Below are 57,450 nucleotides of genomic sequence, written 5' to 3' on the forward strand. Positions count from 1 at the left end.
GACGCCGCGCACGGGGCAACGCCTGCCCGCCGTCGGCACGCGCCGGCGCGGACGAAGCCGCGCCGCGACGCACACGGCAATCGCGGCCGCAGCGGGAGGTCGTGCGAATGGCGAGCATGGAGAACGGGAACGATGCGTCTGGCCGGTCAGTGAAGGCTTATTGCCACGAACCGATGTCGGTGTCGTTGCCTTCGCCGCCTTCCTTGCCGTCGGCGCCGTAGCTGAACACGTCGATCTCGCCGTGCACGCCCGGGTTCAGGTACTTGTAGCCGTTACCCCACGGATCGTTCGGCAGGCGCTCGAGATAGCCGCCGTCCTTCCAGTTGTTCGGGATCGGATCGGTGGACGGCTTCTGGATCAGCGCGTTCAGGCCCTGATCCTGGGTCGGGTAGCGGCCGTTGTCGAGACGGTACAGCTTGAGCGCCTGCATGATCGTGCCGATGTCCTGCTTCGCGGCGATGCGGCGTGCCTCGTCCGGGCGGCTCATGATCTTCGGCACGATCAGTGCCGCCAGGATCCCGAGGATCGCGACCACCACCATGATCTCGATCAGCGTGAAACCGCGCTGACGACGCACGGCCGCGTTGCGGCGAGTGATCCACGTTTGCATGACTGACTACCTCTTTCCAAAAAATGTCGTTGGTTGAGTGACGCACCCGGCGCACCGGACGATTGCCTGACGGCAACCTTCCGAACCCGCGGGCGCGGAGCACGCATTGTAAGGCGCGCATTGCCGAGGGCTTTCACCCAACGCAAATTTCATATACATCCGTACAATAGCGCGCATGAACGCGCTCTCGATCCGGATCCTCTCCCTAGCCCTCTTCGCGGGTTTGTGCGCGACGGCCACCTACTGGGTCGTCACGCTGTCAGCCCGTGAAGCGCCGCTGCCCGCCGCCGCCGCGCGGCTGCCGATTCGCACCGAGGACGCCGCGGCGCTCTTCGGCGGTCAGCTCGACAAGAATCCCGTGCAGGACATCCACCTGTTCGGCATCCTCGCGCTCGACCACGGCGGTGCCGCGATCGTCGGCGTCGGCGGCGAACCGCCGCGTGCCGTGTCGCTCGGCGCGGACGTCACGTCCGGCGCCAAGCTCGCCGAAGTCCGCCCCCGCTCGATCATCGTCGAGCGCAACGGCGCCCGCACCGAAGTCCAGCTTCCCGCCAACACGCCGTCCCCGGCGATCTACGTGCGCTGAAGCCGAAGGCGACGGCCCGACCAACGGTCAGGCCGTCACTGCACCATGTTGTTCAGCTCGATGATCGGCAGCATCACGGCCAGCACGATCACGAGCACGATGCCCCCCATCGCCAGGATCAGCAGCGGCTCGAGCAGGCTCGTCAGGAACATCGTGCGGCGCTCGAGCTCGCGCGCTTCGCCTTCGGCCGCACGATCCAGCATCGTCGTCACGTCGCCCGTCGCTTCACCCGAGCGGATCAGGTGCACGAGCACCGGCGGAAACGTCTTCACGTTGTTCAGCGCGCGCGACAGCGCGGAGCCTTCGCGCACCCGCACGATCGCGTCGTCGATGTTCGCGCGCATCGCGCGGTTCGACAGCGTCTCGCCGGCCGCCTGCAACGCGCGCAGGATCGGCACGCCCGCCGCGGTGAGGATGCCGAGCGTGCTCGCGAAGCGCACCGTGTTGTAGCCGCGCACGAGCTTGCCTGCGAGCGGCGCGGTGAGCACCCAGCGGTCGAACGCGAGGCGAGGCCCGTCGCGCGACAGCGTCGCCTTCACGAACCAAACGATCAGCACGACCGCGATCAGGATCGCCCACCACCAGTGCCGCACGAAATCCGACAGCGCCATCATCACGATCGTCAGCATGGGCAACTGCTGCTTCGTGCTCGCGAACACGTTGACGACCTGCGGCACGACGTAGCTCAGCAGGAACGTGACGATGCCGAATGCGATCAGCGTGACGATCCCCGGATACGTGAACGCCAGCAGGATCTTCTGCTTCAGCGCGTTGCTCTGTTCGATGTAGTCGGCGAGGCGTGACAGCACGATGCCGAGCTTGCCGGTGTGCTCGCCCGCCGCGACGAGCGCGCGGTAGATTTCCGGGAAGTCGCGCGGATGCTGGCCCAGCGCATTCGCGAGCGAATGGCCGCCGAGCACTTCGGCGCGGATCGCGGCCATCAGTTCGCGGATGTAGTCGCGCTCGGCCTGCTCGGTCAGCACGCCGAGCGCCTCGTCGAGCGGCAGCCCGGCGATCAGGAGGCTCGCGAGCTGGCGCGTGAGGATCGCCTGTTCGCGCTGCGACAGCTTGCGGCCGAACGCGAGCCGCTGCGAACGCGCCCCGCGCGTCGCGCTGGCGGCCGGCTCGACGACGAGCGGCGTCAGCCCCTGCGTACGCAGCTGGCCACGCGCGGCACGCGCGCTGTCGGCATCGATGACGCCTTTCTGCGCGCGTCCCGCCGAATCGATTGCTTCGAAACGGAATGCCGGCATCGCGCTATGCGCCTCCCGTCACGCGCAGCACTTCCTCGAGCGACGTCGCGCCCGACGCGAGCCAGCGCTCGGCATCGTCGCGCAGCGTGCGCATCCCTTCCGCACGGCCGGCGGCGAGAATTTCCGCGTCGGCCGCGTTGCGGTGGATCAGCGAGCGGATCGACTCGTCGACCAGCAGCAGTTCGTATACACCGCGCCGGCCCGAATAACCCGAATGCCCGCACTTGTCGCAGCCGACCGGATGCCACACGGTGCGGCCTTCTTCCTGGCGCTCTTCCTTGCAGACGGGGCAGAGCTGCCGTACGAGCCGCTGCGCGAGCACGCCGAGCAGCGACGACGCGAGCAGGTAGGGCTCGACGCCCATGTCGGTCAGACGCGTGACGGCCGAGGCCGCATCGTTCGTGTGCAGCGTCGCGAGCACGAGGTGGCCCGTCAGCGATGCCTGCACCGCGATCTGCGCAGTTTCGAGGTCGCGGATTTCGCCGATCATGATCACGTCCGGATCCTGGCGCAGGATCGAGCGCAGCGCACGGGCAAAGGTCATCCCGATCCGCTCGTTCACCTGCGTCTGGCCGATCCCGCCGAGGTCGTATTCGATCGGGTCCTCGACGGTCATGATGTTGGTCGTCGCGGTTTCGAGCCGCGACATCGACGCATACAGCGTGGTCGTCTTGCCCGAACCCGTCGGGCCCGTGACGAGCACGATGCCGTGCGGGCGCGCGATCAGCTTGTCGAATTGCACGAGCGTGTCGCGGCCCATCCCGAGCGCTTCGAGGTTCAGCCGCTGCGCATCCTTTTCCAGCAGACGCAGCACCGCACGCTCGCCGTGCCCGGTCGGCAGCGTCGACACCCGCACGTCGACCGGCCGGCCGCCGACGCGCAGCGTGATGCGGCCGTCCTGCGGCAGGCGCTTCTCCGCGATGTCGAGCTGCGCCATGATCTTGATCCGCGAGATCAGCGCGCCGTGCAGCGCCTTCTTCGGCCGCACGACGTCGCGCAGCGTGCCATCGACGCGAAAGCGCACCACCGATGCGTTCTCGAACGGCTCGATGTGAATGTCCGACGCCTGTTCGCGCGCCGCTTGCGTGAGCAGCGCGTTGATCATCCGGATGATCGGCGCGTCGTCTTCCGATTCGAGCAGATCCTCGACTTCGGGGATGTCCTGCATCAGCCGCGACAGGTCGACTTCGCCTTCGACCTCGCCGACCACCTGCGCAGCGCTGCCGTCCTGGCGCGCGTATGCGTGGTTGATCGCCTGCGCGAGTTCGTCGGCCGGCACGCGATGCACGGAGATCGAGCCGAAGTTGCGCGCGATCTCTGCGAGCGCGGCGTCGCTCGTGCGTTCGCTGATCCACACCTCGAGCGTGTCGTCGAGCTGGTGTGCGATCAGCACCTGGCCGCTCTTCGCGAAGCCGTACGGCAGCAGTCGCGCGGCGAGCGGCGACGGCGGCTGCCGTTCGCCCGGCGCGCCGTCGTGGACGGAAGACGCGTGCACGTCACTCACTGCGACGCTCCCGGCGTGGCCGTCAGCGGCTGTTGCGGCACCGTCTGCTGCGGCACGCTCTGCGGCTGCGCGGGCGTCGCCTCCGGCAACGGCTGGGCCGGCACCGGCGCCACCTGGCGCTGCACCTGCTGGCGACGCATCTTGTCGAGATCGAACAGGTTTCCGGCGGCCGTGCCACCCTGGCTCGGGCCCAGCGGCATCGGCGGGACGATCGGATCGTCCTTGTCGCGGATCACGTTGTTGTCCGACTTGTATGCGCCCGTCACGCCCTGGATGTAGTCGTAGCGGTTGGCCGTGACTTCCTGCGCGGTGCCGCGGTCGGCGATGATCACCGGGCGCAGGAACACCATCAGGTTGGTCTTCTTGCGCTGCTTGCTTTCGGAGCGGAACAGCTGGCCGATCCACGGGATGTCACCCAGCAGCGGCACCTTGCTGTTCGACACGTTGTACGCGTCCTGCATCAGGCCGCCGAGCACGATGACTTCGCCGTTGTCGGCGAGGATCGTCGACTGGATCGAGCGCTTCGTGAACGACGGGCCCGTCTGCGAATTCGACGTCGCGGTGTCGACCGCGGAATCCTCGGTATACAACTGCAGCTTCAGGATCCCGCCGTCGGTGATCTGCGGTTTCACGTGCAGCGTGAGGCCGACGTCGCGGCGATCGTAGGTGTTGAACGCGTTGCTCGTCGTGCCGCTCGTCAGGTTTGAATACGAACCGGTCGGAATCGGCACGTTCTCACCGACGACGATCTTCGCCTCCTCGTTGTCGAGCGTGATCAGGTTCGGCGTCGACAGCACGTTCGCGTCGCTCACGCCCGCGAAGTACTGCAGCAGTGCACCGAGCCCCTGCACACCGAACATGTTGTGCAGCCAGCCGATGTTGAGGCCCTGGTTCAGATTCGCGAGGTTCCCCGGCAGCCCGATCGCGGTGCTGCCCGCGGTGCCCGTCGTCAGGTTGATGATGCTGTTGCCGGCCACGGTGCCGGCGGTGGCCGCGAGGTTCGTGCCGGCGAGCAGCGCGCCGCTGGCGACCTGCCACTGGATCCCGAGCTGGCCAGCCGTCGTCGAGTTTAGCTCGACGATCAGCGCCTCGATGTAGACCTGCGCGCGGCGCCGGTCGAGCTGGTCGATCACCGAGCGCAGGTTCCGGTAGACCGGATCGGACGCGGTGATGATCAGCGAGTTGGTCGCCGCATCGGCCTGGATCATCCCGCCCGGCTGGTTGTCGTCGCCGCTCTTGTCCTTGTCGCCGCCGAGCAGGCCGGCCGTGCCGAGCCCGCCACTACCGGACGAGCCGCCGTACGACGACGAGGACGACGAGCCGCCGAGGCCGCCCGACGGCAGCGGCGGGGTGCCCGACGTGCCGGTCGAGAAGTTGCCGCTCGACGACGAGCCGCCGTTCTGGTTGAAGCTGTTCGCATCGTTGGACGATGCCGACGAGCCGCTGTCGCTGCCGCTCCCCTTGCCGAGCATCCCGCGCAGCGTCTTCGCGAGCTTCACCGCATCGGCGTTGCGCAGCGCTACGACGTGCATGTTGCCCGGTACGCCGCTCGGCGCGTCGAGCTGCTGCACGAGCCGCTTGGCGGCCGCGAGGCGCGACGCGCTCGATGCGCGCAGCATCAGCGAGTTGGTGCGCGGGTCGGCCGTGACCGACACCTTCAGCGTGGCATCACTGTTGCCGATCGCGCCCGGGTCGAGCATTTTCTGCAGCTGCGCGGCGAGGTCGATCGCGTTCGCGTTGCGCAGCGGAATGACCTGCACCTGCGCGCCCGCAGCGCTGTCCACGCCCGCGATGATCTGCGCGATGCGCCGCACGTTGTCCGCGTAGTCGGTCACGACGATCGTGTTGTTCGCCGGATAGGCAGTGACCGTGTTGTTCGGCGAGATCAGCGGCCGCAGCACGGGCAGCAGGTTGTTCGCCGATTCATTGTGCAGCTCGAACACCTGCGTGATCACCTGGTCGCCGCGCGCCTGCGGTGCATTGCCGACGTAGGTCGGCACGCCCTGCAGTTTCGCGTCGGCCTCGGGCACGACCTTCAGCACGCCGTGATCCTGCACGAGTGCGAAGCCCTGCATGCGCAGCGCCGACTGCAGCGTCTTCAGCGCCTGGTCTTCCGGCACCGGGCGCTCGGCCACGAGGTTGAGCTGCCCCTTCACACGAGGGTCGACGATGATGGTCTTGCCGGTTGCGGCGCCGATCGCCTTGGCGACCTGGTCGATATCCGCATTCACGAAATTGAGCGTGACCTGAGCGTAGGCGGCCTGCGAGACGATGATGCCGGCGACGATCAGGGTCGTGGCGACACGCCGCATAACGAAGCGATTTCTTGTCATGGATGAATGGGTCGATGCCGGCTCAGGCCACTTCCGGCGGTAGTGCTGGGATCCAAGTCCGAAAGAGGCGACATTAGCAGTTTTTCATGTCCGAAATATCACATTGATCCGAGGACTGTCTCACATACGACATGTATCCGGCGAACCGTATGCAATATGTAAGACTCGGCACTGTTCTCGGCATGCCGGCCATCGCCCCCGTTTCATGATGAATCGACACGGAAATGCGGTATAACCGGGCTGCCGTATTCCTGTATGTCGCAAGCTGACGGACTGTCGGTATGATACGGGCGGCACGATTCTCGTCGCACGAATAACAGGCACGGGTTTTCCCGACCCTCGCGTATTTTCTTGTCAATTTCGCACCATGAACAGACGGTTCGTTTCGATCGCGTTGATCGCCGCCGGCGTGTATTTCGCCAGCGCGAACGCTCGCGCGGACTGTTTCGACGAAGCGGCTAAATATCAGCAGGTCAATCCGTTGATCCTGCGCGCGATCGCGTGGCAGGAATCGCGCAACCGGCCCGGCGCGCTGAACAAGAACACGAACGGCTCGGTCGACTACGGCCTGATGCAGATCAATTCGATCCACCTGCCGACGCTGTCGCGCTACGGGATCGGCCGCGACACGCTGATGGAGCCGTGCAAGAACGTGTACATCGCCGCGTGGCATCTCAAGCAGAAGATGAACCGCTACGGCAACACGTGGCAGGCGATCGGCGCCTATCATTCGGAAACCCCGTCGCTGCGCGACAAGTACGCGCGGCAGATCGCCGGCATCCTGACCCAGTGGAAGCTGCTGCCGCCCGCGCCATGACGCGGCGCCGCAGCGCGGCCTGACGCCGTACCGGCCAGCCGGCGCGCGTTTGATGCACAATGCGGATCTCACGCCGCAATTTCGCCCGTCCGCGGGACGATCGCGCCCCGGAAGGGCGTCGCGGCCGCTTTTTCAATTTTTCCGTTGGTGCATATCGCTATGAATCCGGCAATGAACCAGCCGTTGCCCGTCACCGTGCTGTCCGGCTTCCTCGGCGCCGGCAAGACCACGCTGCTCAATCACATCCTCGCGAACCGCGCGGGCCTGAAAGTCGCCGTGATCGTCAACGATCTCGCGGCGGTCAACATCGATGCATCGCTCGTGCGCGACGCGCAAGCGCTGTCGCACGTCGAGGAACGCCTCGTCGAGATGTCGAACGGCTGCATCTGCTGCACGCTGCGCGACGACCTGCTCGTCGAGATCCGCACGCTCGCGTCCGAAGGGCGCTTCGACGCGATCATGATCGAATCGACCGGCATCGCGGAGCCGATGCCGATCGCCGAAACCTTCACGTTCGTCGACGACGATGGCACGTCGCTGTCGAAAATCGCGCGGCTCGACACGCTCGTCACCGTGGTCGATGCGTACAACTTCCTGCGCGACTACGGCTCGGACGATGCGCTCGCGACGCGCGGCATTGCCGCATCGGAAGAGGACGATCGCACGCTCGTCGAGCTGCTGATCGAGCAGATCGAGTTCTGCGACGTGCTGGTGATCAACAAGGCCGACCTCGTCCCCGCGGACGACCTCGCACGCCTGCAGCACATCCTCGCGCGACTCAATCCGCGCGCGCACCAGGTCGTGTCGACGTTCGGCAACGTGCCGCTCGACGAAGTGCTGAACACGGGCCGCTTCGATTTCGACGAAGCCGCGAACGCGCCGGGCTGGCTCACGTCGCTCGATCACGATCACACGCATTGCGACGACCCGGACTGCCATGACGAACATCATGCGCACGTGCACGGCGAAGCCGACGAATTCGGCATCGGCAATTTTGTTTACCGCGCGCGCCGGCCGTTTCATCCGGCACGACTCTGGGCGCTGTTGCATCAGGAGTGGCCGGGCGTGCTGCGCAGCAAGGGCTTCTTCTGGCTCTCGACGCGCAACGACATCGCGGGTTCGCTGTCGCAGGCAGGCGGCGTATGCCGGCATGGCCCGGCAGGTCTCTGGTGGGCGGCGCAGGATCGCGCGGAATGGCCGGACGACGATGAGCTGCTCGGTGAAATCCGCGCCGAATGGCACGGCGATCTCGACGATCGCGCAGTGGGCGATCGCCGGCAGGAACTCGTGCTGATCGGCATCGCGCTCGACGCGGATGCATGGCGCGCGAAGCTCGATGCGTGCCTGCTGACCGATGCGGAATTCGCACTCGGCGCGGCCGGATGGCATGCGTTCGACGATCCGTTCCCGGCGTGGGATGTCGATTCGCACGACGATGACGATCACGGCGACACGCAGATCGTGCACGCGTAACGCGTTGTAAAAACAACCGTTAAATCTTGCAAGAGGGGCGCGGACTGTGGCGAAAATGCTGCGCGCACCCAACAAAAAACCCGCCGAAAGGCGGGTTTTTCTTGGAACAGGCGCTGGTTTAACGCTTGTTGACGGCGTCCTTGAACGCCTTGCCAGCCGTGAACTTGACCGTCTTGGCTGCCGGGATCTTGATGGTTTCGCCGGTCTTCGGGTTGCGGCCCGTACGTGCTGCGCGCTTGCCCGAACCGAAGCTGCCGAAGCCGATCAGCTGAACCGCATCACCCTTCGACACGGCCTTCTTGATGACTTCGAGCAGCGTGTCCAGCGTTTCGCCGGTTTGAGCCTTGCTGGCGCCCGTTTGGGCGGCGACGGCGTCGATCAGTTCCTGTTTGTTCATTAAGGTTCCTTTATCAGGTTAGGTTGACACGAACAGCGCGAACGCGCCGATTATACGTGCGCGAACCGTGCCGTCGAGAGTCAGACTCCGACGACACAGCGCCGAATCCTGGCCCGCGCGACGCGCCCTCCGGTTAGCCGGTGGCCACCCCGCGGTACGGCGTTGCTATGATAGCGCAGCGCAAACCCAATAACGACAAGGGTTTCAAAGATTTTCATCGGTATTTCGCCGAATGAATCATCGACTGCCCGTTTTTTGACCAGCGCCACCCGGACAGGATACGCAGCGCGGTCCGCCCGTGCGCCGCGCCGTTGGCTTTTTCCAACGACCGGTCGGACGGCCCCGCGCAATCCCTTGCCAGGCTTGGCTGCCACGTTTTTTGTTTCGCATGACCGACCGACTTGTTCCCGCCTCGCTCGCGCTTCGCGACGACGGCACGCTCGTCTCGCCCGAGTTCGGCGACCTCCATCGCGGCGCATCAGACGCACTTGCGCATCGCGTGTTCGTCGCCGGCAACGGGTTGCCGGCGCGCTGGCAGGGCCGCCGCACGTTCACGATCGTGGCGACCGGATTCGGCGCGGGCGGCAGTTTCCTCGCGGCCTGGGCCGCGTGGCGTGACGATCCCGCGCGCTGCGAGCGGCTGCATTTTGTCGCAGTCGAACCGCATCCGTTCTCGCGCGACGACCTGCGCCGCGCGGCTTCCCATATCGTTGCTAACACAACCATATCGGCCGATATCGATGCACTTGCCGACGCATGGCCGATGCTTGTACCCGGCCTGCACCGGCTCGAATTCGACGAAGGGCGCGTGGTGCTCACGCTCGCGTTCGGCGATGCAATCGACATGCTGGGGAAGATCGTCGCGCGCGCCGACGCGTTCTGTCTCGACGGCTTTGCGTCGTCGAACGACGCGGATCTGCAAGCGACCGACGTGGTCCGCGCGCTCTCGAAAATCGCCGGCGAATACGCAACGTTTGCAGTGCATGCGAGTTCGGACGCGTTGAAACACGCACTCGGCAAGTCGGGTTTCACGTATCGCGACGTCGACGATCTGCTCGTCGGCGAATATGCGCCGCGCTGGCGCGCGCGCCGGCACGAGCCGCCACTTGCACTGCCTGTTGCGACGCGCCGCGCGATCGTGATCGGCGCGGGCCTGGCGGGCTGCGCGGTCGTCGAACGCCTGGCCGCGCGCGGCTGGGAAGTCACGCTGATCGAGCGGCACGACCGGATCGCGAGCGAAGCATCGGGCAATCCGGCCGGTGTATTCCATCCGTTGATGACGCGCGACGACAACGTCGCGAGCCGGCTCACGCGCGGCGGCTTCCTGCATGCGATCGCACGCTGGCGCGCACTCGAACGTGCAGGCCATGCATTCGCGCGCAGCACGCACGGGATGATTCATCTCGCCGAATCGGCCGACGACTTCGAACGGATGCGCGATGCATTCGAAGCGTTCGGTGCGCCGTCCGACTATGTCTCGCTGCTCGACGTCGAGGCCGCGCGCGCGCGTCTGAACCTGCCGGTCGCGCAGGGTGGCCTGCTGTTTCCGCACGGTGGCGCCGTCTGGCCGGCCGGCCTTTGCGCGGCTCAATACGCGGCGGCCGGCGAGCGCGTGCGCTTGCTCGCGTCCACCCGCGTTGCAAAACTCGAACGGCGGGGCGACGCATGGCATGCACTGGACGATGCGGGCGGCACGCTGGCCGAAGCGCCCGTCGTCGTGCTCGCGAATGCCGGCGACGCCGCGCGTCTCGCCGGGTTGCAGCATGTCGCGCTGCAACCGGTGCGCGGCCAGCTCACGTTGCTGCCACCCGGCAGCACGGCACCGCTGCCGTGCCCGACGATCGGCGACGGTTACGCGGTGCCGCTCGACGACGGCACGCTGCTGATCGGTGCGACGTTCGAACCCGACGACGTCGATCCCGCGATGCGCGCGGCCGGCCACCTCGAAAACCTCGAGCGCGTGCGGCATCTGCTGCCGGGCCTGATCGGCGACCTGCCCGATCCCGGCACACTGCGCGGCCGCGTCGCGTTCCGCTGGGTCGTCGGCGACCGCCTGCCGCTGCTCGGCCCGCTCGCGGACGAAGCAGGCGCCATCGCCAATGCTCGCGCGCTGAGCGGCGCGCAGGCGCGCGACCTGCCGCGCCTGCCCGGGCTTTACGGTGCATTCGGCTTCGGCTCGCGCGGCCTCGTATGGGCCACACTCGGCGCCGAACTGATCGCATCGCAACTCGAAGGCGAGCCGTGGCCGCTCGAGCGCGAACTTGCCGATGCCGTCGACCCCGCACGCTTCCTGATCCGCGCGTTGCGCGCACGCCGCGTCGGTCAGACCGGCTGACCACTCACCCGAACCGCTCACAGTTTCCCGACTTTTTCGCGCAAGGTTATCCACTCGACGCTGTGGATAACCGCGCGGAATCCGCGCGCACTTCGTGTGCAATCACAGTGGACGTAAACTGGGCAACTCGGCACAGCTGTGAAGCGGCCCAAAAGTTGCTCAACTCAAACCTCTGTGCACGAACAGTCTGTGCAACGGGTTATGGGCTCCGCAACACCTTGATCTGTCGACGTAAACCGAAGTTATCCACAGAACTGTGCGTCCTTTGTTAACTTCTACTATGTATATATACAAGTAAACCTTTGAAACCAAAGACCTGCGGAGCCGCACAGCGCCGCGAGTCGATTCAATGGGTTCCAGACCGAAAAAGCTGTGGCACAATCGGTTTCCTTCGCGTTCATCCGGCCAGGCGCCGGACATGCTTCAATGGAACGGTCGGCACGATTTCGAATCTGAATCTTCGAGACTGCGCAGTCCGTTCACACACCAGGCCGACAATCCAGATCGGCAACCTGAACGACTTTCCGCCCTGTGGCGGAAAAGGCGGATCCCATGTCCCGCCGTCGTCGACACAACAATCACATTCGGGGCGATACCCAGCCGGCGCGCATCCATTTCTGACGCTTGACCCCGTGTTGCTGGCGGTCGCTTCCAAAGGAGAAGTCACCACGATGAAGTCGGCGTTCTCATTCCTGCCCAACTGGCCGCTTACGCCGGATGCCGTGTTCTGGGCCGGGCTTGCGTTGTTCGCAGCCGGCCTGTGTGGCGAGCTTTGCTATCGCGCATGGCGTCTGCCTCGCATCACCGGTTATGCGGTGATCGGTCTCATCGCCGGATCGTTCGGATTCGGCGTGATCGATGCCAGCACCGACGAAACTTCCCGGTTGCTGATCGACGTCGCACTCGGCCTGTTGCTGTTCGAGCTCGGCAGCCGCCTCGACCTGCGCTGGATCCGGCGCAATCCGTGGCTGATCGCATCGAGCCTGGCCGAAGCCACGCTGTCGTTCGTGCTGGTGCTGTTCGTGATGCTCGCGCTCGGTGTGTCGGGGATGGTCGCGTTGGTGCTGTCGGCGATCGCGATCGCGACGTCGCCATCGATGGTGATCCAGCTGAAGACCGAGCTGCGTGCGGAAGGGCAGGTGTCGCAACGCCTCATCACGCTGACCGCGCTCAACAGCGTCTATGCGATCGTGCTGACCAAGCTCGTGACGAGCTGGCTCCACCAGGAAGCGTACGGCAACGTGTTCGCGACGATCCTGCAGCCGCTCTACCTGATCGCCGGTTCGTTCATCGTTGCGTATGTGGTCGCGCGTTCGTGCAACTACCTGTTCCGCCACATGACCGCAACGATGCGTGACGAGCATTCGTTCGTTGCCTTGTTCGGGCTCGTGATGCTCGCGATCGCCGTCGCCCAGGCGCTGAAGCTGTCGACGCTGCTTACGCTGCTGCTCGCCGGCATCATCGTGAAGAACCTCGAAGCGCGCCCCCAACTGTGGCCCGAGCATTTCGGTACGGCCGGCTGGCTGCTGACGGTGATCCTGTTCGTGCTCACGCTCACGTCGTTCACGTGGGGCGACATCGCACTCGGCGGGCTGCTCGCGATCGTGCTGATCGTCACGCGGCTCGTCGCGAAGCTGGCCGGTGTCGTCGCGTTCGCGAAGCCGAGCGGCATCGGGATGAAACAGGGCATCGCGCTCGGCATTGCGCTCACGCCGATGTCCGCGCTGTCGTACCTGCTCGTCGACGACACCTACCAGCTCTATCCGAATTTCGACCCGCACCTGCGCGCGATCGTGATGTGCACGATCGTGATCCTGCAGCTCGTCAGCCCGTTCATCGTGTATCGCTGCCTGTCGGCGGTCAGTGAACGCAGCGACAGCAACTGATTCCGGAACCTGCCATGGCACTCGAAACCTTCGTCAATTCCGAGCCGTTTACGTTCGGCGTCGAACTGGAGATCCAGGTCGTCAACACGCACAACTACGACCTGACCAAAGCGGCGTCCGACCTGATGCGCCTGATCCAGGGCGAGACCTTCCCGGGCAACATCACGCCGGAAATCACCGAGAGCATGATCGAGCTGTCGACCGGCATCTGCCATTCGCACGAGCAGGCGGTGAGCGAGCTGCACGCGATCCGCGACGTGCTCGTGAAGGCGGCCGATCAGCTCAACGTCGGGCTGGCCGGCGGCGGCACGCACGCGTTCCAGCAATGGAGCGACCGGCAGATCTACGATGCGCCGCGCTTCCAGTACATCTCCGAGCTGTACGGCTATCTCGCCAAGCAGTTCACGGTGTTCGGCCAGCACGTGCACATCGGCTGCCCCGATCCCGACAGCGCGCTGTTCCTGCTGCACTCGATGTCGCGCTTCATCCCGCACTTCATCGCACTGTCCGCATCGTCGCCGTTCGTGCAGAACGTCGACACCGGCTTCCATTCGGCACGCCTGAATTCGGTGTTCGCGTTCCCGCTGTCGGGCCGCGCACCGTTCGTGCTGACCTGGGACAGCTTCGAGGAGTACTTCACGAAGATGGTGAACACCGGCGTCGTCAACTCGATGAAGGACTTCTACTGGGACATCCGCCCGAAGCCCGGCTACGGGACGATCGAGGTGCGCGTGATGGATACGCCGCTGTCGGTCGACCGCGCGGCGGCGATCGCCTGCTACATCCAGACGCTCGCGCGCTACCTGCTGACCGACCGGCCGCTGAAGCTGTCCGAGGACGACTACCTCGTCTACACGTTCAACCGTTTCGAGGCGTGCCGCTTCGGGCTCGAGGGCACCTGCGTGAATCCTCAGACGGGTGAGCGCCGCACGATCGCCGAGGACATCCTCGACACGCTCGACCGGATCGCGCCGCATGCGGCCGCACTCGGTTCGCGCGCGGCACTCGACGAGATCGGTGCGCTCGCCAAGGCGCGCGTGAACGACGCATCGTGGTTGAGAACCGTTTTCAAACAGGAAAAATCGCTCAATGAGACGGTCCGCCAGCAGTGCTTACGTTGGCGCGAGTGAAAAAATGTTTTGCAGATTACGGGCTCGACCGAGTCGCGATTCACTGAACGACCGGCGGCCCCGATTGCGGCCGAAATCGTTGCCGGTTGTCCTGAAAATCTGTGGATAACCGGATATTCCGCTGCAAAGTCAACGATCTGTGCACGGGATAACCCGGTGGATCATTGCGGTCGGCCCGATGGCCGATCCGAACAGGAAAATGCCCTTGTGCACCGTTTGGCGGGCGTTCGGCATTGCAGGCACAACGAAAAATTTTGGTTATCCAGTGATTTTCCACAGAATGAAGGGGATAACTTAGCTGTGCGATTTTCCGCTCTCGCTTAGAATGTCGGCTTTGCGGACACCGGAACGATGAGTGTCTTACCGGTCGCCGCGAACGCGACCGCCGCGTGTGCCCTCGCGACGGCCGTGCTGACGCACTCGCAAGAGCGTGTCTGTTTTGAGATAGACATTCGATCTCCACACTACGGCCGCTCGGCAAACCGGGCGGCGGCAAAGCGAAAAGACTATGAGCGAAGGCGTTTACGGGAATCAGGCTTCGGGACGTGTGACCCACAGCCTGCTGCGGTTGAGTACGGCCATGCGAAGCCAGGCATGGGATTGGGCGGAAGGCGCTGGCCTGACGCCGACGCAGGGCGAGATTCTCGTGCTGCTGCTGCAGCGCAAGGGCCCGATGCGGCTCGGCGAGATCGCGCGCGAGACGCAGCTGACCGCGGCGACCACGAGCGATGCGGTGAGCACGCTCGAGACCAAGGGTCTCGTCGAGAAGCGCCGTGCGCTGGACGATGGCCGCGCGCTGGCCGTGCGCCTGTCGGCCCGTGGCCGGACGGCTGCGAAGAAGGCACTGCAATGGCCTGAATTCCTGACGAAAGCGGTCGGCAAGCTCGGCGCGGACGAGCAGGGCGCACTGTATCGCGCGCTGCTGAAGACGCTGCGCGAACTGCAGGTGGCCGGTGCGACGCCGCCGCAGCGCATGTGCGTGACGTGCGCCCACTTCCAGCCGGGCAAGCTGTCGAAGAAGACCGTGCATCACTGCGCGGCGCTCGACATCTCGATGTCCGACAGCGATCTGCGTCTCGACTGCTCGGTGCAGGAAGAAGCCGACGCGGCGACGCAGAAGAAGACCTGGAAGATTTTCGCAGGCTGACGTCCGTCGATCGACCGGGAGGCCGATGATGAACGCTGAAGTCGTGGCGATCCGCCATGTGCATTTCGAGGATCTCGGGAGCTTCGAGCAGGTGCTCGGCGAACGGGGCCGGCGGGTGCGCTACGTCGACGTCGGGTCATCGCGGGTCGAGGTGCTCGACGTGCTCGAGCCGTCGCTCCTCGTCGTGCTCGGCGGGCCGCTCAGCGTGTACGACGATGCGCAGTATCCGACGATCGCGCCGCTCGCGGCGCTCGTGCGCAAGCGCATCGACGCCGGGCTGCCGATCCTCGGGATCTGCCTCGGCGCGCAGTTCATCGCCCGGGCGCTCGGTGCGCGTGTCTATCCGGCCGCGCAGCACGAGCTCGGCTGGGCGCCGCTGACGCTCACCGATGCCGGCCGCGCATCGCCGCTGCGCCATCTCGATGGTGCGGCGACGTCGATGCTGCACTGGCATGGCGACACGTTCGACCTGCCGGGCGGGGCGATGCATCTCGCGTCGACGTCGGCCTGCCGTCACCAGGCATTCGCATGGGGCCAGCACGTGCTGGCGCTGCAATGCCATCCGGAAATCCGCACCGACAGTTTCGAACCGTGGCTGATTTCGAACGCCGGCGAAATTGCGGCGACGCCCGGCATCGACGCGCGCCAGTTGCGCGCCGATACCGCTCAGCACGGCCCCGCGCTCGAGGCGGCCGCGCGACGCATGTTCGCGGAGTGGCTCGACAGCGTCGGACTCTGACGCCGCCGGCGGCGCTGCCGTTCGCCGCGTAGGTGTTGCCCGGCCCGCATCCGTTGCAGGCCGGCGCATTGCCGTATGCGCTGCCTTTTCTCCGTTGCAGGCAACCGGCCGCCGGCCCTGCCTGACCATCTGCTTACTGCCGGGGGCGCCGTCAGCAGGCTTGCCGCCTGCGTGCTACGCTCGTTCGCTCTTTCCTTTCCTGGCGAGCGGCCTCCATGACTGCGCTGTTTTCCCCGTTCACGCTGCGCGGCGTGACCCTTCCGAACCGGATCGTGATCTCCCCGATGTGCCAGTATTCGGCCGAACGCGGCGAGGCGACCGACTGGCACATGATTCACCTCGGCCATCTCGCGCTGTCGGGCGCGGGGCTGCTCTGCATCGAGGCGACCGCCGTGGAACCCGACGGGCGCATCACGCATGGCGACCTCGGCCTCTGGGACGATGTGACCGAAGCCGCGCTGAAGCCGGTGCTGGCCGCGATCCGCAAGCATTCGCCGATCCGCATCGCGATGCAGTTGTCGCATGCGGGGCGCAAGGCGTCGAGCAACGTGCCATGGCAGGGCGGTCAGCTTGTGTCGGTCGCCGACGGCGGCTGGTTGCCGCACGCACCGTCGGCCGTCCCGCACAAGGATGGCGAGACGCCGCCACTCGCACTCGATGCCGCGGGCCTGAACCGGATCCGCGACGCGTTCGCTGCCTCGGCGAAGCGGGCCGCACGGCTCGGCATCGATGCGATCGAGGTGCACGCGGCACACGGCTACCTGCTGCACCAGTTCCTGTCGCCGCTCGCGAACCGGCGCACCGACGAATACGGCGGCTCGCTCGAAAACCGCATGCGCTTTCCGCTCGAGATCTTCGAGATCGTGCGCGCGGCGTTTCCGGAGGACCGGCCGGTCGGCGTGCGTGTGTCCGCAACCGACTGGGTCGAAGGCGGCTGGGAGCTCGACGACACGATCGCGTTCGCGCACGAACTGAAGCGCCGCGGCTGCGACTGGATCGACGTGTCGTCCGGCGGCGTATCGCCGCTGCAGAAGATTCCGCTGTCGCCCGGCTACCAGGTGCCGTTCGCGCAGGCCGTGAAGCGCGCGGTCGGCATGCCGACGATCGCCGTCGGCCTGATCGACGAGCCCGCGCATGCGAACCGGCTCATCGAGGCCGGCGATGCCGATTTCGTCGCGATGGCGCGGGCGATGCTGTACGACCCGCGCTGGCCGTGGCATGCGGCGGCCGAGCTCGGCGCGCAGGTCACGGCGCCGCCGCAATACTGGCGTTCGCAGCCGCGCGAGCACAAGGCGTTGTTCGGCGACATCGCATTCGGCCAGCGTTGAGCGCCACGCGCGCAATATTGCGCGTGATGTTGAACGAAGCAATCGTGAACGTGTAGGATGCGGGTGATTCGCCGCATGCCCCGACGCGGCACCAACCGGTGCCGCGTTTTCGTTTTGCGCGACGCCAGGCCGCGATCGCGGCCGTCTTCCATTCAAGTCGTCTTCACAAGGATTCGTTCGATGAGTTCACGCAGGATCGCGGTGCGCCGCTCGGGAGTACACGGCAAGGGCGTGTTCGCCGTGGCGCCGATCAAGGCCGGCGAGCGCGTAGTGGAATACAAGGGCGAACGAATTTCGTGGAAGGAAGCGCTGCGCCGCCATCCGCACGACCCGAGCGAACCGAACCATACGTTCTACTTCGCACTGGACGAGGGCGGGGTGATCGACGGCAAGATCGACGGCAACAGCGCGCGCTGGATTAACCACTCGTGCGCGCCGAACTGCGAAGCCGAGGAAGTCAAAGGCCGCGTGTACATCCACGCGCTGCGCGACATCGGGCCGGAAGAGGAGCTGTTCTACGACTACGGCCTCGTGATCGATGCGAAGCTGACGAAGACGCTCAAGCGCGAATACGCGTGCCATTGCGGCGCGGCGTCGTGCCGCGGCACGCTGCTCGCGACGACCGATGACGGCGGGAAGAAGAAAAAGAAGAAGGACAAGAAGGACGGCAAGTCCGAGTCGCGGTCGAAGGACAAGAAAAGCAAGAAGTGACGCAGGCGGCGGCGCATCGTGCGCTGCCGCTGCCGTTTCAGCAGACGGCTGCCGCATCGTGCAGCCGTGCTGTCCGCCTTCCTCATCCGGCGCGCGGCCCGATCAGCGGCCGCCCGTCGCGAGTCTCTCAGTCCATCAGTGCGTCGACGCGGCGGCCGGTGTTTCGCTGGCCGGCTTCTCGGTGCGCGCGACCAGCGGCACCCTCACCACGAAGCGCGAGCCGCCTTCCGAGGCATCCTCGTACGAGACGGTGCCGCCGTGCATCGCGATGATGTCGTGCACGATCGCGAGGCCGAGCCCGGCGCCCGTCTCGACACCGTTGCCGCTTTGCGCGTCGCCGCGGAAGAAGCGCTTGAACAGGTCGGCCTGCTGGTTGGCGGGCACGCCGGGGCCGTTGTCCTCGACGACGATCTCGGCGGCCGGCTGTCCATCCTCGAGTGCGCCGCGCGCGACGTTCACCGTGATCCGCGCGCCGTCGGGCCGCGCGAGCGGCACGTACTTCAGTGCATTGTCGAGCAGGTTCGCGATCACCTCGCGCAACAGCACGGGGTTGCCGCGCACGACCAGTTTCTCGTCGTCACCCGGATCGTCGGTGCGCTGGAAGCCGAGGTCGACGTGCGACGCAAGGGCGCGCGGCACCCATTCGGCACCCGTCTCGAACGCCATCGCCGCGAGGTCGACGTCGACGAACCGCGCGGCCTGTTCGCCCGGTTCCGCGCGGGCGAGCGACAGCAACTGGTTGGACAGCCGCACCGCGCGGTCGGCGGCCGCACGCAGTTCGCGCACCGCGGCGAAGGTCTGGTGCGGGTCGCGCGCAACGGCCGCCTGCTCGGCGTGCAGCTTCACGGCCGTGAGCGGCGTACGCAACTGGTGAGCGGCATCGGCGATGAACTTGCGCTGCGCGTCGAGCGCGGTCTTCAGGCGGCCGAGCAGCGCGTTCATCGCGCTCGTCAGCGGCCGGATTTCCAGCGGCACCTCGGTTTCGTCGACCGGTTCCAGCGACGTGTGGGTCTGCCGGTTCAACGAATCGGCCAGGTGCGTGAGCGGGCCGAGCTGCTGGTTCACGACGCGCCACACGATGCCCCAGCCCGCGAGCAGCAGCAGCAGTAGCGGCATCATGATCGCGACGAGGAATTCGGCCGCGATCCGGTAGCGGTGCCGCACCGGCTGCGCAACCTCGACGACCATCGGCTTGCCGCCGTCGACGTCGTCGACGCGCACCTGCGCAACCCGTACCGCGCGATTGTCGTATTCGGCCTCGAACACGTACGCGTGATGCATGCGGCGCACGTTGATGCCCTGCAGCGGCAGCTTCGGATCGCCGGCGAGTTCCTGCTCGCCGTCGCTGATCCGGTAGATCAGCGCTTCGGCGGGATCGGAGAACATCGCCTGCGCGAGCGGCGGCACCGTGAACGGCGCGTCGGGGCCGGCGATCTGGATCTGTTTGGAGATGGCGGTCGCGAGATCGGCGAGCGAGCGGTCGATCACGTGCTGCGTGTATTGCCACGCGAGCCAGTAGGCGATCAGGCCGCTCATCAGCGCGAGCATCGACAGCGGGGCGGCGAGGCGCCGAAGCAGCGAGCGGCGCAGGCTGGTGGTCACAGCCGGATCAGGAGACATTTCGACGGGCAAATGGATAAGCGCCGCTCACAGGGAGCGGCGCGGTCTTGCGCCGGGCGGCGACGCGGAGCAGCGTGCACACGCGGGCGGCACGTGGCCGCCCGGCGTGCGGTGCCGCTCAGACGCTCGCGGTCTGGCGGATTTCCTGCAGCAGGTAGCCGAAGCCGCGCACCGTGACGATTTCGACACGGCACTGCTCGAGTTTCTTGCGCACGCGGTGCACGTAGACTTCGATCGCGGTGTCGCCGAGATCGCCGCCGAAGTGCGTCAGGTGATCCTGCAACTGGGCCTTGCTGACGACGCGGCCGTGACGCAGCAGCAGCATCTCGAGCACCGCGAATTCACGCGGCGACAGTTCGAGCGGCTTGTCGTCGTTGAAGATGCGGCGGTCGACGCCCGACAGGCGGACGCCGCCGAGCGACACTTCCGGGCGCGGCATGTCGCTGTGCGGGCCGCTGCGGCGCATCACCGCGCGGATGCGCGCTTCGAGCTCGGCCGGCTCGAACGGCTTGAGCATGTAGTCGTCGGCGCCCGAGTTCAGGCCCTGGATCCGGTCGTTCAGCTCGTCGCGTGCGGTCAGCACGATGACGGGCGTGTGGCGGTTGGTCTGGCGGAAGCGCGTGAGCAGCGTCATCCCGTCGATGCCCGGCAGGCCGAGGTCGAGGATCACGAGTTCGTGGCGGTTCTGTGCCAGCGCCTGTTCGGCAAAGATGCCGTCATGCACCATGTCGACGGTGAAGCCAGCCTGCTCGAGGCTGCTCTGGATACCGCGTGCGATGGGGCGGTCGTCTTCAATCAGAAGGAGTCGCATGAAGTTCGCTCAAGTACAATGGGTTGGCGGTTCAGGCACGCGGACAGCACGACGCCGTTTCCACAGGGGCGCCGCAACACCTGACATCAAGCATGGCGGCCAGCGAACGATTAAATCCAAACATGTCCGATATTTCGATCAACGACCTAGAAGCCGCGATCAATTTCTGGCGCGCCCGCTCGCCGTCGAGCGGCGACGAACTCAAACTCTGCGAAGAGGCCAGCGCGCTTTCCAAGCCGTATGCGCTGCTGATTGTACAGCGCGAAAGCGCGCTGCAACTGGAAGGTTTGGACCCCAAGGCGCGGAATGCGTACGAGACTTACGTGCGCCTTAAGGATGGCTTGGAAAGCTGAAGGCTTTCGCTCACTACATCCTAGAAAACGTTCATCGAAATGAAAAGTTGACGCGCCGCGCATCGAAAGACGCGCGGCGGTAGAGGAAGGCCTCAGGCGGCCGGTTGCGCGTGCGCGCCGGCACGGTCGATGAACAGCGCCAGTTCGATGTCGCGTTCGGTCAGGCCGTCGGCATCGTGGGTCGACAGCGTGATGTCGACGCGGTTGTACACGTTGAACCATTCCGGATGGTGGTTCATTTCCTGCGCCTTGATCGCGACGCGCGTCATGAAGCCGAACGCTTCGTTGAAATCGGCGAAGCGCAGGCTGCGCTGGATCGCATCGCGGCCCGGTACGGCCGTCCAGAGCGGCAGGCCTTCGAGCCGGGTCTTGCGTTCTTCTGATGTGAGCTTGTGGATCATCTTGCACCTCTCGGTCGGTAACGGCGCCCGCGCGCGGCTGCGCCGCGCGGCGAAGCCGGCACCGGTCATTGTTTCATAGTTGTGGGACGGCCATCCGGGGGAGGCGATCGGGAGGCCGGCAGAGGGGCGTTCCGGCGCCCTCGAACGTCATGCGTCGGCGTCGTCGGGCCAGCCTTCGCCCGTGCCGCGATGCAGCACGCGATCGGTATCGAGCACCGCGCCGGCCGCGAACTCGGGCAGCGCCGCCAGCCGGTCGGCCAGCGCACGGCCGTCGACGTCGGCGAGCGCGAACAGCTGCGCGAAATCGTCGATCACGAAGTAGGTCTTCTGGAACGTGTCGATCCGGTACTTCGTGCGCATCACGCGCTCGAGGTCGAAGCCGAGCCGGTTCGGCGCCGCGCTTTCGAGGCTGTACAGGCTTTCGCCCTTGCTCGACACGATCCCGGCGCCATAGATCGACAGCCCGTTCGTGCCGCGCGGGTCGCGGATCAGCCCGAATTCCACCGTATACCAGTAGAGCCGCGCGAGGCGCGCCAGCGCCGCTTCGTCGTCGGCGACCGCGAGCGCGGTGCGGCCGTACGCCTGCATGTAGTCGGCGAACACCGGATTGATCAGCAGCGGCACGTGGCCGAACAGGTCGTGGAAGCAGTCGGGTTCCTGCAGGTAGTCGAGCTGGTCGGGGCGGCGCATCCACCAGGTGACGGGGAAGCGCCGGTTCGCGAGATGCTCGAAGAACACGCGGTCGGGCACGAGGCCCGGCACGGCGACGATTTCCCAGCCCGTTGCCGGCTTCAACTGGCGGTTCACGTCGGCGAACGACGGTACGCGATCGGCCGGCAGGTCGATCTTCCCGAGCCCCGCGACGAACGCGTCGCATGCGCGCCCGCGCAACAGCGCCGACTGGCGTGCATAGAGCTGCTTCCACACCGCGTGGTCGACCTGGCCGTAACGCGCGAGCGGCTGGTCGATGGTGAAATCGGCGCGGGTTTCGAGGCCCGCATCGAACTGCTCCTGCAGTTTCGCGGTGACGACGGTGGACATGATCTGGCTCTGCACGTAGCGGTTGGGAACCATGCAAGTGTAGAGCGGGCTGCGCGCGTAAAGGGCGCAATATTGGCGTTGATTCGCTTGATGATGCGATAATCGCGCATCAAATCACGAATCAATGCGGAGAATACTCATGCTGGAACTCGATCACTTCGATCTCGCGCTGCTGGACGTGCTGCAGCGCTTCGGCCGCGCGACGCATCAGCAGCTCGGCGAGGAGGTGCCGCTGTCGCCGTCGCAGATCGGCCGGCGGCTGCAGCGGCTCGAGGCGGCCGGCGTGATCGAAGGCTACCGCGTGATGCTGCGCCCCGAAAAGCTCGGGCTCGGCGTCACCGCGTTCACGAGCCTCAAGCTCAAGCACCACGGCGATTCGATCATCGAGCAGTTCCAGCAGCAGATCGACGTGCTGCCCGAGGTGCTCGAATGCCATGCGGTGGTGGGCGATGCCGACTATCTGCTGCGGATCGTCGCGCCCGACCTGAACGCGCTGTCGCAATTCGTGATGAAGAAGCTGATGCGCGTGCCGGGCGTCGACAGCGTGCGCTCGAACATCGTGCTGACGACCTTCAAGCGCAACGGCGCGCTGCCGCTCGCGCACCTGGCGCCCGGCGCCGCCTGACGCGGCGACAGAGCGGCGGGGTTGAAGGCGGCGCGGGTGCGCCGCCGCAGGGCAGGGCCGGATCAGGCCGTTTCGTGCTGCGTGTCGGCGTTCAGCAGGTCGACGTACGCGACCGCGACGAGATCGTCCTGCGACACGCCGAGCTTCGCGAACACGTCGTGCGCTTCGGCCTCACCGCCGGCTTCGTCGTCATCGGGGCCGAGCACGACTTCCAGTTCGATGAAATCGCCGAGGCCGTCGACGCGGTCGAGGTGGATGCGCGTGCGGCCCGCGAGGTACACGTGCCGTTCCTTCGTCACGATCCCGCGCGTGGTCAGCGCGGTGGCGAGCAGCGCGTGCATCGCATCGGGGTTCGTCACCGGGCTGCGCGTGTAGTACGACGCCTTCGGGCCGTCGCGGTCGTCGCGCTGGTAGAAGATCAGTTCGGCCGGCGTACCGTCCTCGAAGCGGCGCAGCTTCAGCCGGCCGCGCGGCACGTCGTAGAAGAAATCCTGCTGGCGATAGAACAGCGGCGCCTCGGTCGCGAGCCTGGCCGCCTGTTCGCGCAGCTGGTCGAATTCGCGGGCGCGGGCTTTGATCTCGATGTTGCGGGCCATGCGGGTCTCCTTCAATCGGGGTCTCGCGGTGTGCGAACGCACAATCTAGCAAAAACGCGGAGACGGTGGCGTGACGACGGGTGGGGGGCGTGGCGAGATGACGCGCGCGGGCTCGGCCGCTTCGTCATCAGCACGGCTCATATCGCCCATTGCGCCTCGATCAGCCGCAGCGCCGCCGCGATCGCCGGTTCGTCGCACCGCTCGGCGAGGGTCACGAACGTCAGTTCGGTCGGCACCGTCACGGGCTCGACGATCGTCAGCGCATGCGCGTGCGCTTCGGCCAGCGCGGTCGAGTCGCGCGCGAGCGTCAACCCGATCCCCGATTTGACGAGGTCGAGCATCGACTGCTCCTGGTCGACCTCGGCAACCTTGAGCGGCTGCGCGCCGGCATCGGCGAAGCGCCGCGACAGCAGCCGGTGGTGCGCGGACGCCGGCGGCGTCCAGATCCACGGCAGCGTGGCAAGCGAGCGCCAGTCGTGGGCGCGCTGCACGCGCTCCTTCCAGCCAGCCGGCGCAAGGACGCGGTACCGAAAATGCGTGAGCGTGACGGTGTGGAACAGCGCGCCGTCGAGCGGATCGTCCTCGCCCGGCCGGCCGATGTAGTAGCCGACATCGAGCGCCTGCGTGCGCACCTGTTCGATCACCCAGCCCGACATTCCGTGCCGCAGCGCCGTCTCGATCTGCGGATGGGTTTCGACGAGCGCGCGCAGGAAGCCGCCGAGCCGCAGGAAACCCGGATCGAGGATCGTGCCGATCCGCAGCCGGCCGCGCACCTCGTGTCGCAGTGCAGCAGCGGCGCGCTGCACGTCGGCGGCCGCGGCGAGTGCGCGTTCCGCATGCGGCAGTAGCGTCTGGCCGTCGCGCGTGAGCGCGAGGCCGCGCGACGTGCGCGTAAACAGCGTGACGCCGAGCGTTTCCTGCAGATGCTTGATCTGCAGGCTGACCGCCGGCTGCGTCAGGTGCAGGTGTACGGCGGCGCGCGTCAGGTTGCCTTCGCGCGCGACCGTCGCGAACGCACGGAGCAGGGTGAGATCCATCGTCGTGATATGAGCGCAGCTTATAACGCAGTTCAGCATAACTCATTGGATCGGCGGCCGGCGGCCGGAGTACGCTTCATCGGTCGTGGCGCGCGGGGCCGCAAGCGTGGCTCGCGACGCACTATGCTGGAAATGACGCGCGGCGTTGCGCCGCGTGACAGGAGACAAACCGTGACTACTCAACGCACGCTAGAAGGCGAATTCGATTACGTGATCGTCGGCGCGGGCACCGCGGGCTGCGTGCTCGCGAACCGCCTGACCGACGATCCCGACATCCGTGTGCTGCTGCTCGAAGCGGGCGGCAAGGACGACTATCACTGGATCCATATCCCGGTCGGCTATCTGTATTGCATCGGCAACCCGCGCACCGACTGGCTGTACAAGACGCAGCCCGAAGCCGCGCTCAACGGCCGTGCGCTGTCGTATCCGCGTGGCCGCGTGCTCGGCGGCTGCTCGTCGATCAACGGGATGATCTACATGCGCGGCCAGCGCGAGGATTACGACAGCTGGGCGCAGGAAACCGGCGACGCCGGCTGGTCGTGGGACAGCGTGCTGCCGATCTTCAAGCGCAGCGAGGATCACCATGCGGGCGCGAGCGACGCGCACGGCGTGGGCGGCTACTGGCGCGTCGAGAAGCAGCGGCTGCGCTGGGAGATCCTCGAATCGTTCGCGCAGGCCGCGCAGCAGACTGGCATCCCGGCAACCGACGATTTCAACCGCGGCGACAATTCCGGGGTCGGCTATTTCGAGGTGAACCAGAAGCGCGGCGTGCGCTGGAATACGTCGAAGGCGTTCCTGCGGCCCGCGATGGCGCGCCCGAACCTGACCGTGATCACCGGCGCGCAGGCGCAGCGCGTGATCTTCGACGGGCGGCGCGCGGTCGGCGTCGAATATCACGGCGGCGGCACCGATTACGTTGCACGGGCGCGCTCGGAGGTGCTGCTGACGTCCGGCGCGGTGAATTCGCCGCAGCTGCTCGAACTGTCGGGCATCGGCGATGGCCGGCGGTTGCAGGCGCTCGGCATCGACGTCGTGCAGGATCTGCCGGGCGTCGGCGAAAACCTGCAGGATCACCTGCAATTGCGGATGGCGTTTCGCGTCGAAGGCGTACGCACGCTCAACACGCTGTCTGCGCACTGGTGGGGCAAGCTGATGATCGGCGCCGAATACGCGTTGCTGCAGCGCGGGCCGATGTCGATGGCGCCGTCGCAGCTCGGCGCGTTCGCCAAATCCGATCCGGACGATCCCGCACTCACGCGCCCCGATCTCGAATACCACGTGCAGCCGCTGTCGCTCGAACGCTTCGGGGAGCCGCTGCACAGCTTCAACGCATTTACGGCGTCCGTGTGCCATTTGCGGCCGACGTCGCGCGGCAGCGTACATATTGCGAGCGCCGATCCGGGCGCGGCACCCGCGATCGCGCCGAACTATCTGTCGACCGACCACGATCGCCACGTCGCCGCGAACGCGCTGCGGCTCACGCGCCGGATCGCGTCCGCGCCGGCGCTTGCGCGCTATCGTCCCGAGGAAATCCTGCCGGGCCTGCAGTACCGGAGCGAAGCCGAGCTGATCGAGGCGGCCGGCGCGGTCGGCACGACGATCTTCCATCCGGTCGGCACCTGCCGGATGGGGCGTGCCGACGATGAGCGCGCGGTGGTCGACAGCCGGCTGCGCGTGCGCGGCATCGCCGGGCTGCGGATCGTCGATGCATCGGTGATGCCGTTCATTACATCGGGCAACACCAATTCGCCGACGCTGATGATCGCCGAGCGTGCGAGCGACATGATTCGTGCCGATCGCCGCGCGGCGCGCGAAGCGACGCCGGTGCGCACGGAGCCGGCGGTGACGGCCGCGTGACGGAACGCTGACACGCACGACAGCGGGTGGTCATGATGACGCCCGCTGATTCGCTATGCGAAACAAGCTGCCGTTGCGGAGCCAATGCCGATGGTGCCGAATACGCCGGTTCGTCCGGCAAGATCCATGCAAGCCGTGCAGTCGCACGGCTTTTTTGTTGCGTGCGTGCCGGGCCGTGCGGATGGTCAACGCACGATGATGCACGTGTCAAAAAAACGGTGTGATAAACCGTGCACAGCCGCGCGTGACATGGCGGCCAGCCCTATAAGTGCAAATCCCGATGATTGCACTGCACCAACGGCGAGACAATGTGGCGCAGTGTGCATACGCGTCGGCGCGGGAGACCACCCTCGAGGCGTAACACGGCGCCCGGGGCAGCCCGCTCATCCGCTGACCTGTTTCGCGGACGCTTCTCGCGAATCTTCCCGGTGCTTCGCCTGACTTCGTACGGAAGGGAACATGATTCTCGGCGACACGATTCTGGAAACACGCGGACTGACCAAGGAATTCAGGGGTTTCACGGCCGTCAACGGCGTGAACCTGCGTGTGCGTCGCGGTGCGATCCATGCGCTGATCGGACCGAACGGCGCGGGCAAGACCACCTGCTTCAACCTCCTCACCAAATTCCTGACGCCGACGGCCGGCCAGATCGTCTTCAACGGCATCGACATCACCGACGAGCGGCCCGCGCAGGTTGCCCGCCGCGGCATCATCCGCTCGTTCCAGATCTCGGCTGTCTTTCCGCACCTGACCGCGCTGCAGAACGTGCGCATCGGCCTGCAGCGCGCGCTCGGCACCGAATTCCATTTCTGGCGCAGCGAACGCACGCTGAAGCGGCTCGACGACCGCGCGATGGACCTGCTCACGCAGGTCGGCCTCACCGATTTCGCGCAGGTGCCGACCGTCGAACTCGCATACGGCCGCAAGCGCGCGCTGGAGATCGCGACCACGCTCGCGATGGAACCCGAACTGATGCTGCTCGACGAGCCCACGCAGGGGATGGGCCACGAGGACGTCGACCGCGTGACCGCACTGATCAAGAAGGTTGCGAGCGGCCGCACGATCCTGATGGTCGAGCACAACATGAACGTGATCGCGGGCATCTCCGACACGATCACCGTCCTGCAACGCGGCGAGGTGCTGGCCGAAGGCTCGTATGCGGAAGTGTCGAAGAATCCGCTCGTCATCGAGGCCTATATGGGCAGCGCCGACGCGGCGCTCGCGGGGGCGCACGCATGAAGCACAGCGAACGGGAGGAACGCGAATTGAGCGGCGTCGAAAGCGGTACGCCCGCGCTGGAGATCACGGGCCTGGAGGCCTGGTACGGGGAATCCCACATATTGCACGGTGTCGACCTGACGGTGCATCGGGGTGAGGTCGTCACGCTGCTCGGCCGCAACGGCGCGGGCCGCACGACGACGCTGCGCGCGATCATGGGCCTCACGGGCCGCCGCAGCGGGTCGATCAAGGTCGCGGGCAACGAGACGATCGGCCTCGCGACGCACCGCATCGCGCATTTCGGCATCGGCTACTGCCCGGAGGAGCGCGGGATCTTCTCGAGCCTGTCGTGCGAGGAGAACCTGATGCTGCCGCCGCCGATCGGTTCGCGCGACCACGCGATGTCGATCGACGAGATCTACGCGATGTTCCCGAACCTCGCGTCGCGCCGGCAGAGCCAGGGTACGCGGCTCTCAGGCGGCGAGCAGCAGATGCTCGCGGTCGCGCGGATCCTGCGCACCGGCGCGAACCTGCTGCTGCTCGACGAGATTTCCGAAGGCCTCGCGCCGGTGATCGTGCAGGCGCTGGCGCGGATGATCGTCGCGCTGAAGGCACGCGGCTACACGATCGTGATGGTCGAACAGAATTTCCGCTTCGCGGCACCGCTCGCCGACCGCTTCTACGTGATGGAGCACGGCAGCATCGTCGAACATTTCCAGGCGGCCGAACTGGAAAGCAAGATGCCGACCCTGCACGACCTGCTCGGGGTGTGACGCCGCCCCGTCTCTTTCGCCGCTAGCCGTGGCGGCTTCGAACAACCACAACGCATCAGAACAACAGGAGACGTCAATGAAAATGAAGACCCTCGCACACGCCTGTCTTGCGCTCGCGACTGCCGCGTTCACCGCCGGCGCCGCGCAGGCCGCGGATACCGTGAAGATCGGCTTCATCACCGACATGTCGGGGCTTTACGCGGATATCGACGGGCAGGGCGGTCTCGAAGCGATCCGCATGGCGGTCGCCGATTTCGGCGGCAAGGTGCTCGGCAAGCCGATCGAGGTCGTCTATGCCGATCACCAGAACAAGGCCGACATCGCCGCGTCGAAGGCGCGTGAATGGATGGATCGCGGCGGGCTCGACCTGCTGGTCGGCGGCACGAACTCCGCCACTGCGCTGTCGATGAACCAGGTCGCGGCCGAGAAGAAGAAGGTCTACATCAACATCGGCGCGGGCGCCGACACGCTGACGAACGAGCAGTGCACGCCGTACACGGTCCACTACGCATACGACACGATGGCGCTCGCGAAGGGCACCGGTTCGGCGGTGGTGAAGCAGGGTGGCAAGACGTGGTTCTTCCTGACCGCCGATTACGCATTCGGCAAGGCGCTCGAGAAGAACACGTCGGATGTCGTGAAGGCGAACGGCGGCCAGGTGCTCGGTACGGTGCGTCACCCGCTGTCCGCGTCGGATTTCTCGTCGTTCCTGCTGCAGGCGCAGGCGTCGAAGGCGCAGATCCTCGGCCTCGCGAACGCGGGCGGCGACACGATCAACTCGATCAAGGCCGCGAAGGAATTCGGCATCACGAAGACGATGAAGCTCGCGGCGCTGCTGATGTTCATCGACGACGTGCACAGCCTCGGCCTCGAGACGACGCAGGGCCTCGTACTGACCGACAGCTGGTACTGGAACCGTGACGCGGCGTCGCGCCAGTGGGCGCAGCGCTACTTCGGCAAGATGAAGAAGATGCCGTCGAGCCTGCAGGCGGCCGACTACTCGTCGGTGACGACCTACCTGAAGGCCGTCCAGGCCGCCGGCACGACCGATTCCGACAAGGTCATGGCCGAGCTGAAGAAGATCAAGATCAACGACTTCTACGCGAAGGGCTACATCCGCACGGATGGCAGCATGATCCACGACATGTACCTGATGGAAGTGAAGAAGCCGTCGGAGTCGAAGGAGCCGTGGGATTACTACAAGGTGCTCGCGACGATTCCGGGCGAACAGGCATTCGGGACCAAGCAGGAATCGCGCTGCGCGTTGTGGAAGTAAGCAGGGCGTAGCGGCGCGCACGGGCGCGCCGCTCGGTGGCGGCAGCAGCGATGTGCCCGCTGCGCCGCCTGCGTACGCGACGCTAGAAGGTTGCGAGCGCAACGAAACTCATTCTGACGGCTAAGTCGATGGAAATCTTTGGCATTCCGTTGCCGGCGATGCTGAGCCAGTTGCTGCTCGGGCTCGTCAACGGCTCGTTCTACGCGATCCTGAGCCTCGGGCTCGCGGTGATCTTCGGGCTGCTCAACGTGATCAACTTCGCGCACGGCGCGCTGTTCATGCTGGGTGCGATGCTCGCGTGGATGGGCATGTCGTATTTCGGGTTGCCGTACTGGGCGATGCTCGTGATCGCGCCGCTGGTGGTCGGCGCGTTCGGGATCCTGATCGAGCGCTCGATGCTGCGCTGGCTGTACAAGCTCGATCACCTGTACGGGCTGCTGCTCACGTTCGGGCTCACGCTGGTCGTCGAAGGCGTGTTCCGGTCGATCTACGGTTCGTCCGGCCAGCCGTACGACGTGCCGTCGCAGCTGTCCGGCGCCACCAACCTCGGCTTCATGTTCCTGCCGAACTACCGCGCGTGGGTCGTCGTGGCATCGCTCGCGGTGTGTCTCGCGACGTGGTTCGTGATCGAGAAGACGCGCCTGGGCGCCTACCTGCGCGCGGGCACCGAGAATCCGAAGCTCGTCGAGGCATTCGGCGTGAACGTGCCGATGATGATCACGCTCACCTACGGCTTCGGCGTCGCGCTCGCGGCGTTCGCGGGCGTGCTGGCCGCGCCGGTGATCCAGGTGTCGCCGCTGATGGGGCAGCCGATGATCATCACCGTGTTCGCGGTGGTCGTGATCGGCGGGATGGGCTCGATCCTCGGCTCGATCGTCACGGGCCTGCTGCTCGGCGTGATCGAGGGTTTCACGCGCGTGTTCTACCCCGAAGCGTCGGCCACCGTCGTGTTCGTGATCATGGCGATCGTGCTGCTGTTCCGCCCGGCGGGCCTCTTCGGCAAGGAAAAATGATGCAGAGAAAAGTGCTCTACGGCGCGCTGCTCGCCGCACTGCTCGCCGCGCCGTTCATCGGCGCGTACCCGGTGTTCGTGATGAAGGTGCTCACGTTCGCGCTGTTCGCGGCCGCGTTCAACCTGCTGATCGGCTATACGGGGCTGCTGTCGTTCGGCCATGCGATGTTCCTCGCGACCGCCGGCTATGCGACCGGCTATTCGATACAGACGCTCGGTTTCACGCCGGAACTCGGCGTGCTGGTCGGTACCGTTGCCGCGACGCTGCTCGGGCTCGTCGTCGGGCTGTTCGCGATCCGGCGGCAGGGCATCTACTTCGCGATGATCACGCTCGCGTTCGCGCAGATGGTCTACTTCATCTACCTGCAGGCGCCGTTCACGCACGGCGAGGACGGGCTGCAGGGCGTGCCGCGCGGCCACCTGTTCGGGCTGCTCGACCTGTCGAACGACGTCGCGCTGTACTACGTCGTGCTGGCGGTGGTCGTAGCTGCATGCGCGTTCATCGTGCGGGTCGTGCATTCGCCGTTCGGCCAGGTGCTCGTCGCGATCAAGGAGAACGAAGCGCGCGCGATCTCGCTCGGCTACGACACCGACCGCTTCAAGCTGCTCGCGTTCATCCTGTCGGCGGGCATCGCGGGGCTGGCCGGTTCGCTGAAGGTGCTCGTGCTCGGCTTCGAGACGCTGTCGGACGCGTACTGGACGATGTCGGGGCTCGTCGTGCTGATGACGCTTGTCGGCGGGATGGGCACGCTGTTCGGGCCGCTGCTGGGCGCGGCGCTGATCGTCGCGCTGGAAGACCGGCTCGGCGACATCGGCGAATGGCTCGCATCGACGACGGGTGTCGCGTGGTTCCATTCGCTCGGCGAATCGGCGACGATCGTCACGGGGCTGATCTTCATCGCATGCGTGCTCGCGTTCCGGCGCGGCATCGTCGGCGAAATGGTCGCGCGGATCAAGCCGCTCAGGGCGTCCTGAATGCGTGCGGCGCGCGTCACCGGGCGTTGATGCGAAGCACCATCCGGCATGCTCCGGAAGGGCGTCGCAGCGGGCTCGGGCCGGCGCCACGCGGCAGGCTGGTGCCCCATTTTCGTGCGGCGATGCACCATAGGGGTAAATGCTAAGTTGTCGCAGTGTGAAAGGTCCTTTAATCTTCGTCCTAGTTCTGATGCACCGCGAAACGAATTTGCAGGTGGAGAACGAGGAGACAATCGAGGCACAAAGTGCCCGGACCCCAAAGCGCTGTTGGACGGAATCCAACAGCGCTTTTTCATTTGCGTGCACGGATTTCCACCGATGGTGCATCGGCCTGCGCGATTGCCGTATTCCGCGCTTGCGTTCGCACCGCGTTTCTTCCGCGCTTCGCCGCGTCCCCCCGTTTTCCACTTTCCGCTTTCTCGCGATTCGTTCGCAGACGATGCGCAGCCGTGCGCTGGCCGTTCGGGCTAACCCGGTTGGCGTGCACAAAACGCGTCCGTTACACTCAGCTTTCGCCGACCGTGCGGTCGGGAAAATCGGTCGGCAGTTCTCCTACAAGCAGAATGCAGAAGAGGGAGTACGGTTGGATGAGCAGCGCAGGACGATGGATCGGGGCAGGAAGGGCGGCTAGTGCCGTTCGTTCGTCGTGGGGTTGGGCTGCCGTCGCGGCGGCCTTTCCGAGCCGTTCTGCGGCCTGTAGGCGCGTTCCGGCGCCATCGCCGGTCGTTGCGTGCGCATCCGTATCGATATTCGCATCCGCACTCGCATGAGCGGCCGGCCTCCCGATCATACGCTTCTTGCGGGCCTGGCCGCATCAGGCCGGATCGACGTGCCTTTCCTTGATCGTTGCGCATACATCGATTTCCCGCACGATTCCGCATTTCTCCGCTTTCTTCATCCAGACGACACCGCTGCTGCGCATCGTGACGATCGAACGACCGTTTCGACCGCCGGCTGGTGCGTCCGCGCGCGGCGCTGTCCGTGCGTGGTTGAAGGTGAGGTGTTTCACGGGAAAACGAGCGTAGGCGTGGCAAGGCGAGATAGTTAAATTATTAACTTGTTTTGGGGACCGGGAGCCGCCCGAGCGACCCGTGGCTTTTTCGAGCAGCGTTTGGAGACAACGTAAATGAAGATGAATCGATGGATGGAGGCCGTGCTCGCCGCGGGCCTCGTGTGTGCGGCGGCAACGGCGTCGGCGCAGGTGAAGATCGGCGTGACGCTGTCGGCCACCGGGCCGGCCGCGTCGCTCGGGATTCCGGAAAAGAACACGATCGCGCTGCTGCCGAAGGAAATCGCCGGCAAGAGCGTGCAGTACATCGTGCTCGACGACGCATCCGACACGAGCCGCGCGGTGCAGAACGTGCGCAAGCTGATCGATGAAGATCACGTCGACGCGATCATCGGCTCGTCCGTCACGCCGAACTCGCTCGCGATGCTCGACCCCGTGTCGCAGGGCAAGACGCCGACGATCTCGCTCGCGGCGAGCGCCCAGATCATCTCGCCGATGGACGCGAAGCGCGCGTGGATGTTCAAGGTGCCGCAGAACGACCAGCTGATGGCCGACGCGATCGCCGGCTACATGGCGAAGCACGGCGTGAAGACGGTCGGCTTCATCGGCTTCGCCGATGCGTACGGCGACAGCTGGTACAAAACGTTCGACGCGGCGGCCGCGAAGAACGGCCTGAAGGTCGTGTCGAACGAGCGCTACAACCGCACCGACGCATCGGTGATGGGGCAGGTGCTGAAGCTGATGGGCTCGAACCCGGATGCGGTGCTGATCGCCGGCTCGGGCACGCCGGCGGCGCTGCCGGCGAAGACGCTGAAGGAGCGCGGCTACAAGGGCAAGGTGTACCAGACGCACGGCGTCGCGAACAACGACTTCCTGCGCGTGTGCGGCAAGGATTGCGAAGGCGAGATCCTGCCCGCCGGCCCGGTGCTCGTGACCGACCAGCTGCCCGATTCGAATCCGGTGAAGAAGCCGGCGCTTGGCTACAAGGCCGCGTACGAGAAGGCGTACGGCGCGGGCTCGCTCGCGACGTTCGGCGGCCATGCGTGGGATGCCGGGCTGCTGCTGCAGCGTGCGATTCCGGAAGCGCTGAAGAAGGGCCAGCCGGGCACCGAGGCGTTCCGCGAGGCGCTGCGCGCGTCGATCGAGAACGTGAAGGACCTGCCCGTGTCGCACGGCGTGATCAACATGACGCCGACCGATCACAACGGCTTCGACACGCGTGCGCGCGTGATGGTGCAGATCGTCGACGGCAAGTGGAAGCTGCAGGCCGAGTAAGCATCACGTGAAACCGGCGTGCGCGGTGCGAATGGCGCCGTGCATGCCGTCTCGGCAGGGCGCCGGGCCTGACGGGCCCGCGACCGTGCCGCCTGGAACCGCCGGGGCCGCCTGCATGGCGCCCGACGCGTCGACCCTGCCGTCCGCGCCCCGGCCGTCCCGTCTTTCGTTTCTCCGCAGCATTCTCGATACACGAAACGTATGGATCTCTCGATTGCAGCGATCCTCGCGCAAGACGGCATCACGACCGGCGCCATATATGCATTGCTGTCGCTGGCGCTCGTGCTGGTATTTTCCGTCACGCGGGTGATCTTCATTCCCCAGGGCGAATTCGTCGCCTACGGTGCGCTGACGCTTGCCGCATTGCAGGCGCAGAAATTTCCCGCCACCTGCTGGCTGTTGTTCGTGATGGGCATCGCGTGCTTCCTGCTCGAAGTCGGCGGCCTGATCCGCCATCGCGAACGGCGCCATCAGCTCGGCCGCACGCTCGCGACACTCGGCAGCCGCTACATCCTGCTGCCGCTCGCGGTGTTCGCGATCACGCGCAGCTTCGCCGTGCAGCCGCTGCCGATGCTGGCGCAGATCGCACTGACGCTCGCGATCGTCGTGCCGATGGGGCCGTTCGTCTACCGGCTCGTGTACCAGCCGATCGCCGAAGGCACGACGTTGCTGCTGCTGATCGTGTCGGTCGCCGTCCACTTCGCGATGGTCGGCCTCGGGCTCGTGATGTTCGGCGCGGAAGGTTCGCGCACCAACGGCTTCTCGGATGCGTCGCTGTCGATCGGCAGCATGACCGTGTCGGTGCAGAGCATCCTGGTCGTCGTGACGGCGCTCGTGCTGATCGGCGCGCTCTATGTGTACTTCGGCCGCACGATCGCAGGCAAGGCGCTGCGCGCGACGTCGGTGAACCGTCTCGGCGCGCGGCTCGTCGGTATCGGCACGACCGAGGCAGGGCGGCTCGCGTTCACGTTCGCGGCGGGGCTCGGCGTGTTGTGCGGGATCCTCGTCGGCCCGTTGACGACGATCTACTACGACTCGGGCTTCCTGATCGGCCTGAAGGGCTTCGTCGGCGCGATCATCGGCGGGCTTGTCAGCTATCCGCTCGCGGCCGCCGGCTCGCTGCTCGTCGGCGTGCTTGAATCGTATTCGTCGTTCTGGGCGAGCGCCTACAAGGAGGTGATCGTGTTCACGCTGATCATTCCGGTGCTGCTGTGGCGGAGCTTCGCCACGCCGCACGCGGAAGAGGAAGAGGAGTGACACGATGAAGACGATGGTACGCAACAAGACCTTCTGGGTGTTTCTCGTGGTGCTGTTCGCGCTGCCGGTGCTGCCCGGCGCGCTGCAGGTGCCTGAATACTGGATCACGCTGCTGAACTACATCGGCCTCTACGCGATCGTCGCGATCGGCCTCGTGCTGCTCACGGGGGTCGGCGGGATGACGAGCTTCGGGCAGGCCGCGTTCGTCGGCATCGGCGCCTATGCGACCGCGCTCCTGACGACGCGCTACGGCGTGTCGCCGTGGCTCGCGCTGATCGTCGGCGTCGTGCTGACGGCGCTCGTCGCGCTCGTGCTCGGCGCGGTCACGATGCGGCTGTCCGGCCACTTCCTGCCGCTCGGTACGATCGCGTGGGGCCTCGCGCTGTTCTACCTGTTCGGCAACCTCGAACTGCTCGGCAAGTACGACGGGATCAACGGGATTCCGGTGCTGAACCTGTTCGGCATCGAGCTAGAAAGCGGGCGCAGCCTGTACTTCCTGATCTGGGCCGTCGTGCTGGCCGCGATCGTGTCGGTGCAGAACCTGCTGAACAGCCGCCCGGGCCGCGCGATTCGCGCGCTGCGCGGCGGTGGCGTGATGGCCGAGGCGATGGGCGTGAACACCGCGTGGATGCGCGTCGTGATCTTCGTCTATGCGGCCGTGCTCGCGGCGGTATCGGGCTTCCTGTACGCACACCTGCAGCGTGCGGTGAACCCGACGCCGTTCGGGCTGAACCACGGAATCGAGTTCCTGTTCATGGCCGTGGTGGGCGGCGTGTCGCACGTGTGGGGCGCGGTGCTCGGTGCGGCGATCCTGACCGTGCTGCAGGACTACCTGCAGACGCTGCTGCCGAAGCTGCTCGGCTCGGAAGGCAACTTCGAGATCATCGTGTTCGGCGTGCTGATGGTGCTGCTGCTGCAGTACGCACGCCAGGGCGTGTGGCCGTTCGTCGCCAGGCTGTTCCCCCGCGGGCCGCGTGCGCACGTGCCCGAGCATGCCGATCCGTTGCCGCAACGTGCGAAGCCGACGGCCGGCGAGCCGCTGCTCGTCGTCGACAACGCGCGCAAGCAGTTCGGCGGGCTCGTGGCCGTCAATGACGTCAGCTTCGATGTGAAAGCGGGGCAGATCATCGGGCTGATCGGCCCGAACGGCGCCGGCAAGTCGACCACGTTCAACCTCGTGACGGGCGTGCTGAAGCCGACGGGCGGCACGATCACGTTCCGTGGCGAGCGCATCGACGGGCTGACATCGCGCCAGATCGTTCGCCGCGGCATCGGCCGGACGTTCCAGCACGTGAAGCTGTTGCCGGCGATGACGGTGCTCGAGAACGTCGCGATCGGTGCGCACCTTCGCGGCCGTACCGGTGTGTGGCGCAGCGTCGCGCGGCTCAATGCCCACGAGGAAGCGCAGTTGCTGGCCGAAGCCGCACAGCAGATCCGCCGCGTCGGGCTCGAAAAGCACATGTACGACGAAGCGGGCAGTCTCGCGCTGGGCCAGCAGCGGATTCTCGAAATCGCTCGGGCGCTGTGCTGCGACCCGACGCTGTTGCTGCTCGACGAGCCGGCCGCCGGGCTGCGTTATCAGGAGAAGCAGCAACTCGCCGACCTGCTGCGGCGGCTGAAGGCGGAAGGCATGAGCGTGTTGCTCGTGGAACACGACATGGATTTCGTGATGAACCTCACCGACCGGCTGGTGGTGATGGAATTCGGCACGCGGATCGCGGAAGGGCTGCCGCAGGATGTGCAGCAGAATCCGGCGGTGCTCGAAGCGTATCTGGGCGGGGTGGAGTGATGACGGACACGACGATGCCGATTCTCGAAGTGAGCGGGCTGGCGGTCCGGTACGGGAAGGTCGAGGCGCTGCATGGCGCGGCGATCAAGGTTGGTGCGGGGCAGATCGTCAGCGTGATCGGCCCGAACGGGGCTGGCAAATCGACGCTGTTGAACGCGATCATGGGCGCGCTGCCGGTGACCGGGCATGCTTCGGGCGCGGTCGTGTATCGCGGTCACGATGTCGGTGCGTTGCCGGTGGAGCAGCGCGTCGCGCGCGGGATGTGCCTCGTACCGGAAAAGCGTGAGCTGTTCAGCACGATGACGGTCGAAGACAACCTCGTGCTCGGTGCGTATCGGCGCAAGCAGGCCGGTGAAGCGAACTTCCTCGACCAGCTCGATCACGTGTTCGCGCTGTTTCCGCGGCTGAAGGAGCGGCGCAAGCAGGCAGCGGGCACGCTGTCCGGCGGCGAGCGGCAGATGCTCGCGGTTGGCCGCGCGCTGATGGGCAAGCCCGACCTGCTGATGCTCGACGAGCCGAGCCTCGGGCTGGCGCCGCTGATCGTGAAAGAGATCTTTCATATCATCAGCGCGTTGCGCGGTACGGGTGTGGCGACGCTGCTGATCGAGCAGAATGCGCGGGCGGCGCTGCAGATTTCCGACTACGGTTACGTGCTGGAGACGGGGGAGTTTGCGCTGGAAGGGCCGGCGGCGGAACTTGCGCAGAATCCGCGCGTGATCGAAACGTACCTCGGGTTGGCGAAGAAAACGGCTTGATCGTAGGTGCGGTTGGCGGGAAACGGGCGGCGTGTTTCACGTGAAACACGCCGTTTTTGTTTTTGGGGTGAGATGTGATGCCGATACATCCACCGTTAACAACCAGGGGATAAGTGCCGGAGGAACAATCAAAAGCGCTGTGTGTTAGCAGTGGCTGAGGTGTCCACGGCACAGATGACGATTCGGTATATCGCTCGTGGGAGGTTGCCGCTTGTTCCACAGGCCGACGATGTGCCGCGTCACAGGGGATAAGTATCGAGCGAACCGACGGAAATTCTGTGAGGAAGATGGTGGGTGTGGTCGCACAGAGTGTTTCGTCCGGGACGTTGGGTGGGGCACAGGCCTCGAACGGGTTGTATGTTCCACGTGAAATTTCCCGACAAATGGATCTCTGCACAGGTGCAACGATGTGCGGCAGGCTGGCTGGAAGCTTTGCGGAAATGGGCTCTGGACCACAGATTCATCTGGCCATCGCCGAAAAATCGTCGAATTGCACAGACCCTACCATTCGGACGGCATTCGGGTGAAAAGCGAACCCGCTATAATTCGGCCCATACATTTCTCAGATAGGTTCGTGCGCAGTCCTGCGGACGGAATCCACCATGCTTTTTCCCACAGAATTTGACGTCATCGTCGTCGGTGGCGGTCATGCCGGCACCGAAGCCGCGCTGGCGTCCGCCCGCATGGGCGCAAAGACACTGCTGCTGACCCACAACATCGAAACACTTGGGCAGATGAGCTGCAATCCGTCGATCGGCGGCATTGGCAAGGGCCATCTGGTCAAGGAAGTCGATGCGCTGGGCGGCGCAATGGCTGCCGCGACGGACGAGAGCGGCATTCAGTTCCGGATCCTCAATTCGTCGAAGGGCCCGGCTGTGCGCGCGACGCGTGCGCAGGCCGATCGCATCCTGTACAAGGCCGCGATCCGTCACCGGCTCGAGAACCAGCCGAACCTCTGGCTGTTCCAGCAGGCCGTCGACGACCTGATGGTCGAAGGCGACCGCGTGGTGGGCGCCGTCACGCAGATCGGCATCCGCTTCCGCGCCCGCGCGGTCGTGCTGACCGCCGGTACGTTCCTCGACGGTAAGATCCACGTCGGCCTGAACAACTACACGGGCGGTCGCGCGGGCGATCCGGCGGCCGTGTCGCTGTCGTCGCGCCTGAAGGAGCTGAAGCTGCCGCAGGGCCGTCTGAAGACCGGTACGCCGCCGCGTATCGATGGCCGTTCGATCGATTTCTCGAAGCTGACCGAGCAGCCGGGCGACCTCGATCCGGTTCCCGTTTTCTCGTTCCTGGGGCGCGCGGAGCAGCATCCGCAGCAGCTGCCGTGCTGGGTCACGCACACGAACGAGCGCACGCACGACATCATTCGTGGCGGCCTCGACCGTTCGCCTATGTATACAGGCGTGATCGAAGGCGTCGGGCCGCGCTATTGCCCGTCGATCGAGGACAAGATCCACCGGTTCGCATCGAAGGAATCGCACCAAATCTTCCTCGAGCCGGAAGGGCTGACGACCAACGAGTTCTACCCGAACGGGATCTCGACGAGCCTGCCGTTTGACGTCCAGCTCGAGCTCGTGCACTCGATGCTCGGCCTCGAGAACGCGCATATCCTGCGCCCCGGCTACGCGATCGAGTACGACTACTTCGACCCGCGCGCGCTGAAGGCGTCGCTTGAGACGAAGGCGATCAACGGGTTGTTCTTTGCGGGCCAGATCAACGGGACGACCGGCTATGAAGAGGCGGCCGCGCAGGGGCTGCTGGCCGGCCTTAATGCGGGCCGCTACGTGCAGGAGAAGGACGCATGGTGCCCGCGCCGTGACCAGGCGTACCTTGGCGTGCTGGTCGACGATCTCGTAACGCGTGGCGTGGCCGAGCCGTACCGGATGTTCACGAGCCGCGCCGAGTATCGCCTCAGCCTGCGTGAAGACAATGCCGACATGCGCCTGACCGAGGTCGGCCGCGAGCTGGGGCTCGTCGACGACGCGCGCTGGGACGCATTCAGCCGGAAGCGCGACGCTGTTTCACGTGAAACCGAACGCCTGAAGTCGACGTGGGTCACGCCGAAGACGTTGCCGCAGGAAGAAGCGACCGCGCTCCTCGGTAAGGCGATCGATCACGAATACAGCCTCGCCGAGCTGCTGCGCCGCCCGGGTATCAGCTACGACGGCGTGTGTGGCCTGAAGGGTGGCGAATGCGGTCCCGCAGAGCCGCTGGCCGACGATCCGGTGCTGCTCGAGCAGATCAAGGAGCAGGTCGAGATCGGCATCAAGTACCAGGGCTATATCGAGCGTCAGGCCTCCGAGATCGAACGCAACGATGCGAACGAGAACACGCGCCTGCCGGACGGTATCGATTATCGCGAAGTCCGCGGCCTGTCGTTCGAGGTGAGCCAGAAGCTCAACGAGTTCCGACCGGAAACGATCGGGCAGGCATCGCGTATCTCGGGTGTCACGCCGGCCGCGATCTCGCTGCTGATGGTGCACCTGAAGCGCCGCGGCCTGGGCCGCCGTAGTGGCACTGCCGAAGCGGCAACGGAGCAGGGGGACGGCGCCGTCCCGACGCAACAATGACGGCGCGTCGCGCGCCGGCGGTTAATCGGGACGTACTGGAACAGATGCTCGTCGAAGGCACGACGGCGCTCGACCTCGCACTGACGGATGCACAACACAACCAGCTGCTCGACTATGTCGCGCTGCTCGGCAAGTGGAACGCGGTCTACAACCTGACCGCGATCCGCGACCCGAAGCAGATGCTGATCCAGCACATCCTCGATTCGCTCTCCATCGTCTCGCATCTGCGTGGCCGTGCATCGGCCCGTGTGCTCGACGTCGGCTCGGGCGGCGGATTGCCTGGTATCGTGCTGGCGATCGTCGAGCCGGACTGGCAGATCACGCTGAACGATATCGTGCAGAAGAAGTCTGCATTCCAGACTCAGATGCGCGCGGAGCTGAAGCTCGCGAACCTGTCGGTGGTCACCGGGCGGGTCGAATCGCTGCAGCCGGGTGTCGAAGTGCCGGAAAAATTCGACATGATCGTATCCCGCGCTTTCGCGGATCTGTCCGACTTCGTTAAACTTGCTCGACATCTGGTCGCGCCGGGCGGATCGATCTGGGCGATGAAGGGCGTCCATCCGGACGACGAGATTGCGCGATTGCCGGAAGGCAGCCGCGTGAAGCAGACGATACGGCTGGCGGTACCGATGCTCGATGCCGAACGGCATCTGATCGAAGTGACCGTCGACGAGGCGAATTGAAGGGCAGGCGCGCAGTAGCGCGCCGTTTGTTTGAAGGTAAAGGGAACACACCAACGATGGCAAAGATCTTCTGCGTTGCGAACCAGAAGGGGGGCGTCGGCAAGACGACGACATCGGTCAATCTCGCCGCAAGCCTTGCAGCGCAGGAGCAACGAGTCCTGCTGATCGATCTCGACCCGCAGGGTAACGCGACGATGGGCAGCGGGATCGACAAGGCTGCTTGCGAAGCGACCGTGTACGAGGTGCTGGTCGACGGCGTGCCGGTGACCGACGCGCGCATCCGCCCGGACGGCGTCACCTACGACGTGCTGCCTGCGAACCGCGAGCTGTCCGGTGCCGAGATCGAACTGATCAGCATCGACAACCGCGAGCGCCGGCTGAAGGCTGCGCTCGAGCGCGTGGCCGATGACTACGACTTCGTGCTGATCGATTGCCCGCCGACGCTGTCGCTGCTGACGCTGAACGGGCTGTGCGCGGCGCATGGCGTCGTGATTCCGATGCAGTGCGAGTACTTCGCACTGGAAGGGTTGTCGGACCTCGTCAACACGATCAAGCAGGTTCACGCGAACATGAACCGTGACCTGAAGATCATCGGCTTGTTGCGCGTGATGTTCGATCCGCGCATCACGCTGCAGCAGCAAGTCTCCGATCAACTGAAAGCGCACTTCGGCGACAAGGTGTTCGACGCGGTGATTCCGCGTAACGTGCGCCTGGCGGAAGCGCCGAGTTACGGGCTGCCGGGCGTCGTGTTCGACCGCAGCTCGCGCGGTGCGCAAGCGTATCTCCAGTTCGGTGCCGAGATGATCGACCGCGTTCGCGCGTTCGAGGTGTCGTGATCCGGACATGAGCGAAGCGAGGAAGAAAGACATGAACGCGGTACCAAAGAAGAAGGGCTTGGGACGTGGCCTCGAAGCGCTGCTCGGCGGCAGTGCCGATATCACCGAAGCGGTGAAGATCGAAGGGGCACCGAACACGCTCGCGCTCGGCAAGCTGCAGGCCGGCAAGTACCAGCCGCGGACGCGGATGGACGAAGGCAGCCTGCAGGAGCTCGCGGCGAGCATTCGCGCACAGGGCGTGATGCAGCCGATCCTGGTACGGCCCATTTCATCAGACAAATACGAGATCATCGCAGGCGAGCGCCGTTTCCGCGCGGCGCGCCTGGCGGGCCTCGATGAAGTGCCGGTGCTCGTGAAGGATGTATCGGATCAGGCCGCCGCGGCGATGGCGCTGATCGAGAACATCCAGCGCGAGGACCTGAACCCGCTTGAAGAGGCGCATGGTATCCAGCGCCTGCTCGACGAATTCGGTTTCACGCACGAACAGGCGGCCGAATCGGTCGGCCGTTCGCGCAGCGCGGTGTCGAACCTGCTGCGACTGCTGAACCTGGCTTCGCCGGTGCAGACGATGCTGCTGGCGGGTGATCTCGACATGGGGCATGCGCGCGCGCTGCTCGCCGTCGATGCGGCCACGCAGATCACGCTCGCCCATCAGGTCGTCAACAAGCGCATGTCGGTGCGCGAGACCGAGAAGCTCGTCACGCACACGACGAAGGAAGTGCCGGCCGTGAAGGCGCGCGCGAAGGACGACGGCGGCCGCGATACGCGCCGTCTCGAGGAGGAGTTGTCCGACCTGCTCGCGTCGACGGTGAAGATCAAGCTCGGCCGCCGCGGGCGAGGGCAGGTGACGATCGACTTCGGCAACCTCGACGCGCTCGAGGGCATTCTCGTGCGACTGCGCGGCAACGTCGCAACCGAAGAGTAACGGGCAGCTCATGGAGGAGACGGGCGCACCGGCGCCGCGCCGGTGGCTCGGATGGCTTGCGCAGGAGCCCGTGCTATCGGTGCTCGCGCTGGGCCTGATCCTGCTGCAATGGGTGCGTCCGCAACCATTTTCCGTATTGGCCGATCGCGTCGACTGGCAGACGGTCGCGACGCTCGCGGGCCTCTTGATGCTGACCAAGGCGCTCGAGTTGTCCGGCTGCCTGATGTGGCTCGCGCACCGCATCGTGCATCACGTGCGCTCCGAACGCGGCTTGGCCATGCTGCTGGTCGGATTCGCCGCGTTGCTGTCGATGTGGCTCACCAACGACGTCGCGCTGTTCGTCGTCGTGCCGCTGATGGTGTCGTTGCGTGCGCTTACGCCGCTGCCGTTCCGGCGGCTCGTGATCGTCGTCGCGCTGGCCGTCAACGCGGGGTCCGTCGCGACGCCGCTCGGCAATCCCCAGAATCTTTTCCTGTGGCAATTGAGCGGCGTGTCGTTCGGCCACTTCGTGGTCACGCTCGGGCCGCTCGCGATCGCGCTGATGGCGCTGCTGTTCGTGCTGACCGCGTGCGCGTTTCGCGCGAAGCCGCTCGACCTGTCCGGCGACGTCGTCGCCATTCCCGTGCAACGCATGCACGCGCTGATCGCGGCGGTGCTGTTCGCGGCATTCGTGCTGCTCGCCGATGCGCATCATCCGCTGCCGGGCCTGGTTGCCGTCGCGATCGTGCTGCTCGCCGTAAAACGTGACGCAGTCCTGAAGATCGACTGGCTGCTGCTGCTGATCTTCGTGCTGATGTTCGTCGTGTTGCGCAGCGCGGCTGCGCTGCCCGTCATCCATGACGCGATTGCGCATGCGAATCTCGATTCACCGCTGCGCATCTTTGCGGCCGGCGCCGTGCTGTCACAGGGCATCAGCAACGTGCCGGCCGCGATCCTGCTGTCGGAGTTCACGCACGACTGGCGCGCGCTCGCGTTCGGCGTATCGGTCGGCGGATTCGGTTTCGCGATCGGCTCGCTGGCGAACCTGATCGCGGTGCGTCTCGCGAAGGAGCCGCGCATGTGGCTGCCGTTCCACCTGGTCTCGATTCCGTTCGCGCTCGCCAGCGCGGCACTCGGCGCATGGCTGCTCGTTCACGGTTGAGCGATGCGGGTGTGCGTGGCAAAGGCGTGCCATTCGGGTGGCGGGGAGGGCGCACAGCATTCGCGCTGGTGCGGGGCTGTTGATAAGTGCGGCAATCCACAGTCGATCGACTGTGGTGGCATGACAACTGATTGGATAATTTGCTGCGTCAGCGTCGATCCGGATTTCGCGCATCCGTCGCGGCCGGGCGATCACAGTGTTTCGTCTGCTAGGGGCGACGTGCTGAACTCGGGTCCGAAGCCGCGTCACAGCGTGGATCCTGGGTGGTGATCGTACCGCTCCGCCCGCACCCGCGCCGGGCATCGTTTCCTTGCCATTCCCTCGTTGCCGGATTTCTTCGGGCAAGAAATACCGGTGCAAAAAAGCGACCTTACAACTGTCATCGTACGTCGTCGAATCGCGTGTTTTTTCACATGATGAGGCGTCGTTTTACGCAGGTTTTTGTCGCGTCTAAAGCCTTGAATCACTTGCAACTATCGCTTACAATCGCCCGGATTTGTTAGCTAGGCACCCCTGAAAGCTTTCAGAAAGCTTGGGGCCGGGTTCAAGGATTTTGCGGAAGATTGCGATGGCGGGTCAGGCGCCGGACGACAGGCACGATGATCAGCGCACGCAACGCACCGCTTCAGCGGCCGGCGAGCGGCGCGAATTCGATGATGACTGGGATGCCGAGCAGCAAGATAACAATATCGTTCCGCTCACACGGGTAGAAGCCGAAAAGCTGTTCGGCCCGAACGTGAGCAAGCCCTCGCGCGTGACCCCCTATAAGGTGGTGTTCGCGCAAGTGGTTCTGTCCCTGGTTGCAACGCTGGCGTGGTGGCTGTTTTCAAAGTCGCCGGGCGCCGCTGCGCAATCCGCGTTTCTGGGCGGAGCGATCGGCTGGGTGCCCAGTGCGGTATTCGTGGCACGACTGAAGGCAGGTGGCTCGGCCACCGTGATGAGCTGGGTGATGGGCGAAGCCCTGAAGCTCGCTCTGACGATCGGGATGTTCACTGCAGTGGCGTTCGGCTGGTCCGGCGTGCACTGGGTGCCGTTCCTCGTCACGTACCTCGTCGTGCTGAAGACGTACTGGATCGCGCTGGCCTGGCGGTAAGGAACAAGCAGCGTGCGGTTTCGACAACGAACCGCACCGGCCCGTTCCCGCAATAGCGTGTTGCGGAACTGGCAAAACGATTTTCGACAATTTGGGTGGCATTAACGATATGGCAGCTAGCGAAGGCACGCGCGGTCCGGATCCGTCCGAGTACATTGCGCACCACTTGCAGAATTTCTCCACCTCGCATCAGACGTCGATTTTCGACATTCACGTCTGGAATCTCGACACGCTGTTCTGGTCGATCGTTTGCGGCATCGTGACGATCCTCGTGCTGCGTCTGGCCGCCCGCAAGGCGACGTCGGGCGTGCCGGGCCGTTTCCAGTGCGCGATCGAGATGCTCGTCGAGATGGTCGAAGACCAATCGAAGGCCATCGTTCACGGCAATCGTACCTTCATCGCTCCGCTCGCGCTCACCGTGTTCGTGTGGGTCGCGCTGATGAACTCCCTCGACTTCCTCCCGGTCGACCTGCCGGGCCGCGTGATCGGCCTGCTCGGTCTGTCGGACGTGATTTCCCACCATCGCATCGTCCCGACGGCCGACCTGAACGGCACGCTCGGCATCGCGCTCGGCGTGTTCGTCCTGATGATCTACTACAGCATCAAGATCAAGGGCGCGGGCGGCTTTGTGCATGAGCTGCTGTCGGCACCGTTTGGCGCCCACCCGCTGCTGTGGATCCCGAACCTCGCGCTCAACATCGTCGAATATCTCGCGAAGACCGTTTCCCTCGGTATGCGGCTGTTCGGCAACATGTACGCGGGTGAGCTGTTGTTCCTGTTGATCGCCCTGCTCGGCAGCATGTGGAGCTTCGGTGGCGACGCAACGTTCCTCGGCTTCGTTGGCCATGTGATCGCGGGTAGCGTCTGGGCAATCTTCCACATTCTGATTGTTCTGTTGCAGGCATTCATTTTCATGATGCTGACGCTGGTGTATCTCGGCCAGGCGCACGACAAGCACTAAGCGCGGCGTGCAAGAAAGAGTTTCCGTTTTAGTTTTTTAAATCTCAGTTCCAAGTCTTTTCACAAAGGAGTGATCATGCAAGCTTACATCGCCAACATCCAGGGTCTGACCGCCATCGGTATCGGCATCATCATTGGCCTGGGTGCAATCGGCGCCTGTATCGGTATCGCGCTGATGGGTGGTAAGTACATCGAAGCCTGCGCACGTCAGCCGGAACTCATCAACCCGCTGCAAACGAAGATGTTCCTGCTGGCTGGTCTGATCGACGCGGCATTCCTGATCGGCGTGGGTGTTGCAATGCTGTTCGCGTTCGCGAACCCGCTCCTGGCGAAGCTCGCAGGCTAAGGTTCCCTCGGAAATATGCGTCCGGCGCAAGCCGGCGCAGGGCGGAACGGAGACTTGGGGCGCTGATCGAATGCAACTCGATGAGCGCCTTACCGTTTCATTTTTCCGGAATAGCAGATAAGGAAACACCGTGAATCTCAACGCAACTCTGTTTGCGCAAATGGTCGTGTTCCTGGTCCTCGCGTGGTTCACGATGAAATTCGTGTGGCCGCCGTTGATCAACGCCCTCGACGAACGTTCGAAGAAGATCGCCGACGGCCTCGCCGCCGCCGAGAAGGGCAAGGCAGAACTCGACGCAGCGCACAAGCGCGTGGACCAGGAACTCGCGCAGGCCCGCAATGACGGCCAGCAGCGCATCGCCGACGCTGAAAAGCGTGCCCAGGCGGTCGCCGAGGAAATCAAGTCCAACGCCCAGGCTGAAGCCGCCCGCATCATCGCCCAGGCGAAGGCGGAAGCAGAACAGCAAATCGTGAAGGCGCGCGAAGCGCTGCGTGGTGAAGTCGCTACGCTGGCCGTGAAGGGCGCCGAGCAGATCCTGAAGCGCGAAGTCGATCAAACGGCCCACGCCCAACTGCTGAATCAACTGAAAGCCGAGCTCTGATCATGGCCGAACTTGCAACCATCGCCCGCCCTTACGCAGAAGCGCTGTTCCGCGTGGCCGAGGGCGGTGACATCGCCGCCTGGTCCACGCTCGTGCAAGAGCTGGCCCAGGTTGCGCGTCTGCCGGAAGTCCTGTCGGTCGCGTCGAGCCCGAAGGTGACGCGCACGCAAGTAGCCGAGTTGCTGCTTGCTGCGGTGAAGTCGCCGCTCGGGGCTGGCGCAGAAGCGAAGAACTTCGTGCAGATGCTGGTCGACAATCATCGCATCGCGCTGCTGCCGGAAATTGCAGAGCAGTTCGAGGCGCTCAAGAACGAACGTGAAGGTGCAGCCGACGCCGAGATCGTGAGCGCGTTCCCGCTGAACGGCGCGGATCTCGAGAGTCTCGTCTCGGGCCTCGAACGCAAGTTCAAGCGCAAGCTGAAACCGACGGTCGCAGTCGATTCGTCGCTGATCGGCGGCGTGCGCGTGACGGTCGGCGACGAAGTGCTCGACACCTCGGTTCGCGCGCGCCTCGCATCGATGCAGGCTGCGTTGACCGCCTGAGCGCCACGCCGGCACGCAACAGAATTGACTATCAGGAGCGAATAATGCAACTCAATCCCTCTGAGATCAGCGAGCTGATCAAGAGCCGGATCCAGGGCCTTGAAGCGAGCGCAGACGTTCGCAACCAGGGCACCGTGATCTCCGTGACCGACGGTATCGTGCGTATCCACGGCCTGTCGGACGTGATGCAGGGCGAAATGCTCGAGTTTCCGGGCAACACGTTCGGTCTCGCGCTGAACCTCGAGCGCGACTCGGTCGGCGCGGTGATTCTCGGCGAATACGAACACATCTCGGAAGGCGACATCGTCAAGACGACGGGCCGCATTCTCGAAGTCCCGGTTGGTCCGGAACTCGTCGGCCGTGTGGTCGATGCGCTCGGCAACCCGATCGACGGCAAGGGCCCGGTCAACGCAAAGCTGACCGACGCGATCGAAAAGATCGCCCCGGGCGTGATCTGGCGTAAGTCGGTGTCGCAGCCGGTGCAGACGGGCATCAAGTCGATCGACGCAATGGTGCCGATCGGCCGTGGCCAGCGTGAGCTGATCATCGGCGACCGTCAGTGCGGCAAGACCGCGGTGGCGCTCGACGCGATCATCAACCAGAAGGGCAAGGACCTGATCTGTATCTACGTCGCGATCGGCCAGAAGGCTTCGTCGATCATGAACGTGGTTCGCAAGCTCGAAGAAACGGGCGCGATGGAATACACGATCGTCGTCGCCGCTTCGGCTTCCGATTCGGCAGCGATGCAGTACCTCGCACCGTACGCCGGCTGCACGATGGGCGAATACTTCCGTGACCGCGGCCAAGACGCGCTGATCATTTATGACGACTTGACCAAGCAAGCCTGGGCATACCGTCAGATCTCGCTGCTGCTGCGCCGCCCGCCGGGCCGTGAAGCATACCCGGGCGACGTGTTCTATCTCCACTCGCGTCTGCTCGAGCGTGCTGCTCGCGTGTCGGAAGAGTACGTCGAGAAGTTCACGAACGGCGAAGTGAAGGGCAAGAGCGGTTCGCTGACGGCACTGCCGGTCATCGAAACGCAGGCTGGCGACGTGACCGCGTTCGTTCCGACGAACGTGATCTCGATTACCGACGGCCAGATCTTCCTGGAAACCGACCTGTTCAACGCAGGCATCCGCCCGGCAATCAACGCCGGCGTGTCGGTGTCGCGAGTCGGTGGCGCCGCTCAGACGAAGGTCGTGAAGAAGCTGTCGGGCGGTATCCGTACCGACCTCGCGCAGTACCGTGAACTGGCGGCATTCGCCCAGTTCGCATCGGACCTCGACGAAGCGACCCGCAAGCAGCTCGAGCGCGGCCGCCGCGTGACGGAACTGCTGAAGCAGCCGCAGTACCAGCCGCTGCAGGTGTGGGAACTGGCCGTGTCGCTGTACGCCGCGAACAACGGCTACCTCGACGACCTCGACGTCAAGCAAGTGCTGTCGTTCGAGAAGGGCCTGCGCGAAAGCCTGAAGACCAGCAACGCTGACCTCATCAAGCGCATCGAAGACACCAAGGATCTCTCGAAGGACGACGAAGGCGCACTGCGCTCGGCGATCGAATCCTTCAAGAAGTCCGGTGCCTATTGATCCGCGAGTGACACACTGAGGCCGCGCGGGTGCTGATGCGCCCGCGCCGCTTCGGTCAAGGAGCAAGCTATGGCTGGAATGAAGGAAATTCGCGGCAAGATCAAGAGCGTGCAGAACACGCGCAAGATCACGAAGGCGATGGAGATGGTGGCCGCATCGAAGATGCGCCGCGCGCAGGAACGCATGCGCGCCGCTCGTCCGTATGCGGACAAGGTCCGTGCCATCGCCGCGCACATGAGCCGCGCGAACCCGGAGTACCGCCACCCGTTCATGGTGGCGAACGAAGGCTCGAAGACGGCCGGCATCATCCTCGTCACGACGGACAAGGGTCTGTGCGGTGGTCTGAACACCAACGTGCTGCGTGCGACGGTGCAGAAGTTCAAGGAGCTGGAAGAGAAGGGCCAGAAGGTCGAAGCTACCGCGATCGGTAGCAAGGGCCTCGGGTTCCTGAACCGCTTCGGCGCGAAGGTGATGTCGCAGGTCGTGCACCTCGGCGACACCCCGCATCTGGACAAGCTGATCGGCGCCGTGAAGACGCAGCTCGATCTGTACTCGGAAGGCAAGCTGTCGGCGGTTTATATCGCTTACACGCGCTTCGTCAACACGATGAAGCAGGAAGCCGTGATCGAGCAGTTGCTGCCGCTGTCGTCGGAACACTTCGAAGCCGATGACGGTACGCCGGCCACGTCGTGGGATTACATCTACGAGCCGGACGCGCAGGCAGTCGTCGACGAACTGCTCGTGCGTTACGTCGAGGCGCTGGTGTACCAGGCCGTCGCGGAAAACATGGCGTCCGAGCAATCGGCGCGCATGGTCGCGATGAAGGCCGCGTCCGACAACGCGAAGACGGTGATCAGCGAACTGCAGCTCGTGTACAACAAGAGCCGTCAGGCCGCGATCACGAAAGAACTGTCGGAGATCGTCGGCGGCGCAGCCGCTGTTTAAGCGCGCGCCCGGGACGACAACTGCGCCTTTGCGCGAGTAAAGAATCAGGTATTTAAAGGAAAAGCGATGAGTACTGCTGCTTTGGTAGAAGGCAAGATCGTACAGTGCATCGGCGCCGTTATCGACGTGGAATTCCCGCGCGACAGCATGCCGAAGATCTACGACGCGCTCATTCTCGATGGCTCGGAACTGACGCTCGAAGTCCAGCAGCAGCTGGGCGACGGCGTTGTCCGTACCATCTGTCTGGGTGCATCCGACGGCCTGCGCCGCGGCCTGACCGTGAAGAACACGGCAAAGCCGATCTCGGTGCCGGTCGGCAAGCCGACCCTCGGCCGAATCATGGACGTGCTTGGCCGTCCGATCGATGAAGCTGGCCCGATCGAAAGCGCAACGACGCGTTCGATCCACCAGAAGGCTCCGGCGTTCGACGAACTGTCGCCGTCGACCGAACTGCTCGAAACGGGTATCAAGGTTATCGACCTGATCTGCCCGTTCGCAAAGGGCGGCAAGGTTGGCCTGTTCGGCGGTGCTGGCGTGGGCAAGACCGTCAACATGATGGAGCTCATCAACAACATCGCGAAGGAACACGGCGGTTACTCCGTGTTCGCGGGCGTGGGCGAGCGTACCCGTGAAGGGAACGACTTCTACCACGAAATGAAGGACTCGAACGTTCTCGACAAGGTCGCGCTGGTGTACGGCCAGATGAACGAGCCGCCGGGCAACCGTCTGCGCGTTGCGCTGACCGGCCTGACGATGGCCGAGCACTTCCGTGACGAAGGCCTCGACGTGCTGTTCTTCGTCGACAACATCTACCGTTTCACGCTGGCCGGTACCGAAGTGTCGGCACTACTCGGCCGTATGCCGTCGGCAGTGGGCTATCAGCCGACGCTGGCTGAAGAAATGGGCAAGCTGCAAGAGCGCATCACGTCGACCAAGAAGGGCTCGATTACGTCGGTCCAGGCCGTGTACGTCCCTGCGGATGACTTGACCGACCCGTCGCCGGCTACGACCTTCGGCCACCTGGACGCAACCGTCGTTCTGTCGCGTGACATCGCTTCGCTGGGTATCTACCCGGCGGTCGACCCGCTCGACTCGACGTCGCGCCAGATCGACCCGAACGTGATCGGTGAAGAGCACTACTCGATCACCCGTCGCGTTCAGCAAACGCTGCAGCGCTACAAGGAACTGCGCGACATCATCGCGATTCTGGGTATGGACGAACTTTCGCCGGAAGACAAGCTGTCGGTCGCGCGCGCTCGTAAGATCCAGCGTTTCCTGTCGCAGCCGTTCCACGTTGCTGAAGTGTTCACGGGCTCGCCGGGCAAGTACGTGCCGCTGAAGGAAACGATCCGCGGCTTCAAGATGATCGTCGACGGCGAGTGCGACCACCTGCCGGAACAGGCGTTCTACATGGTCGGCACGATCGACGAAGCCTTCGAAAAGGCCAAGAAGATCTCGTAAGGATTCGAGTGAGTCGCACGGCGCGTGCTGGCCGGGGTGTCGGTCTTCATTGACCGATAGTCAGGCTGGCCGCGCCGACCGCAACACGCTCAATCCGCCGTGCATGGGACGAGAGCAGGCGCCGCGAGGCGTTCGCTCTCGCCGACAGGAGTCCATATGGCAACCATCAAAGTAGACGTCGTCAGCGCGGAAGAGCAGATCTTCTCGGGCGAGGCGAAATTCGTCGCGCTGCCGGGCGAAACGGGTGAGCTGGGCATTCTGCCGGGTCACACGCCGCTGATCACGCGGATTCGTCCGGGTGCGGTGCGCATCGAAGTCGAGGGCGGCAACGACGAATTCGTGTTCGTCGCAGGCGGCATTCTCGAAGTGCAGCCGGGTGCCGTGACGGTGCTCGCCGATACCGCGATTCGCGGCAAGGACCTCGACGCGGCGAAAGCCGAGGAAGCACGCAAGCGTGCCGAGGAAACGCTGCAGAACGCGAAGTCGGATCTCGACCTCGCGAAGGCGCAATCCGAGCTCGCGACCGCGATGGCGCAGCTCGAGGCGATCCAGCGTCTGGCGAAGATCCGCAGCCGGCACTGAGCCGCGCCGCGTATCCCGCGAAAGAAAGCAGCCTTCGGGCTGCTTTTTTTCGTCCGTCGTGTTCGTCTGATTTTTTGCGGGCCGGATCATTCCGTCCGGTCGTGCTATTTCATCCGTCCGCCGCGATTTGCTGTCAGAGTATCGTCAGCCGCGCGCGTCATCATCCGTGTTGAGGCCGTTCGTCGCGATTGCGCGGCGGAGGCGGGCGCCGAAGGCGCGTGCAGGCCGATCAGACAAAAAGGACGGAGACATTCATGGCAGCAGACCTTGGCGTGGGCGCGCTGATCGCGCCCGAAAACGGCTTGTCGTACGTGCGTGGCACGACCGACGTGCCGCTCTCCGAAGCGACGATCGGCCGGTTCCTGCTGGATACGGCCGGCCGCTTTCCCGATCGTCCGGCCGTCGTGTTCCGCGAGCAACAGGTGCGCTGGACCTGGCGCGAGTTCGCGAACGAGGTCGATGTGCTGGCGTCCGGCCTGGCCTCGCTCGGCATCGTGAAGGGCGATCGCGTCGGCATCTGGTCGCCGAACCGCAGCGAATGGCTGCTCACGCAGTTCGCGACCGCGCGGATCGGCGCGGTGCTCGTCAACATCAATCCGGCCTACCGGCTGTCGGAGCTCGAATACGCGCTGAACAAGGTCGGCTGCAAGGCCGTGATCGCTGCCGAGCGCTTCAAGACGTCCGCGTACGTCGAGATGCTGCAGACCATCGCGCCGGAGCTCGCGACCGCGACGCCGGGCGACCTGCATGCGGCGCGCGTGCCGAGCCTGCGCACGGTCGTGTCGATGGGCGACGTCGCACCGGCCGGCATGTTTCGCTTCGCGGACGTGATGGCGCGCGGCCGCCAGGCCGTCGATCCCGCGTTGCTCGATGCGATCGGCGCGACGCTCGCGGCCAGCGAGCCGATCAACATCCAGTTCACGAGCGGCACGACGGGCAGCCCGAAGGGCGCGACGCTCACGCATCGCAACGTCGTCAATAACGGGCGCTCGATCGCGACGGCGATGCGGTTCACCGAGCAGGACATGCTGTGCATCCCGGTGCCGCTGTATCACTGCTTCGGGATGGTGCTCGCGGTGCTCGCCTGTGTGTCGAAGGGCGCGGCGATGGTGTTCCCCGGCGAAGCGTTCGACCCGGTCGCGACGCTCGCGGCGGTGGCCGACGAGCGCTGCACCGCGCTGCATGGCGTGCCGACAATGTTCATCGCCGAGCTCGATCACCCCGAGTTCGCCAAATTCGACTTGTCGACGCTGCGCACCGGGATCATGGCCGGTTCGCCGTGCCCGATCGAGACGATGAAGCGCGTCGTGTCGCAGATGCATCTGTCGGAGATCACGATCGCGTACGGGATGACGGAAACGAGCCCCGTGTCGTTCCAGAGCTCCACCGACGATCCGCTCGAGAAGCGCACGACGACGGTCGGGCGCATTCAGCCGCATCTGGAAGTGAAGGTCGTCGATCCCAGCGACGGCATCGTGCCGGTTGGCGCGACGGGCGAGCTGTGCACGAAGGGCTATTCGGTGATGCTCGGCTACTGGGACGACGACGTGAAGACGCGCGAGGTGCTGGTGGACGGCTGGATGCATACGGGCGACCTCGCGACGCTCGATGCGGACGGCTACTGCAACATCGTCGGCCGGCTGAAGGACATGGTGATTCGCGGCGGCGAGAACGTCTATCCGCGCGAGATCGAGGAATTCCTGTTTCGGCATCCGAAGATCCAGAGCGCGCAGGTATTCGGCGTGCCCGATACGAAGTACGGCGAAGAGCTGTGCGCGTGGATCGTGCTGCGCGCGGACGAGCAGATGACGGAGGACGACGTGCGCGCGTTCTGCAACGGGCAGATCGCGCACTACAAGATCCCGCGCTACATCCGCTTCGTCGACGAGCTGCCGATGACGGTGACGGGCAAGGTGCAGAAGTTCGTGATGCGCGACCGGATGATCGAGGAGCTGAAGCTCGACGTGCAGAAGACCGCGTAGCGCGGCATGCAGGCGGGAAAAACGCGGCGGCCTGCGGGCCGTTGCGCTTTCGATGGACGAAAAAAAGCGGGCTTATTAGCCCGCTAAAAACCACACGCTACGGGGTTAGCGCGAGGAGACCAAAGATGAAACCGAGTCCGGCGGGGGGCCGGAAACGACTCCAACAGGGATGCCCCTCGGAAGGGCTTCGGTACGTGACCGACTGGCTCGCAGCGCTTCGCGTCCGCTCACACTTGGCACACGAGACCGCATCCGTGTTGAAACCGTTGAGGCCATTGTGGGCGAATTAATGACCCCTCGCGGTAACAAAGTGTTTCAGGTTGTAACGCCCGCCAGATAAGGCTTTCCGGGATTTTTTGCTGTTTTTGAGGGCCTGAAAAAGGTCATTTTTACTCATATTTTCCGCAGCGTTTTCAGCGCATGCGCGCGATGCGTTTTTCATGCGTATCAGGCTCGACGAATTGCCGATTTGCACGCGAGAAAATGCGCCTTTCGCCCGATACCGCGCATGACGAGTCATTCGTCAGAAAGATTTTGAAACGTGATTGGCCGGCGCGGAAGTCGGCCATTCGGCCAATTCGGTGGCTTCGGGCCGATTTTCCGGGCGTCGGCACGCGGCGTCGAAGTGTAACGGCGGCACTTCGGCCGTCGCCGCGCAGCGACTTTTGCGGCGGTGGCGGCGGGGTCGGTGCCCGCTATCGGCCGCCACGCGCATGCCTGCTTACTTCAGCCATTTGTCCGAAATCGCCTGGTATTCGCCGGTCGACAGCGCGAGATGCAGCCACTGGTCGACGTACTGCTGGAACGCGACGTCGCCGCGCGGCACCATGTACGCCTTCTCGCCGAACTGGAACGGCTTGTCCGGATGCACCGAGCAGAGGCCCGGATTCAGCTTTTGCTGCAGCAGCGTCTCGGACGCATCCGTCACCATCACGTCCGCCTTGCCGGCGAGGATCTGCTTGAAGATCGTTACGTTGTCCGGATAGACGGTGAGGTTCGCATGCGTGAAATACTGCTTCGCGAAACGCTCGTTGGTGCCGCCCGGGTTCACGATCACGCGCGTTTCCGGCCGGTCGATCTGCGCGACGGTCTGGTATTTGTCGGCGTCCGCGCAGCGCACGATCGGCGTCTTGCCGTCGACCACGTACGGCTGCGTGAAGAACACGCGCTTCTGGCGCTCGAGCGTCGTCGACACGCCTCCCACCGCGATGTCGCATTTCGCGACGAAATCGCCGGTCAGGTTCGGCCAGCTCGTCTTCACGTAGTCGGTCTTCACGCCGAGCGACTTCGCGAGCGATTCGGCCATGTCGATGTCGATGCCCTCGAAGCGGCCGTCCGCGCGGTAATACGAATACGGCTTGTAGTCGCCCGTCGTGCACACGCGCAGCGTGCCGCGCGCGAGCACGTCGTCGAGCCGCGAGCCGGCGCCCGGTGCGGCGGCAGCGGCGCCCGCGCCGGTCTGCGCGTGCGCGGCGGCGCAGCAAAGCAGCGCGGTGGCGGCGAGCGTGGCGAGTGTCTTCATCGGTCTCCTCCTTCGTTTCGTTCGATATGAGCGTCCGATCATAACGGAGCCATCGCGCGCGTCATATGGCCGCCATCGCGTCGGCAAGCGCAGCCCGACGGCGGCTGTCCGGTAAAATGCCGCTTTGCCCTCGCATCGTCGCTCCTACCGTGGCCCATACCCTGCTCAACGACACCTTCCTGCGTGCGCTTCTGCGCGAGCCGACCGACTACACGCCGATCTGGCTGATGCGCCAGGCCGGCCGCTACCTGCCCGAATACAACGCGACGCGCGCGCGCGCCGGCAGCTTCCTCGGTCTCGCGAAGAATCCCGACTACGCGACCGAAGTGACGCTGCAGCCGCTCGAGCGCTTTCCGCTCGACGCCGCGATCCTGTTCTCGGACATCCTGACGATTCCCGACGCGATGGGGCTCGGCCTCGACTTCCAGGTCGGCGAAGGGCCGAAGTTCGCGCATCCGGTGCGTACCGAGGCCGACGTCGCGAAGCTCGCGGTGCCGGACATCGAAGAAACGCTCGGCTACGTGACGGGCGCCGTGCGCGAGATCCGCCGCGCGCTCACCGACGGCCAGGGCCGCCAGCGCGTGCCGCTGATCGGCTTTTCGGGCAGCCCGTGGACGCTCGCGTGCTACATGGTCGAAGGCGGCGGGTCGGACGATTTCCGCACGGTGAAGTCGATGGCGTATTCGCGCCCCGACCTGATGCACCGGATCCTCGACGTGAACGCGCAGGCGGTGGCTGCGTACCTGAACGCGCAGATCGAAGCGGGCGCCCAGGCAGTGATGATCTTCGATACGTGGGGCGGCGCGCTGGCGGACGGTGCGTACCAGCGTTTCTCGCTGGACTACATCCGCCGCGTGGTCTCGCAGCTCAAGCGCGAGCACGATGGCGAGCGCGTGCCGGTGATCACCTTCACGAAGGGCGGCGGCCTGTGGCTCGAGGAGATCGCGGCGACCGGCGTCGACGCGGTCGGGCTCGACTGGACGGTCAACCTCGGCAAGGCGCGTGAGCGCGTCGCCGGCAAGGTCGCGCTGCAGGGCAACCTCGACCCGACGATCCTGTTTGCGCCGCCCGCCGCGGTACGCGAGCAGGCGCGCGCGGTGCTCGACAGCTACGGCAATCATCCGGGCCACGTCTTCAACCTCGGGCACGGCATTTCGCAATTCACGTCGCCCGATCACGTCGCCGAACTCGTCGACGAAGTGCATAGCCACAGCCGCGCGATCCGTAGCGGAGCTGCCGGCTGAACGCAAGCGCTGTCATGCTGCACTGCGGTGTGACAGCGTTTCGTTGTCGGCACTAAACAGGGCGCAACCCCGCACCGGTTGCCGATTCAGTGCTTGTCAAGACTTGACTTATACACATTTTCCACGTTGCAGCGCGGTAGAGCCCTGTATCGGTCAATTTGCCTCGCTATGGTTCGGTAATTTGAATAGCAGCCTTATGGAATAAGGCTCCGCGGGGCACCGCAACAAGCGGCGAAAATCAGCGCAAAGCGCGGCCCCGCGCGCGTTGCAGCCAGTGAGCGGCGAGTTCTCAACAAAGTTATCCACAGGCTGGGCAGGGTATACGGCGATTCCTAATGCGAATCCAAAACTTAGCGCCGAATCTGAAGTTTTACTTTAAGTTCGCTGCCACGATGCGGGCGCGGATGTCGGCCGCCTATGCTCATGCGGCGTGTGCCGCCGCCGGAGCGTCGTGATGAGCGGCACCTATCTGCGCGTCGCGCTCGACCATCCGCTCGCT

General features: G+C 65.1%; 51 protein-coding genes and 1 pseudogene (1 of these 52 only partly in view). 39 read left to right on the top strand and 13 right to left on the bottom strand.

What is annotated here, in order from left to right:
- Window positions 1–157: 157 nt before the first annotated feature.
- Window positions 158–610 (bottom strand): type II secretion system major pseudopilin GspG, encoded by a 453-nt coding sequence (gspG, locus tag G3N93_RS02625; protein ID WP_011350483.1) that lies wholly within the window; start codon window positions 608–610, stop codon window positions 158–160.
- A 175-nt stretch (window positions 611–785) separates the two neighbouring features.
- Here gspG and G3N93_RS02630 point away from each other — a divergent pair, with 175 nt between their 5' ends.
- Window positions 786–1,196: a type II secretion system protein N gene (locus G3N93_RS02630; RefSeq protein WP_174940276.1), complete on the top strand. Its 411-nt coding sequence runs from the start codon at window positions 786–788 to the stop codon at window positions 1,194–1,196.
- Window positions 1,197–1,231: 35 nt separating this feature from the next.
- On the opposite strand, the gene gspF is transcribed toward G3N93_RS02630, so the two are convergent.
- The 3 genes from gspF to gspD are packed head-to-tail and all read right to left on the bottom strand — an operon-like array spanning window position 1,232 to window position 6,265.
- The gene (gene gspF, locus G3N93_RS02635; protein ID WP_174940274.1) at window positions 1,232–2,449 is read right to left on the bottom strand and encodes a type II secretion system inner membrane protein GspF; all 1,218 of its coding nucleotides are present in this window, start codon (window positions 2,447–2,449) and stop codon (window positions 1,232–1,234) included.
- A gap of 4 nt (window positions 2,450–2,453) precedes the next feature.
- Window positions 2,454–3,944, bottom strand: coding sequence for a type II secretion system ATPase GspE (gene gspE, locus G3N93_RS02640; RefSeq protein ID WP_374196398.1), 1,491 nt, complete (start codon window positions 3,942–3,944; stop codon window positions 2,454–2,456).
- Between the two features lie 5 nt (window positions 3,945–3,949).
- Complete coding sequence (gspD, locus tag G3N93_RS02645; RefSeq protein ID WP_206132238.1) at window positions 3,950–6,265, bottom strand: type II secretion system secretin GspD; 2,316 nt, start codon at window positions 6,263–6,265, stop codon at window positions 3,950–3,952.
- Between the two features lie 388 nt (window positions 6,266–6,653).
- Here gspD and G3N93_RS02650 point away from each other — a divergent pair, with 388 nt between their 5' ends.
- Complete coding sequence (locus tag G3N93_RS02650) at window positions 6,654–7,103, top strand: lytic transglycosylase domain-containing protein (protein WP_174940268.1); 450 nt, start codon at window positions 6,654–6,656, stop codon at window positions 7,101–7,103.
- Window positions 7,104–7,262: 159 nt separating this feature from the next.
- On the top strand, window positions 7,263–8,576 hold the full coding sequence (locus tag G3N93_RS02655; protein ID WP_206132239.1) for a GTP-binding protein: 1,314 nt from the start codon (window positions 7,263–7,265) through the stop codon (window positions 8,574–8,576).
- 118 nt (window positions 8,577–8,694) lie between these two features.
- Here the strand turns inward: G3N93_RS02655 and G3N93_RS02660 are convergent, their stop codons facing one another.
- Window positions 8,695–8,973: an HU family DNA-binding protein gene (locus tag G3N93_RS02660; RefSeq protein ID WP_006401505.1), complete on the bottom strand. Its 279-nt coding sequence runs from the start codon at window positions 8,971–8,973 to the stop codon at window positions 8,695–8,697.
- Between the two features lie 388 nt (window positions 8,974–9,361).
- On the opposite strand from G3N93_RS02660, the gene mnmC reads away from it, so the two are divergent.
- The 7 genes from mnmC (at window position 9,362) to G3N93_RS02695 (ending at window position 18,249) form a co-directional block, all read left to right on the top strand.
- Window positions 9,362–11,308 carry a bifunctional tRNA (5-methylaminomethyl-2-thiouridine)(34)-methyltransferase MnmD/FAD-dependent 5-carboxymethylaminomethyl-2-thiouridine(34) oxidoreductase MnmC gene (gene mnmC, locus G3N93_RS02665; RefSeq protein ID WP_206132240.1) on the top strand — a complete coding sequence of 649 codons (1,947 nt, stop codon included), beginning with the start codon at window positions 9,362–9,364 and terminating at the stop codon, window positions 11,306–11,308.
- A 671-nt stretch (window positions 11,309–11,979) separates the two neighbouring features.
- Entirely contained in the window at window positions 11,980–13,194 is a 1,215-nt protein-coding gene (locus tag G3N93_RS02670) for a cation:proton antiporter (RefSeq protein WP_174940262.1), read from the top strand.
- A gap of 14 nt (window positions 13,195–13,208) precedes the next feature.
- Window positions 13,209–14,324 (top strand): YbdK family carboxylate-amine ligase, encoded by a 1,116-nt coding sequence (locus G3N93_RS02675; protein WP_006490006.1) that lies wholly within the window; start codon window positions 13,209–13,211, stop codon window positions 14,322–14,324.
- Window positions 14,325–14,832: 508 nt separating this feature from the next.
- Window positions 14,833–15,471 carry a MarR family winged helix-turn-helix transcriptional regulator gene (locus G3N93_RS02680; protein ID WP_043184842.1) on the top strand — a complete coding sequence of 213 codons (639 nt, stop codon included), beginning with the start codon at window positions 14,833–14,835 and terminating at the stop codon, window positions 15,469–15,471.
- Between the two features lie 28 nt (window positions 15,472–15,499).
- A complete protein-coding gene (locus tag G3N93_RS02685; RefSeq protein ID WP_206132241.1) occupies window positions 15,500–16,210 on the top strand; it encodes a glutamine amidotransferase in 711 nt (236 codons plus the stop codon).
- A gap of 215 nt (window positions 16,211–16,425) precedes the next feature.
- Window positions 16,426–17,538, top strand: coding sequence for an NADH:flavin oxidoreductase/NADH oxidase (locus G3N93_RS02690; RefSeq protein ID WP_206132242.1), 1,113 nt, complete (start codon window positions 16,426–16,428; stop codon window positions 17,536–17,538).
- 180 nt (window positions 17,539–17,718) lie between these two features.
- Window positions 17,719–18,249: an SET domain-containing protein gene (locus tag G3N93_RS02695; RefSeq protein WP_174940256.1), complete on the top strand. Its 531-nt coding sequence runs from the start codon at window positions 17,719–17,721 to the stop codon at window positions 18,247–18,249.
- Window positions 18,250–18,384: 135 nt separating this feature from the next.
- On the opposite strand, the gene G3N93_RS02700 is transcribed toward G3N93_RS02695, so the two are convergent.
- Both G3N93_RS02700 and G3N93_RS02705 read right to left on the bottom strand, forming a co-directional pair.
- The gene (locus tag G3N93_RS02700) at window positions 18,385–19,869 is read right to left on the bottom strand and encodes a sensor histidine kinase (RefSeq protein WP_174945234.1); all 1,485 of its coding nucleotides are present in this window, start codon (window positions 19,867–19,869) and stop codon (window positions 18,385–18,387) included.
- A gap of 118 nt (window positions 19,870–19,987) precedes the next feature.
- Window positions 19,988–20,680 (bottom strand): response regulator transcription factor, encoded by a 693-nt coding sequence (locus G3N93_RS02705; protein WP_006401494.1) that lies wholly within the window; start codon window positions 20,678–20,680, stop codon window positions 19,988–19,990.
- Between the two features lie 122 nt (window positions 20,681–20,802).
- On the opposite strand from G3N93_RS02705, the gene G3N93_RS02710 reads away from it, so the two are divergent.
- Complete coding sequence (locus G3N93_RS02710) at window positions 20,803–21,033, top strand: DUF3717 domain-containing protein (protein ID WP_039351485.1); 231 nt, start codon at window positions 20,803–20,805, stop codon at window positions 21,031–21,033.
- Window positions 21,034–21,125: 92 nt separating this feature from the next.
- On the opposite strand, the gene G3N93_RS02715 is transcribed toward G3N93_RS02710, so the two are convergent.
- Window positions 21,126–21,434 (bottom strand): 4a-hydroxytetrahydrobiopterin dehydratase, encoded by a 309-nt coding sequence (locus G3N93_RS02715; protein WP_011350499.1) that lies wholly within the window; start codon window positions 21,432–21,434, stop codon window positions 21,126–21,128.
- Between the two features lie 147 nt (window positions 21,435–21,581).
- Window positions 21,582–22,475: a phenylalanine 4-monooxygenase gene (phhA, locus tag G3N93_RS02720; RefSeq protein ID WP_217465779.1), complete on the bottom strand. Its 894-nt coding sequence runs from the start codon at window positions 22,473–22,475 to the stop codon at window positions 21,582–21,584.
- 139 nt (window positions 22,476–22,614) lie between these two features.
- Here phhA and G3N93_RS02725 point away from each other — a divergent pair, with 139 nt between their 5' ends.
- Window positions 22,615–23,100, top strand: a complete 486-nt coding sequence (locus tag G3N93_RS02725; protein WP_006408082.1) for an Lrp/AsnC family transcriptional regulator — start codon at window positions 22,615–22,617, stop codon at window positions 23,098–23,100.
- Window positions 23,101–23,162: 62 nt separating this feature from the next.
- Here the strand turns inward: G3N93_RS02725 and G3N93_RS02730 are convergent, their stop codons facing one another.
- Window positions 23,163–23,696: a class IV adenylate cyclase gene (locus tag G3N93_RS02730; protein WP_011350501.1), complete on the bottom strand. Its 534-nt coding sequence runs from the start codon at window positions 23,694–23,696 to the stop codon at window positions 23,163–23,165.
- A 137-nt stretch (window positions 23,697–23,833) separates the two neighbouring features.
- Window positions 23,834–24,733, bottom strand: a complete 900-nt coding sequence (locus G3N93_RS02735) for a LysR family transcriptional regulator (RefSeq protein WP_206132243.1) — start codon at window positions 24,731–24,733, stop codon at window positions 23,834–23,836.
- 171 nt (window positions 24,734–24,904) lie between these two features.
- Here G3N93_RS02735 and G3N93_RS02740 point away from each other — a divergent pair, with 171 nt between their 5' ends.
- From G3N93_RS02740 to G3N93_RS02860, 25 genes are all read left to right on the top strand, one after another.
- The gene (locus G3N93_RS02740; RefSeq protein ID WP_206132244.1) at window positions 24,905–26,590 is read left to right on the top strand and encodes a GMC family oxidoreductase; all 1,686 of its coding nucleotides are present in this window, start codon (window positions 24,905–24,907) and stop codon (window positions 26,588–26,590) included.
- A gap of 459 nt (window positions 26,591–27,049) precedes the next feature.
- Window positions 27,050–27,829 (top strand): ABC transporter ATP-binding protein, encoded by a 780-nt coding sequence (locus G3N93_RS02745; protein ID WP_021160426.1) that lies wholly within the window; start codon window positions 27,050–27,052, stop codon window positions 27,827–27,829.
- Window positions 27,826–28,581: an ABC transporter ATP-binding protein gene (locus tag G3N93_RS02750; protein ID WP_174945245.1), complete on the top strand. Its 756-nt coding sequence runs from the start codon at window positions 27,826–27,828 to the stop codon at window positions 28,579–28,581. Before G3N93_RS02745 ends, G3N93_RS02750 begins: the two co-directional genes overlap by 4 nt.
- Before the next feature lie 76 nt (window positions 28,582–28,657).
- The gene (locus G3N93_RS02755) at window positions 28,658–29,857 is read left to right on the top strand and encodes an ABC transporter substrate-binding protein (RefSeq protein ID WP_011350507.1); all 1,200 of its coding nucleotides are present in this window, start codon (window positions 28,658–28,660) and stop codon (window positions 29,855–29,857) included.
- A 128-nt stretch (window positions 29,858–29,985) separates the two neighbouring features.
- Window positions 29,986–30,870 (top strand): branched-chain amino acid ABC transporter permease, encoded by an 885-nt coding sequence (locus G3N93_RS02760; protein WP_174940246.1) that lies wholly within the window; start codon window positions 29,986–29,988, stop codon window positions 30,868–30,870.
- Window positions 30,870–31,844, top strand: coding sequence for a branched-chain amino acid ABC transporter permease (locus G3N93_RS02765; protein ID WP_174940244.1), 975 nt, complete (start codon window positions 30,870–30,872; stop codon window positions 31,842–31,844). The genes G3N93_RS02760 and G3N93_RS02765 overlap by 1 nt, the downstream gene beginning before the upstream one ends.
- A 1,126-nt stretch (window positions 31,845–32,970) precedes the next feature.
- Entirely contained in the window at window positions 32,971–34,128 is a 1,158-nt protein-coding gene (locus G3N93_RS02770; RefSeq protein WP_011350511.1) for an ABC transporter substrate-binding protein, read from the top strand.
- Between the two features lie 201 nt (window positions 34,129–34,329).
- Window positions 34,330–35,385 (top strand): branched-chain amino acid ABC transporter permease, encoded by a 1,056-nt coding sequence (locus G3N93_RS02775; protein WP_174945247.1) that lies wholly within the window; start codon window positions 34,330–34,332, stop codon window positions 35,383–35,385.
- A 4-nt stretch (window positions 35,386–35,389) separates the two neighbouring features.
- Entirely contained in the window at window positions 35,390–37,174 is a 1,785-nt protein-coding gene (locus G3N93_RS02780; RefSeq protein WP_206132245.1) for an ATP-binding cassette domain-containing protein, read from the top strand.
- The gene (locus G3N93_RS02785) at window positions 37,174–37,929 is read left to right on the top strand and encodes an ABC transporter ATP-binding protein (RefSeq protein ID WP_174940238.1); all 756 of its coding nucleotides are present in this window, start codon (window positions 37,174–37,176) and stop codon (window positions 37,927–37,929) included. The genes G3N93_RS02780 and G3N93_RS02785 overlap by 1 nt, the downstream gene beginning before the upstream one ends.
- Before the next feature lie 602 nt (window positions 37,930–38,531).
- Window positions 38,532–40,502 (top strand): tRNA uridine-5-carboxymethylaminomethyl(34) synthesis enzyme MnmG, encoded by a 1,971-nt coding sequence (mnmG, locus tag G3N93_RS02790; protein ID WP_206132246.1) that lies wholly within the window; start codon window positions 38,532–38,534, stop codon window positions 40,500–40,502.
- Window positions 40,499–41,185 (top strand): 16S rRNA (guanine(527)-N(7))-methyltransferase RsmG, encoded by a 687-nt coding sequence (gene rsmG / locus G3N93_RS02795; RefSeq protein WP_174940234.1) that lies wholly within the window; start codon window positions 40,499–40,501, stop codon window positions 41,183–41,185. Before mnmG ends, rsmG begins: the two co-directional genes overlap by 4 nt.
- A gap of 56 nt (window positions 41,186–41,241) precedes the next feature.
- Window positions 41,242–42,021, top strand: coding sequence for a ParA family protein (locus G3N93_RS02800; RefSeq protein WP_174940232.1), 780 nt, complete (start codon window positions 41,242–41,244; stop codon window positions 42,019–42,021).
- Window positions 42,022–42,052: 31 nt separating this feature from the next.
- Window positions 42,053–42,946 carry a ParB/RepB/Spo0J family partition protein gene (locus G3N93_RS02805; RefSeq protein ID WP_041492996.1) on the top strand — a complete coding sequence of 298 codons (894 nt, stop codon included), beginning with the start codon at window positions 42,053–42,055 and terminating at the stop codon, window positions 42,944–42,946.
- 10 nt (window positions 42,947–42,956) lie between these two features.
- On the top strand, window positions 42,957–44,087 hold the full coding sequence (locus tag G3N93_RS02810; RefSeq protein ID WP_174940228.1) for an SLC13 family permease: 1,131 nt from the start codon (window positions 42,957–42,959) through the stop codon (window positions 44,085–44,087).
- 568 nt (window positions 44,088–44,655) lie between these two features.
- Window positions 44,656–45,180 carry an ATP synthase subunit I gene (locus tag G3N93_RS02815; RefSeq protein WP_046550074.1) on the top strand — a complete coding sequence of 175 codons (525 nt, stop codon included), beginning with the start codon at window positions 44,656–44,658 and terminating at the stop codon, window positions 45,178–45,180.
- A gap of 109 nt (window positions 45,181–45,289) precedes the next feature.
- Window positions 45,290–46,141 carry a F0F1 ATP synthase subunit A gene (atpB, locus tag G3N93_RS02820; RefSeq protein ID WP_011350522.1) on the top strand — a complete coding sequence of 284 codons (852 nt, stop codon included), beginning with the start codon at window positions 45,290–45,292 and terminating at the stop codon, window positions 46,139–46,141.
- Window positions 46,142–46,216: 75 nt separating this feature from the next.
- Window positions 46,217–46,486, top strand: a complete 270-nt coding sequence (gene atpE / locus G3N93_RS02825) for a F0F1 ATP synthase subunit C (RefSeq protein WP_122167899.1) — start codon at window positions 46,217–46,219, stop codon at window positions 46,484–46,486.
- A 130-nt stretch (window positions 46,487–46,616) separates the two neighbouring features.
- Complete coding sequence (locus G3N93_RS02830; protein WP_011350523.1) at window positions 46,617–47,087, top strand: F0F1 ATP synthase subunit B; 471 nt, start codon at window positions 46,617–46,619, stop codon at window positions 47,085–47,087.
- Window positions 47,088–47,089: 2 nt separating this feature from the next.
- Window positions 47,090–47,629 (top strand): F0F1 ATP synthase subunit delta, encoded by a 540-nt coding sequence (locus G3N93_RS02835; protein WP_011350524.1) that lies wholly within the window; start codon window positions 47,090–47,092, stop codon window positions 47,627–47,629.
- A gap of 44 nt (window positions 47,630–47,673) precedes the next feature.
- Complete coding sequence (gene atpA / locus G3N93_RS02840) at window positions 47,674–49,215, top strand: F0F1 ATP synthase subunit alpha (RefSeq protein ID WP_011350525.1); 1,542 nt, start codon at window positions 47,674–47,676, stop codon at window positions 49,213–49,215.
- 69 nt (window positions 49,216–49,284) lie between these two features.
- Window positions 49,285–50,160, top strand: a complete 876-nt coding sequence (gene atpG / locus G3N93_RS02845) for a F0F1 ATP synthase subunit gamma (protein WP_174940226.1) — start codon at window positions 49,285–49,287, stop codon at window positions 50,158–50,160.
- Between the two features lie 66 nt (window positions 50,161–50,226).
- On the top strand, window positions 50,227–51,621 hold the full coding sequence (gene atpD, locus G3N93_RS02850) for a F0F1 ATP synthase subunit beta (protein WP_174940224.1): 1,395 nt from the start codon (window positions 50,227–50,229) through the stop codon (window positions 51,619–51,621).
- Between the two features lie 156 nt (window positions 51,622–51,777).
- Window positions 51,778–52,203, top strand: a complete 426-nt coding sequence (locus G3N93_RS02855; protein WP_006477288.1) for a F0F1 ATP synthase subunit epsilon — start codon at window positions 51,778–51,780, stop codon at window positions 52,201–52,203.
- A gap of 254 nt (window positions 52,204–52,457) precedes the next feature.
- Window positions 52,458–54,185 (top strand): AMP-binding protein, encoded by a 1,728-nt coding sequence (locus tag G3N93_RS02860; protein ID WP_206132247.1) that lies wholly within the window; start codon window positions 52,458–52,460, stop codon window positions 54,183–54,185.
- Between the two features lie 413 nt (window positions 54,186–54,598).
- Here the strand turns inward: G3N93_RS02860 and G3N93_RS02865 are convergent, their stop codons facing one another.
- Both G3N93_RS02865 and G3N93_RS02870 read right to left on the bottom strand, forming a co-directional pair.
- A complete protein-coding gene (locus G3N93_RS02865) occupies window positions 54,599–54,754 on the bottom strand; it encodes a hypothetical protein (RefSeq protein WP_174940220.1) in 156 nt (51 codons plus the stop codon).
- Window positions 54,755–54,906: 152 nt separating this feature from the next.
- Complete coding sequence (locus G3N93_RS02870; protein WP_011350529.1) at window positions 54,907–55,707, bottom strand: transporter substrate-binding domain-containing protein; 801 nt, start codon at window positions 55,705–55,707, stop codon at window positions 54,907–54,909.
- 149 nt (window positions 55,708–55,856) lie between these two features.
- On the opposite strand from G3N93_RS02870, the gene hemE reads away from it, so the two are divergent.
- Both hemE and G3N93_RS02880 read left to right on the top strand, forming a co-directional pair.
- Window positions 55,857–56,951, top strand: a complete 1,095-nt coding sequence (hemE, locus tag G3N93_RS02875; RefSeq protein WP_041492712.1) for a uroporphyrinogen decarboxylase — start codon at window positions 55,857–55,859, stop codon at window positions 56,949–56,951.
- Window positions 56,952–57,405: 454 nt separating this feature from the next.
- A pseudogene (locus G3N93_RS02880) lies at window positions 57,406–57,450 on the top strand (primosomal protein N') (its annotated part continues 294 nt past the right edge of the window); the annotation flags it as partial.

The organism is Burkholderia sp. Se-20378, from assembly GCF_017104665.1.
GTDB classification, from domain to species: domain Bacteria; phylum Pseudomonadota; class Gammaproteobacteria; order Burkholderiales; family Burkholderiaceae; genus Burkholderia; species Burkholderia lata.

Coding starts and splice junctions, on each gene's coding strand:
- gspG (WP_011350483.1), bottom strand. CDS start 610: ATGCAAACGTGGATCACTCGCCGCAACGCGGCCGTGCGTCGTCAGCGC.
- G3N93_RS02630 (WP_174940276.1), top strand. CDS start 786: ATGAACGCGCTCTCGATCCGGATCCTCTCCCTAGCCCTCTTCGCGGGT.
- gspF (WP_174940274.1), bottom strand. CDS start 2,449: ATGCCGGCATTCCGTTTCGAAGCAATCGATTCGGCGGGACGCGCGCAG.
- gspD (WP_206132238.1), bottom strand. CDS start 6,265: ATGCGGCGTGTCGCCACGACCCTGATCGTCGCCGGCATCATCGTCTCG.
- G3N93_RS02650 (WP_174940268.1), top strand. CDS start 6,654: ATGAACAGACGGTTCGTTTCGATCGCGTTGATCGCCGCCGGCGTGTAT.
- G3N93_RS02655 (WP_206132239.1), top strand. CDS start 7,263: ATGAATCCGGCAATGAACCAGCCGTTGCCCGTCACCGTGCTGTCCGGC.
- G3N93_RS02660 (WP_006401505.1), bottom strand. CDS start 8,973: ATGAACAAACAGGAACTGATCGACGCCGTCGCCGCCCAAACGGGCGCC.
- mnmC (WP_206132240.1), top strand. CDS start 9,362: ATGACCGACCGACTTGTTCCCGCCTCGCTCGCGCTTCGCGACGACGGC.
- G3N93_RS02670 (WP_174940262.1), top strand. CDS start 11,980: ATGAAGTCGGCGTTCTCATTCCTGCCCAACTGGCCGCTTACGCCGGAT.
- G3N93_RS02675 (WP_006490006.1), top strand. CDS start 13,209: ATGGCACTCGAAACCTTCGTCAATTCCGAGCCGTTTACGTTCGGCGTC.
- G3N93_RS02680 (WP_043184842.1), top strand. CDS start 14,833: ATGAGCGAAGGCGTTTACGGGAATCAGGCTTCGGGACGTGTGACCCAC.
- G3N93_RS02685 (WP_206132241.1), top strand. CDS start 15,500: ATGAACGCTGAAGTCGTGGCGATCCGCCATGTGCATTTCGAGGATCTC.
- G3N93_RS02690 (WP_206132242.1), top strand. CDS start 16,426: ATGACTGCGCTGTTTTCCCCGTTCACGCTGCGCGGCGTGACCCTTCCG.
- G3N93_RS02695 (WP_174940256.1), top strand. CDS start 17,719: ATGAGTTCACGCAGGATCGCGGTGCGCCGCTCGGGAGTACACGGCAAG.
- G3N93_RS02700 (WP_174945234.1), bottom strand. CDS start 19,869: ATGTCTCCTGATCCGGCTGTGACCACCAGCCTGCGCCGCTCGCTGCTT.
- G3N93_RS02705 (WP_006401494.1), bottom strand. CDS start 20,680: ATGCGACTCCTTCTGATTGAAGACGACCGCCCCATCGCACGCGGTATC.
- G3N93_RS02710 (WP_039351485.1), top strand. CDS start 20,803: ATGTCCGATATTTCGATCAACGACCTAGAAGCCGCGATCAATTTCTGG.
- G3N93_RS02715 (WP_011350499.1), bottom strand. CDS start 21,434: ATGATCCACAAGCTCACATCAGAAGAACGCAAGACCCGGCTCGAAGGC.
- phhA (WP_217465779.1), bottom strand. CDS start 22,475: ATGTCCACCGTCGTCACCGCGAAACTGCAGGAGCAGTTCGATGCGGGC.
- G3N93_RS02725 (WP_006408082.1), top strand. CDS start 22,615: ATGCTGGAACTCGATCACTTCGATCTCGCGCTGCTGGACGTGCTGCAG.
- G3N93_RS02730 (WP_011350501.1), bottom strand. CDS start 23,696: ATGGCCCGCAACATCGAGATCAAAGCCCGCGCCCGCGAATTCGACCAG.
- G3N93_RS02735 (WP_206132243.1), bottom strand. CDS start 24,733: ATGGATCTCACCCTGCTCCGTGCGTTCGCGACGGTCGCGCGCGAAGGC.
- G3N93_RS02745 (WP_021160426.1), top strand. CDS start 27,050: ATGATTCTCGGCGACACGATTCTGGAAACACGCGGACTGACCAAGGAA.
- G3N93_RS02750 (WP_174945245.1), top strand. CDS start 27,826: ATGAAGCACAGCGAACGGGAGGAACGCGAATTGAGCGGCGTCGAAAGC.
- G3N93_RS02755 (WP_011350507.1), top strand. CDS start 28,658: ATGAAAATGAAGACCCTCGCACACGCCTGTCTTGCGCTCGCGACTGCC.
- G3N93_RS02760 (WP_174940246.1), top strand. CDS start 29,986: ATGGAAATCTTTGGCATTCCGTTGCCGGCGATGCTGAGCCAGTTGCTG.
- G3N93_RS02765 (WP_174940244.1), top strand. CDS start 30,870: ATGCAGAGAAAAGTGCTCTACGGCGCGCTGCTCGCCGCACTGCTCGCC.
- G3N93_RS02770 (WP_011350511.1), top strand. CDS start 32,971: ATGAAGATGAATCGATGGATGGAGGCCGTGCTCGCCGCGGGCCTCGTG.
- G3N93_RS02775 (WP_174945247.1), top strand. CDS start 34,330: ATGGATCTCTCGATTGCAGCGATCCTCGCGCAAGACGGCATCACGACC.
- G3N93_RS02780 (WP_206132245.1), top strand. CDS start 35,390: ATGAAGACGATGGTACGCAACAAGACCTTCTGGGTGTTTCTCGTGGTG.
- G3N93_RS02785 (WP_174940238.1), top strand. CDS start 37,174: ATGACGGACACGACGATGCCGATTCTCGAAGTGAGCGGGCTGGCGGTC.
- mnmG (WP_206132246.1), top strand. CDS start 38,532: ATGCTTTTTCCCACAGAATTTGACGTCATCGTCGTCGGTGGCGGTCAT.
- rsmG (WP_174940234.1), top strand. CDS start 40,499: ATGACGGCGCGTCGCGCGCCGGCGGTTAATCGGGACGTACTGGAACAG.
- G3N93_RS02800 (WP_174940232.1), top strand. CDS start 41,242: ATGGCAAAGATCTTCTGCGTTGCGAACCAGAAGGGGGGCGTCGGCAAG.
- G3N93_RS02805 (WP_041492996.1), top strand. CDS start 42,053: ATGAACGCGGTACCAAAGAAGAAGGGCTTGGGACGTGGCCTCGAAGCG.
- G3N93_RS02810 (WP_174940228.1), top strand. CDS start 42,957: ATGGAGGAGACGGGCGCACCGGCGCCGCGCCGGTGGCTCGGATGGCTT.
- G3N93_RS02815 (WP_046550074.1), top strand. CDS start 44,656: ATGGCGGGTCAGGCGCCGGACGACAGGCACGATGATCAGCGCACGCAA.
- atpB (WP_011350522.1), top strand. CDS start 45,290: ATGGCAGCTAGCGAAGGCACGCGCGGTCCGGATCCGTCCGAGTACATT.
- atpE (WP_122167899.1), top strand. CDS start 46,217: ATGCAAGCTTACATCGCCAACATCCAGGGTCTGACCGCCATCGGTATC.
- G3N93_RS02835 (WP_011350524.1), top strand. CDS start 47,090: ATGGCCGAACTTGCAACCATCGCCCGCCCTTACGCAGAAGCGCTGTTC.
- atpA (WP_011350525.1), top strand. CDS start 47,674: ATGCAACTCAATCCCTCTGAGATCAGCGAGCTGATCAAGAGCCGGATC.
- atpG (WP_174940226.1), top strand. CDS start 49,285: ATGGCTGGAATGAAGGAAATTCGCGGCAAGATCAAGAGCGTGCAGAAC.
- atpD (WP_174940224.1), top strand. CDS start 50,227: ATGAGTACTGCTGCTTTGGTAGAAGGCAAGATCGTACAGTGCATCGGC.
- G3N93_RS02855 (WP_006477288.1), top strand. CDS start 51,778: ATGGCAACCATCAAAGTAGACGTCGTCAGCGCGGAAGAGCAGATCTTC.
- G3N93_RS02860 (WP_206132247.1), top strand. CDS start 52,458: ATGGCAGCAGACCTTGGCGTGGGCGCGCTGATCGCGCCCGAAAACGGC.
- G3N93_RS02865 (WP_174940220.1), bottom strand. CDS start 54,754: ATGGCCGACTTCCGCGCCGGCCAATCACGTTTCAAAATCTTTCTGACG.
- G3N93_RS02870 (WP_011350529.1), bottom strand. CDS start 55,707: ATGAAGACACTCGCCACGCTCGCCGCCACCGCGCTGCTTTGCTGCGCC.